Origin of the sequence: Rhodopseudomonas sp. BR0G17 (genome assembly GCF_010907025.1) — a bacterium.
GTDB classification, from domain to species: Bacteria; Pseudomonadota; Alphaproteobacteria; order Rhizobiales; family Xanthobacteraceae; genus Rhodopseudomonas; species Rhodopseudomonas palustris_H.
In genome coordinates this window covers 1-50,569 of record NZ_QUML01000036.1, presented here as the reverse complement: position 1 = coordinate 50,569, position 50,569 = coordinate 1, and the positions used below count along the sequence as shown (strand labels likewise).

General features: G+C 65.9%; 49 protein-coding genes. 28 read left to right on the top strand and 21 right to left on the bottom strand.

The annotated features are described in order from the left end of the window. The first annotated feature begins 265 nt into the window (after positions 1-265). Positions 266-2,830, top strand: a complete 2,565-nt coding sequence (gene mgtA, locus DY467_RS21630; protein ID WP_164638862.1) for a magnesium-translocating P-type ATPase — start codon at positions 266-268, stop codon at positions 2,828-2,830. 56 nt (positions 2,831-2,886) lie between these two features. Here the strand turns inward: mgtA and DY467_RS21625 are convergent, their stop codons facing one another. Continuing rightward, entirely contained in the window at positions 2,887-3,723 is an 837-nt protein-coding gene (locus DY467_RS21625; protein ID WP_107345837.1) for a universal stress protein, read from the bottom strand. Between the two features lie 189 nt (positions 3,724-3,912). Between DY467_RS21625 and DY467_RS21620 the strand changes: the two genes are divergently transcribed. From DY467_RS21620 to DY467_RS21590, 7 genes are all read left to right on the top strand, one after another. Then, complete coding sequence (locus tag DY467_RS21620; protein WP_107345838.1) at positions 3,913-4,746, top strand: universal stress protein; 834 nt, start codon at positions 3,913-3,915, stop codon at positions 4,744-4,746. Positions 4,747-4,832: 86 nt separating this feature from the next. Further along, a complete protein-coding gene (locus DY467_RS21615; protein ID WP_164638860.1) occupies positions 4,833-5,564 on the top strand; it encodes a CBS domain-containing protein in 732 nt (243 codons plus the stop codon). Positions 5,565-5,709: 145 nt separating this feature from the next. Next, positions 5,710-7,236: a sensor protein FixL gene (gene fixL / locus DY467_RS21610; RefSeq protein WP_164638858.1), complete on the top strand. Its 1,527-nt coding sequence runs from the start codon at positions 5,710-5,712 to the stop codon at positions 7,234-7,236. Then, positions 7,229-7,840, top strand: a complete 612-nt coding sequence (gene fixJ, locus DY467_RS21605) for a response regulator FixJ (protein ID WP_107345841.1) — start codon at positions 7,229-7,231, stop codon at positions 7,838-7,840. Before fixL ends, fixJ begins: the two co-directional genes overlap by 8 nt. A gap of 85 nt (positions 7,841-7,925) precedes the next feature. Continuing rightward, positions 7,926-8,318, top strand: coding sequence for a response regulator (locus DY467_RS21600; protein WP_107345842.1), 393 nt, complete (start codon positions 7,926-7,928; stop codon positions 8,316-8,318). 197 nt (positions 8,319-8,515) lie between these two features. Then, entirely contained in the window at positions 8,516-9,208 is a 693-nt protein-coding gene (locus DY467_RS21595) for a helix-turn-helix domain-containing protein (protein ID WP_107345843.1), read from the top strand. Between the two features lie 329 nt (positions 9,209-9,537). Next, the gene (locus tag DY467_RS21590; protein WP_012497481.1) at positions 9,538-10,845 is read left to right on the top strand and encodes an O-acetylhomoserine aminocarboxypropyltransferase/cysteine synthase family protein; all 1,308 of its coding nucleotides are present in this window, start codon (positions 9,538-9,540) and stop codon (positions 10,843-10,845) included. 174 nt (positions 10,846-11,019) lie between these two features. Here the strand turns inward: DY467_RS21590 and DY467_RS21585 are convergent, their stop codons facing one another. From DY467_RS21585 to DY467_RS21525, 13 genes are read right to left on the bottom strand one after another with little or no spacing between them, the layout of a single operon-like run. Further along, the gene (locus tag DY467_RS21585) at positions 11,020-12,384 is read right to left on the bottom strand and encodes an NADH-quinone oxidoreductase subunit N (protein ID WP_164638856.1); all 1,365 of its coding nucleotides are present in this window, start codon (positions 12,382-12,384) and stop codon (positions 11,020-11,022) included. A 10-nt stretch (positions 12,385-12,394) separates the two neighbouring features. Further along, the gene (locus DY467_RS21580) at positions 12,395-13,837 is read right to left on the bottom strand and encodes a complex I subunit 4 family protein (protein WP_164638854.1); all 1,443 of its coding nucleotides are present in this window, start codon (positions 13,835-13,837) and stop codon (positions 12,395-12,397) included. Further along, positions 13,828-15,897 carry an NADH-quinone oxidoreductase subunit 5 family protein gene (locus DY467_RS21575; protein WP_164638852.1) on the bottom strand — a complete coding sequence of 690 codons (2,070 nt, stop codon included), beginning with the start codon at positions 15,895-15,897 and terminating at the stop codon, positions 13,828-13,830. The genes DY467_RS21580 and DY467_RS21575 overlap by 10 nt, the downstream gene beginning before the upstream one ends. Positions 15,898-15,899: 2 nt before the next feature. Continuing rightward, positions 15,900-16,208, bottom strand: coding sequence for an NADH-quinone oxidoreductase subunit NuoK (gene nuoK / locus DY467_RS21570; RefSeq protein ID WP_107356823.1), 309 nt, complete (start codon positions 16,206-16,208; stop codon positions 15,900-15,902). Further along, a complete protein-coding gene (locus DY467_RS21565; RefSeq protein ID WP_164638850.1) occupies positions 16,205-16,711 on the bottom strand; it encodes an NADH-quinone oxidoreductase subunit J family protein in 507 nt (168 codons plus the stop codon). Before DY467_RS21565 ends, nuoK begins: the two co-directional genes overlap by 4 nt. Then, positions 16,708-17,229 carry an NADH-quinone oxidoreductase subunit NuoI gene (gene nuoI, locus DY467_RS21560; RefSeq protein WP_114359405.1) on the bottom strand — a complete coding sequence of 174 codons (522 nt, stop codon included), beginning with the start codon at positions 17,227-17,229 and terminating at the stop codon, positions 16,708-16,710. Before nuoI ends, DY467_RS21565 begins: the two co-directional genes overlap by 4 nt. Then, complete coding sequence (gene nuoH, locus DY467_RS21555) at positions 17,226-18,185, bottom strand: NADH-quinone oxidoreductase subunit NuoH (protein ID WP_164638848.1); 960 nt, start codon at positions 18,183-18,185, stop codon at positions 17,226-17,228. The genes nuoI and nuoH overlap by 4 nt, the downstream gene beginning before the upstream one ends. After that, complete coding sequence (gene nuoG, locus DY467_RS21550; protein ID WP_164638845.1) at positions 18,182-20,815, bottom strand: NADH-quinone oxidoreductase subunit NuoG; 2,634 nt, start codon at positions 20,813-20,815, stop codon at positions 18,182-18,184. The genes nuoH and nuoG overlap by 4 nt, the downstream gene beginning before the upstream one ends. Continuing rightward, positions 20,812-22,098: a complex I 51 kDa subunit family protein gene (locus DY467_RS21545; protein ID WP_164638843.1), complete on the bottom strand. Its 1,287-nt coding sequence runs from the start codon at positions 22,096-22,098 to the stop codon at positions 20,812-20,814. The genes nuoG and DY467_RS21545 overlap by 4 nt, the downstream gene beginning before the upstream one ends. Beyond that, positions 22,095-22,583: an NADH-quinone oxidoreductase subunit NuoE gene (gene nuoE, locus DY467_RS21540; RefSeq protein WP_164638841.1), complete on the bottom strand. Its 489-nt coding sequence runs from the start codon at positions 22,581-22,583 to the stop codon at positions 22,095-22,097. The genes DY467_RS21545 and nuoE overlap by 4 nt, the downstream gene beginning before the upstream one ends. After that, a complete protein-coding gene (gene nuoC / locus DY467_RS21535) occupies positions 22,580-24,325 on the bottom strand; it encodes an NADH-quinone oxidoreductase subunit C/D (protein WP_164638840.1) in 1,746 nt (581 codons plus the stop codon). The genes nuoE and nuoC overlap by 4 nt, the downstream gene beginning before the upstream one ends. Continuing rightward, the gene (locus tag DY467_RS21530; RefSeq protein ID WP_164608007.1) at positions 24,322-24,948 is read right to left on the bottom strand and encodes a NuoB/complex I 20 kDa subunit family protein; all 627 of its coding nucleotides are present in this window, start codon (positions 24,946-24,948) and stop codon (positions 24,322-24,324) included. The genes nuoC and DY467_RS21530 overlap by 4 nt, the downstream gene beginning before the upstream one ends. Further along, positions 24,945-25,334: an NADH-quinone oxidoreductase subunit A gene (locus tag DY467_RS21525; protein ID WP_011159799.1), complete on the bottom strand. Its 390-nt coding sequence runs from the start codon at positions 25,332-25,334 to the stop codon at positions 24,945-24,947. The genes DY467_RS21530 and DY467_RS21525 overlap by 4 nt, the downstream gene beginning before the upstream one ends. 471 nt (positions 25,335-25,805) lie before the next feature. Here DY467_RS21525 and DY467_RS21520 point away from each other — a divergent pair, with 471 nt between their 5' ends. From DY467_RS21520 to DY467_RS21505, 4 genes are all read left to right on the top strand, one after another. Then, positions 25,806-27,605 (top strand): glucan ABC transporter ATP-binding protein/ permease, encoded by a 1,800-nt coding sequence (locus DY467_RS21520; protein WP_164638838.1) that lies wholly within the window; start codon positions 25,806-25,808, stop codon positions 27,603-27,605. A 169-nt stretch (positions 27,606-27,774) separates the two neighbouring features. Continuing rightward, on the top strand, positions 27,775-29,223 hold the full coding sequence (locus DY467_RS21515; protein WP_164638836.1) for a D-alanyl-D-alanine carboxypeptidase family protein: 1,449 nt from the start codon (positions 27,775-27,777) through the stop codon (positions 29,221-29,223). A gap of 274 nt (positions 29,224-29,497) precedes the next feature. After that, positions 29,498-31,189: a long-chain fatty acid--CoA ligase gene (locus tag DY467_RS21510; protein ID WP_107345857.1), complete on the top strand. Its 1,692-nt coding sequence runs from the start codon at positions 29,498-29,500 to the stop codon at positions 31,187-31,189. Between the two features lie 249 nt (positions 31,190-31,438). Beyond that, positions 31,439-31,924, top strand: coding sequence for a peroxiredoxin (locus DY467_RS21505; protein WP_107345858.1), 486 nt, complete (start codon positions 31,439-31,441; stop codon positions 31,922-31,924). A 150-nt stretch (positions 31,925-32,074) separates the two neighbouring features. Here the strand turns inward: DY467_RS21505 and rnhA are convergent, their stop codons facing one another. The 3 genes from rnhA to ispH form a co-directional block, all read right to left on the bottom strand. Continuing rightward, positions 32,075-32,542, bottom strand: coding sequence for a ribonuclease HI (gene rnhA, locus DY467_RS21500; RefSeq protein WP_110786319.1), 468 nt, complete (start codon positions 32,540-32,542; stop codon positions 32,075-32,077). Next, on the bottom strand, positions 32,539-33,522 hold the full coding sequence (locus DY467_RS21495) for a homoserine kinase (protein ID WP_164638834.1): 984 nt from the start codon (positions 33,520-33,522) through the stop codon (positions 32,539-32,541). Before DY467_RS21495 ends, rnhA begins: the two co-directional genes overlap by 4 nt. 101 nt (positions 33,523-33,623) lie before the next feature. Next, entirely contained in the window at positions 33,624-34,586 is a 963-nt protein-coding gene (gene ispH / locus DY467_RS21490; RefSeq protein WP_107345861.1) for a 4-hydroxy-3-methylbut-2-enyl diphosphate reductase, read from the bottom strand. 259 nt (positions 34,587-34,845) lie between these two features. Here ispH and DY467_RS21485 point away from each other — a divergent pair, with 259 nt between their 5' ends. Then, positions 34,846-35,562 (top strand): DUF1013 domain-containing protein, encoded by a 717-nt coding sequence (locus DY467_RS21485; protein WP_107345862.1) that lies wholly within the window; start codon positions 34,846-34,848, stop codon positions 35,560-35,562. Between the two features lie 341 nt (positions 35,563-35,903). Here DY467_RS21485 and DY467_RS21480 read toward each other — a convergent pair whose 3' ends face one another. After that, a complete protein-coding gene (locus DY467_RS21480) occupies positions 35,904-36,281 on the bottom strand; it encodes a hypothetical protein (protein ID WP_164638832.1) in 378 nt (125 codons plus the stop codon). A 540-nt stretch (positions 36,282-36,821) separates the two neighbouring features. Between DY467_RS21480 and DY467_RS21475 the strand changes: the two genes are divergently transcribed. Further along, positions 36,822-38,006 (top strand): PIN-like domain-containing protein, encoded by a 1,185-nt coding sequence (locus tag DY467_RS21475; RefSeq protein ID WP_164638830.1) that lies wholly within the window; start codon positions 36,822-36,824, stop codon positions 38,004-38,006. A 77-nt stretch (positions 38,007-38,083) separates the two neighbouring features. Further along, entirely contained in the window at positions 38,084-38,323 is a 240-nt protein-coding gene (locus tag DY467_RS21470; protein WP_164638828.1) for a hypothetical protein, read from the top strand. 218 nt (positions 38,324-38,541) lie between these two features. On the opposite strand, the gene DY467_RS21465 is transcribed toward DY467_RS21470, so the two are convergent. Continuing rightward, positions 38,542-38,931, bottom strand: a complete 390-nt coding sequence (locus DY467_RS21465) for a hypothetical protein (RefSeq protein ID WP_164638822.1) — start codon at positions 38,929-38,931, stop codon at positions 38,542-38,544. 597 nt (positions 38,932-39,528) lie between these two features. Between DY467_RS21465 and DY467_RS21460 the strand changes: the two genes are divergently transcribed. From DY467_RS21460 to DY467_RS21445, 4 genes are all read left to right on the top strand, one after another. Continuing rightward, positions 39,529-40,152, top strand: a complete 624-nt coding sequence (locus tag DY467_RS21460; RefSeq protein ID WP_246701602.1) for a DNA alkylation repair protein — start codon at positions 39,529-39,531, stop codon at positions 40,150-40,152. A gap of 397 nt (positions 40,153-40,549) precedes the next feature. Then, the gene (locus DY467_RS21455; protein WP_164638818.1) at positions 40,550-41,503 is read left to right on the top strand and encodes a c-type cytochrome; all 954 of its coding nucleotides are present in this window, start codon (positions 40,550-40,552) and stop codon (positions 41,501-41,503) included. 77 nt (positions 41,504-41,580) lie between these two features. Next, complete coding sequence (locus DY467_RS21450; RefSeq protein WP_234822271.1) at positions 41,581-41,841, top strand: hypothetical protein; 261 nt, start codon at positions 41,581-41,583, stop codon at positions 41,839-41,841. Positions 41,842-42,234: 393 nt separating this feature from the next. Further along, a complete protein-coding gene (locus tag DY467_RS21445) occupies positions 42,235-42,705 on the top strand; it encodes a BLUF domain-containing protein (RefSeq protein WP_164638814.1) in 471 nt (156 codons plus the stop codon). 244 nt (positions 42,706-42,949) lie between these two features. On the opposite strand, the gene DY467_RS21440 is transcribed toward DY467_RS21445, so the two are convergent. Next, positions 42,950-43,852, bottom strand: a complete 903-nt coding sequence (locus DY467_RS21440; RefSeq protein WP_234820020.1) for a LysR family transcriptional regulator — start codon at positions 43,850-43,852, stop codon at positions 42,950-42,952. Between the two features lie 96 nt (positions 43,853-43,948). Between DY467_RS21440 and DY467_RS21435 the strand changes: the two genes are divergently transcribed. The 3 genes from DY467_RS21435 to DY467_RS21425 all read left to right on the top strand — a co-directional run bounded on the left by DY467_RS21435 (position 43,949) and on the right by DY467_RS21425 (position 46,101). Further along, the gene (locus DY467_RS21435) at positions 43,949-44,590 is read left to right on the top strand and encodes a YceI family protein (RefSeq protein WP_164638812.1); all 642 of its coding nucleotides are present in this window, start codon (positions 43,949-43,951) and stop codon (positions 44,588-44,590) included. 75 nt (positions 44,591-44,665) lie between these two features. Continuing rightward, a complete protein-coding gene (locus DY467_RS21430; RefSeq protein WP_164638810.1) occupies positions 44,666-45,256 on the top strand; it encodes a malonic semialdehyde reductase in 591 nt (196 codons plus the stop codon). Between the two features lie 41 nt (positions 45,257-45,297). After that, a complete protein-coding gene (locus DY467_RS21425; RefSeq protein WP_164638808.1) occupies positions 45,298-46,101 on the top strand; it encodes a DODA-type extradiol aromatic ring-opening family dioxygenase in 804 nt (267 codons plus the stop codon). Positions 46,102-46,458: 357 nt separating this feature from the next. On the opposite strand, the gene DY467_RS21420 is transcribed toward DY467_RS21425, so the two are convergent. After that, entirely contained in the window at positions 46,459-47,094 is a 636-nt protein-coding gene (locus DY467_RS21420; RefSeq protein ID WP_164638806.1) for a class I SAM-dependent methyltransferase, read from the bottom strand. Positions 47,095-47,232: 138 nt separating this feature from the next. Here DY467_RS21420 and DY467_RS21415 point away from each other — a divergent pair, with 138 nt between their 5' ends. The 6 genes from DY467_RS21415 to DY467_RS21390 all read left to right on the top strand — a co-directional run bounded on the left by DY467_RS21415 (position 47,233) and on the right by DY467_RS21390 (position 50,552). Beyond that, the gene (locus DY467_RS21415) at positions 47,233-48,006 is read left to right on the top strand and encodes a type III effector HopAG1 (RefSeq protein ID WP_164638804.1); all 774 of its coding nucleotides are present in this window, start codon (positions 47,233-47,235) and stop codon (positions 48,004-48,006) included. Then, positions 48,006-48,563: a cyclin-dependent kinase inhibitor 3 family protein gene (locus tag DY467_RS21410; RefSeq protein WP_164638802.1), complete on the top strand. Its 558-nt coding sequence runs from the start codon at positions 48,006-48,008 to the stop codon at positions 48,561-48,563. The genes DY467_RS21415 and DY467_RS21410 overlap by 1 nt, the downstream gene beginning before the upstream one ends. 129 nt (positions 48,564-48,692) lie before the next feature. After that, the gene (locus DY467_RS21405) at positions 48,693-49,166 is read left to right on the top strand and encodes a phosphate-starvation-inducible protein PsiE (RefSeq protein WP_246701601.1); all 474 of its coding nucleotides are present in this window, start codon (positions 48,693-48,695) and stop codon (positions 49,164-49,166) included. 324 nt (positions 49,167-49,490) lie between these two features. Continuing rightward, entirely contained in the window at positions 49,491-49,646 is a 156-nt protein-coding gene (gene pufB / locus DY467_RS21400; protein WP_022721374.1) for a light-harvesting antenna LH1, beta subunit, read from the top strand. Positions 49,647-49,658: 12 nt separating this feature from the next. Beyond that, a complete protein-coding gene (pufA, locus tag DY467_RS21395) occupies positions 49,659-49,859 on the top strand; it encodes a light-harvesting protein (RefSeq protein ID WP_107345876.1) in 201 nt (66 codons plus the stop codon). 474 nt (positions 49,860-50,333) lie between these two features. Continuing rightward, complete coding sequence (locus tag DY467_RS21390; protein ID WP_107345877.1) at positions 50,334-50,552, top strand: hypothetical protein; 219 nt, start codon at positions 50,334-50,336, stop codon at positions 50,550-50,552. Positions 50,553-50,569 lie beyond the last annotated feature (17 nt).

Genomic DNA, 50,569 nt, shown 5'->3' with positions numbered 1-50,569 from the left:
CAGCAAAGGGGGGGACCGGTGTCTGCAGCATCATGGCCTCGTACTGATACTTCGACGCACTCGAATATGCGGTCCTTTGACCGGATTCGCAGCGGGTATTGCCAGCGACATATAGGACGACGAAGATGTCATCGCTTAGTCACGCGTCCGTGGAATCCATCGAGGCTTGCCCGATGGTTAAGCGGGCGTAGCGTCGAACTTTTGCGACAGGATCGCATCTGGCGATATTCCGTCCCTTGATGCCGATCAACACATCGGTTTTCACGTGCAAGATCGCCCGCTGTTCTGGCTCCAACCGATCGAGACGCTGCTCGCCCAGTTCGAGAGTCGGCGCGAAGGGTTGAGCTCCGAGGAGGCAGCGCACCGGCTCGCACGCTACGGCCGCAACGCCTTCCACCCGCCGGCCGGTCAATCACTGCTCGCCAAGATCGGCAAGCGGATGCTCAATCCGCTGGTGGCGATCCTGCTGGTCGCCGCCGCGATCTCGAGCATCAGCGGCGATCTCGGCAGCTTCGTCATCATCCTGACGGTGATCACCTTTTCGATCACCTTGGACATCGTCCAGGAGCATCACGCCGAAGCGGCGGCCGAGAACCTCCGCCGCTCGGTTGCTGTCAGGGCCGACGTCTTTCGCGACGGTAAGGTCACCCCACTGCCGGTCGAGGACATCGTGCCCGGCGACGTGGTCGAACTACGCGCCGGCGATTTGGTCCCGGCCGATGGCGTCGTGATCGAGGCCCATAACGCGCAGGTCAACGAATCCCTGATGACCGGCGAGGCGTTTCCATCGGCAAAGAACAGCGGGCCGTGCCACAGCCCGACCCCGGCGGACGCGGCCAACGCGTTGTTCGCAGGGACCAGCGTGGTCGGAGGAAACGCCGTGATGCTGGTCGTGGCGACCGGGCAAGACACCCGGTTCGGCGGCATCGTTACCGCGCTGGCAGCGAACGAGCCCGAGACGGCGCTGGAAAAAGGGGTGCACAGCCTCGGCCTGCTGATCCTCCGGCTCACCGTGTTTCTCACGCTGTTCGTGCTGCTGGCCCATCTGGTCGCCGGCCGCCCGCCGATCGAATCGTTCCTGTTTGCGGTGGCGCTCGCCGTCGGTCTGACGCCGGAGCTGCTGCCGATGGTGATGACGGTGACGCTGGCGCGGGGAGCGCTGCGGATGGCCGCCAAGAAGGTGATCGTCAAGCGGCTATCGGCGATCCACGACCTCGGCGCGATGGACGTCTTGTGCACCGACAAGACCGGCACGCTGACGCAGGCCACCGTGACACTTGTCGATCACCTTGGCCCTGACGGCGCCACCAGTGATCGGCTTCTGACCTTCGCCACGATCAACAGCCGGTTCGAGACAGGCGTCCGGAGCCCGCTCGACCAAGCCGTTCTGTCCCATCCGAACCTGCCCGAAACTGCCTCCTTGCAGCGGCTCGGCGAAGTACAGTTCGATTTCGAACGCCGCTGCGTCTCGGTGCTCGCCGCCGACGGCGATGGGCCTTGGCTGATCAGCAAAGGCGCCCCGGAGGCGATCCTGTCGCGAGCCACCGGCCTTGATGGCGGCGATGGCGCGGTCCAGCCGCTCGACGACACTGCGCGAGCCGCGCTGGAGCAGCTGCAACAGGCTCAGGTGACGCTGGGCTACCGGCTGCTGGCGGTTGCGGCCAAGCGGATGCCGGCCGGCACCACCGCGATCAGCCTCGCCGACGAACGCGACCTCGTCCTGATGGGCTTCTGCGTGTTCTCGGATCCGCCCAAGCCGGATGCCGCCGCCGCGATCGCGACGCTGCAATCGCTCGGCGTCAGGCTGAAAGTGATCTCGGGCGATCACGGCGCAGTGGTACAGCATGTCGCCAATGCGGTCGGTCTGCCGAATGCGCAAATGCTGACGGGTGCCGAGATAGCCGAGCTCAGCGAGACCGCGCTCGCCGCGCGGATCGAGCACGTCGATCTGTTCGCACGGGTCGATCCCGACCAGAAGACCAGAATCATCCAGGCACTGCAGCGCCGCGGTCACGTCGTCGGCTTCATGGGCGACGGCATCAACGACGCGCCGGCGATCCGGGCCGCGCATGTCGGCCTGTCGGTCGAAGGCGCCACCGATGTCGCCCGCGCGGCCGCCGACATGATCATGCTGGATTCCGATCTCGCCGTGCTGGCGGACGGCGTCCGCGAAGGACGGCGGACCTTCGCGAACATCCTCAAATACGTGCGGATGGGCACCAGCTCGAATTTCGGAAACATGCTGTCGATGGCGCTGGCCTCGATCGTCTTGCCGTTCCTGCCGCTGCTGCCGATGCAGATCTTGCTCAACAACCTGCTCTACGACCTGTCCGAGATCGGCATTCCGTTCGACAGCGTCGATCCAGGCGATGTCGAACGACCGCACAGCTGGGACATGAAGGGCATCTTGCGCTTCACCATGATCATGGGTGCGGTGTCGTCGGTGTTCGATATCGCCACCTTCGCCGTGCTGCTAAACGTCTTCGACGCCCCGGAATCGACGTTCCAGACGGCGTGGTTTGTGGAATCGATCGCAACCCAGATCCTGGTGATCTTCCTGATCCGTTCGAGCGGCCCGTTCTGGACCAGCCGTCCGAATTGGATCCTGGCCGCGACATCGCTCGGCGCGCTCGCGTTCGCCATCGCGTTGGTGGTGAGCCCATTGCGATCGGTGTTCGGCTTCGCCCCGATCGGGGCACAGCTCGGCTTGATGCTGGCCGTGATCGTGGTCTGCTATCTGATCTGCGCCGAGCTCGCCAAACGGCTGGCGCTGGCAAATCTGAGCAGTCACCGCGGCCAGCGGCGGCACGCCGCGCATCCCCGGCATTAGACACGCCGGCGCCGGTTTATGGCGCGGGAGCACAGGCCAGTTGTGTTCGAAGGCCGCTAGCGCGCCAGGAAGGCGCAGCGCGAGGTCTGCTCCAAGAGATGCTGGGTGACGCCACCAAGAATCCATTCACGGAAGCGCGAACGTCCGTAGGCGCCGGCGACCACGATACCAGCGCCGACCTGGCGGGCAATGTCGGTGATCTGCCGGGATACATCGCCGGTGTGTTCAGGCACCTCACCGATGGCATGGATGTGGTGACGCGACAGCCAATCGACGACGTCATGCACGCCGGCAAGCGCGGCGGCGCGGCCATGGTCTTCTTCGCTCTCGACGATCTCGACCACGGTGACGTGGCTGGCCTGGCGCAGCAACGGCAGCGCATCGACAATCGCGCGCCGCGCCTCGGGATTGTCCTTCCACGCCACCAGCACGCTCGACAGATCGATCCGGCAGACGTTCGGCGGCACCACCAGCAGCGGGCGGCCGATCTCCATCACGAGGTCGGCCGGAGCAGCCGACGCGAACGGATCGGACAGCAGGCTCGACACGCCGGCGCCGCACACCACGATGTCCGCGGCGCGCGCCTGCTGCACGATGTAGCGCGACGGCTGTTCGATGGCGCTGCGCCATTGCAGTTCGCGGGTGTGGCCGCTCATCGCCTGGCGGAATTCGGCTTCCAGATCCGACAGACGCTGCTTGATGGTCGCGAGCCCCTCCACCATCAGGCGCTCGGCCTGGCTGCCGGACATGTAGTACACCGGCGGGCTCAGTTCGGAGGCCGCAATCCCGATCAACCGCGACTCGAAGCGCTCTGCCAATTCCGCCGCGATGCTGAGACGACACGCGTTGGGCTGGTCGAACGCGAGCGCGACCATCACCGTCGAGTACGTCATCGGGCACCTCCCGGGAACCACCGCGGCAACCACAATCCTGCAGCCACCGCTCACCGCTTCCGGCCACTGCAACGGAGCCATGATCCCGCAACAGAGCTTTCAGATACGATGAGCTAGATCAAAGTAACCCGCAAGCACCGCCATATATTCCGCTCCCGATCCGACACGCTTGGAAGCGGGAGTCCTGCAATGCTGAGTGACATCGTCGCCCACATCCCGGCCGATCGACCGGCCGACGGCGTGGTCGCCTGCGCCGTCTCGGTCGCTAAGGCATTCGATGCGCATCTGGACGGCATCGTCTGCACCTATCAGCCGATCAATCCGGCCATCATGGTCGGCGCATCAGCCGCATACTATGCCGCCGCCACCCAGCAGAACACCGATGCCGATGAGGCCGCCGCGCGGCTCGATCAGTTCGAGATCGCGGCCCGCGCTGCCGGCGTCACGCACGGCGCCCGCTCGGTGTGCGATACGCCGGTGCTGGCCAATCAGGCCCTGTCGGAAATCTCGCGGCTCTACGACCTCACCGTCCTGGTGCAGCCGGACCGCGCCAAGCCGGGTCACCAGGACCCGCTGCCCGAAGCGGTGTTGTTCAATTCCGGCAAGCCGATGCTGATGGTGCCCTATATCCATTCAGGTCCGCTCGCCTTCGACCGCATCCTGATCTGCTGGGACGGCGGACGTCCCGCGGCGCGCGCAGTGCATGACGCGATGCCGTTCCTCACCCGGGCGAAGATGATCGACGTCGTCTCCGTCAACGAAGATGAGGACGTCGTCGGACAGGCGTCGTCGACCGCACTGCTGGCCCACCTGATGCGCCACGATCTGGCGGCGACCGGACACCAACTCACCTCGCCGCCCGGCAGCATCCACAACACCATTCTGTCGTTCGCAGCCGACAGCGGCGCCAACCTGCTGGTGATGGGCGGCTACGGCCATTCGCGGCTGCGCGAGTTCATCCTCGGCGGTGTGACGAGAGGCATCTTCAAATCGCTGACCTTGCCCGCGTTGATCTCGCATTGACGCGTCGCAGGGGCCAGCGACACAACAAGCCACGGTGCGACCGGCGTGGCGCTCGGATTGCCGCCGCGGCTTAGGGGAGACTGGATATGCGTGCTCACCAAATCATGACCCGGCAACTTGTCACGATCGGTCCGGATGCGTCGATCGTCGATGCCGCCAATGCAATGATCGACAATCACGTCAGCGGCCTGCCGGTGGTCGACGACGACGGCAAGCTGATCGGTATCATCTCCGAAGGCGACTTCATCCGCCGCGCCGAAATCGGAACCCAGCGTAAGCGCGGGCGCTGGCTGCGGATGCTGCTCGGTCCCGGCACCTGCGCCGGCGACTTCGTCCACGAGCACGGCCGCAAGGTCGGCGAGGTGATGACGCACCATCCCCACACCGTCAGCGAAGACACCTCGATCGAAACCATCGTGAAGCTGATGGAGAAGCACCACGTCAAACGCTTCCCGGTGATGCGCGGCGATATCCTGGTGGGGATCGTCACCCGCAAGAACCTGCTGCGCGCAGTCGCCGACCTGGCGCGCCAAGCCCCCGAGCCGAACGCGGCCGACGACAAGATCCGCGACAAGATCATCGCCGAAATCGAACGCAACGACTGGCGCCCGTTCGGCCTCAGCGTGCTGGTGCGGGACGGCGTGGTGCACCTCAACGGCGTGATCACTGAAGAGCGGTCGCGGCAGGCCGCGGTGGTGGTCGCCGAGAACGTCTGCGGGGTGCGGGAAGTTCACGATCATCTGTGCTGGGTCGATACCATGTCCGGGTTCTACCTGAACTCGCCGGAAGACGATCGGGCGGCCAAAAAAGCGAGTTGAAATCGGCGCGCCGCCGCCGTTTAAGTGACCCTGGCAGCGGCGGGCGCCTCGCCTTCCGCTGGTTGTGAAGTTGCGTCCGCGCGCCGTGTTGCGGATCGGAATGCCGTTGTGTTAAGAGCGGCAAAGAGAGCATTTCAGGCGTCGCGTGACCGAACCAGCCCCACCGTCGACCGAACTCCTTGCGCGCGATCGCCGTTTGCAGCAGGGCATCGACGGGTACGGCGTCGGCACCTGGGAGCTCAATCTCGCCACCCAGGAATTGGCGTGTTCGGCGACCGCGCGGAAGCTGTTGGGCGTGCCGGCCGACGCTCCCCTCACCTACGACACCTTCATTTCCCTGGTCGATCCGGACGATCGGGAGCAAATCGCCCTCGCACTGCAGCAATCGATCGAGCACGGCGACAAGATCGACGTGATGTACCGGGTGGCGGAGAAAGACCGCCCCGGCCATTGGCTGCGCGCCCGCGGCGGCGTCGTCCATGAGGACGGTGCCTCCTATCTTTGCGGCATCGTGCTCGACATCGATCAGCAGAAGGTGCTCGAGCAGGAACTGCGGCTGCAGCAGGGCCAGCTTCGCTCGATCCTCGACACCGTGCCGGACGCGATGATCCTGATCGACGGCCGCGGCATCATGCGGTTCTTCTCCCGCGCGGCGGAGCGGATGTTCGGCATGTCCGAGCGCGAAGCGATCGGCCAGAACATCAGCGTGCTGATGCCGCGCCCCGACGCCACCCGTCACGATAACTACATCGACCGCTATAACAACACCGGCGAACGCCACATCATCGGTATCGGCCGCATCGTCACCGGCCGCCGCAAGGACGGCAGCACCTTCCCGATCCATCTGTCGATCGGCGAGATGGAATCCGGCGGCGAGCGCTACTTCACCGGCTTCATCCGCGACCTCACCGAGTATCAGCAGACCCAGGCGCGGCTGCACGAATTGCAGGCCGAACTGGTCCACGTCTCGCGGCTGACCGCGATGGGCGAAATGGCCTCGGCGCTGGCGCACGAACTGAACCAGCCGCTGTCGGCGATCAGCAACTACATGAAGGGCTCGCGCCGGCTGCTCGCCGGCAGCACCGATCCGAACACGGTCAAGATCGAAAGCGCGATGGAACGCGCCGCCGAGCAGGCGCTGCGCGCCGGCCAGATCATCCGTCGGCTGCGAGATTTCGTCGCGCGCGGCGAATCCGAAAAACGGGTCGAGAGTCTCGCCAAGCTGATCGAGGAGGCAGGGGCGCTTGGGCTCACCGGCGCCCGGGAACAAGGCGTCGTGCTGCGCTTCAACCTCGATCCGGCCCATGATCTGGTGCTGGTCGACCGGGTGCAAATTCAGCAGGTCCTGGTCAATCTGTTCCGCAATGCGCTGGAAGCGATGGCCAATTCCGATAAGAAGGAGTTGTCCGCCGGCAATGCCCGCGTGGCGGACGACATGGTCGAGGTCACCGTCTCAGACACCGGCAGCGGTCTGCCGGAGCAGGTCAAAGCCAAGCTGTTTCAGACGTTCTTCACCACCAAGGAAACCGGAATGGGGGTCGGACTTTCGATCAGCCGTTCGATCATCGAGGCTCATGGCGGCCGGATGTGGGCGGAAACGAACAGCGCCGGCGGCGCGACGTTCCGCTTCACGCTGCCGCTGGCGCCCGTCGGGGATTTGACTGATGCCTAAGGGAACCGTGCATGTGATCGACGACGACCTGGCGATGCGGGAATCGATCGACTTCCTGCTGAGCTCGGCCGGCTACGAGGTCAGACTGTACGAATCCGCGCAGGCATTTCTCGACCTGCCGGACGTGGAATTCGGCTGCATCCTGTCCGACGTCCGGATGCCGGGGATCGATGGTCTAGACCTGTTGAAGCGCCAGAAAGCGGCTGGCAGCAAGCTGCCGGTGCTGATCATGACCGGCCACGGCGACGTGCCGCTGGCGGTCGAGGCAATGAAGCTTGGCGCCTCCGACTTCATCGAGAAACCGTTCGACGACGACCGCCTGATCGGACTGATCGAAACGGCGCTGAAGCAGGCCCAGGAAGGCGCCAAGAGCGAAGCTGTGGCGCAGGATATTGCGGCACGGATCCAGTCGCTCAGCCCGCGTGAACGCCAGGTGATGGACGGCCTGATTGCCGGCATGTCCAACAAGGTGATCGCGCGCGAATTCGATATCAGCCCGCGTACTATCGAAGTCTATCGCGCCAACGTGATGACCAAGATGCAGGCATCGAGCCTTTCGGAACTCGTGCGGATGGCGATGCGCGGTGGCGTTATCAAGGATTGAGACAGATCAATCCGGCTTCGTTGGTAGCCCGTATGCTACCAGTATGACAGTTTTCGCAGCGCTCATTGGTGCGTGAGGTTTGGTAATGCCGAACGCACCCGCAAAAACCATCGTTTACGTTGTGGACGACGATCAGGGCGTGCTCGGATCGCTGCGTTTCCTGCTGGAAACTGATGGCTTCGCGGTGCGCACGTTCCGGAGCGGACCGGCGCTACTCGACGCCATCGACCAAGGCCCGGTCGACTGCATCGTGATCGACTACAAGATGCCCGGCATGAACGGCATCGACCTCGCCCGCGGACTGCGCGAGCGCAAGGTGCGCGCCCCGATCGTGATGATCACCGGCTATCCGGACGAGACGATTTCCAGCCGCGCCAGCGTCGTCGGCGTGCAGCACGTGGTGGTGAAACCCCACCTCGAAGAGAGCCTGGTTTGGCATATCCGGGCCGCTCTCGAAGAGAGCGGCGCAGCAGCCTGAGCGGGCCGCGCTGGCCCGTCGCCCATCATCTTAAGATCCTGTTAATACTTCGGTTTTCCCCACGGAAGCGGACGAGGGCGCACGCTCCCAGCCTCCGTAAACCTACTTAGGGGAACCCACTTAAGATATGGAGCGAAATACCTCGTCCTCGGAATCTTCCGTACAACCCTGGCCATCCGATCAAAGGAGATGGCCAGATGCTGAACCAGTCGCTCAGGACGCCCGCCACCGCCCACGCGCCCATCGATCCCTCTTTGTGTTCTCCGGCAGAGCAGTTCTTCGCGACCACCGGTCACGCCGGTCTGATCGCCTCCGAATTCACCTATAAGAAGGAAGAGGAAATCTACGGCGAAGACGAGCCGTCTGAATACGTCTATCAGGTGGTATCCGGTGCCGTGCGCAGCTACAAGCTGCTGTCCGACGGCCGCCGCCAGATCGGCGCCTTCTATCTTCCCGGCGACGTGTTCGGGCTGGAGTCGGGACCGACCCACCGCCTCACCGCCGAAGCGATCGTCGACACCACCGTTCGCCTGATCAAGCGCCGCAGCCTCGAACAGGCCGCCGCCACCGACATCAACATCGCCCGCGGCCTGTGGTCGATGACCGCCGGTGAGCTGCGCCACGCCGAAGACCACATGCTGCTGCTCGGCCGCAAGAATGCGATGGAGCGGGTCGCCAACTTCCTGCTGGAAATGGACCGCCGCCTCGCCGTCGCCGGCATGATGGCACTGCCGATGTGCCGCCGCGACATCGGCGACTATCTCGGCCTCACCCTTGAAACCGTCTCCCGCGCGCTGTCGCAGCTGCAGAGCAAGGGTATCCTGGGCTTCTCCGGCGCCCGCCAGATCGAGCTGCGCAACCGCGCCCAGCTTCGCAATCTCGACGCCTAAGCCCACCTCGGCGGTATCCCCGCCGGAGCATCTCTTTCATCGGATCGGACAGACAGGCCACCAGCAATGGTGGCCTTTTCTGTTTGGGGCCTGAGCCATCCCAAGCAGGCCGCTGGATTACGGCAGTCTGGAAAATTTTTCTCTTTCCTCTCGCAATCGGCGAAGAACGAACACATCGCCGCAGCTATATTGCCGAGATGGAGATTTTTATTTCTGACCATTGATTGACTTGGGGAGCCTGCGCCGTCCTGATGAACGTCCGCGGACCAGCGTCGCTGTCGTGAGCGCGCGGTTTACAGCCCGATTTTCATTGCCCGAAGGATGTCGCCATGACCCAGAAGCTCCACCCCGAAACCCTCGCCCTGCATGCCGGCTGGCGCGCCGATCCTTCGACCGGCTCGGTCGCGGTGCCGCTGTTCCAGACCACCTCGTACCAGTTTCACAACACCGAGCATGCGGCGAACCTGTTCGCGCTGAAGGAGCTCGGCAACATCTACACCCGGATCGGCAACCCGACGACCGATGTGCTGGAGCAGCGCGTCGCGGCTCTTGAAGGCGGCGTCGCAGCGCTCGCGGTGGCCTCCGGCCAGGCCGCGTCGGCCTTCGCGCTGCAGAACCTCGCCCGCGTCGGCGACAACGTGGTGTCGTCGACCGACCTGTATGGCGGCACCTGGAACCTGTTCGCCAACACCCTGAAGGACCAGGGCATCGAAGTCCGCTTCGTCGATCCGTCCGACCCGCAGGCGTTCGAGCGCGCCACCGACGAACGCACCCGCGCCTACTATGCCGAGACGTTGCCGAACCCGAAGCTGGCGGTGTTTCCGATCGAGGAAGTCGCCGCGATCGGCCGCAAGCACGGCATCCCGCTGATCGTCGACAACACCGCAGCGCCGCTGCTGGTGAAGCCGCTCGAGCACGGCGCAGCGATCGTGGTGTACTCGGCGACCAAATATCTCGGCGGCCACGGCACCTCGATCGGCGGCCTGATCGTCGACGGCGGCAACTTCCCGTGGGAGCAGTTCCCGCAGCGTCAGCCGGCGCTGAACACGCCGGACCCGAGCTATCACGGCGCGGTCTGGGTCGAGGCGGTGAAGCCGATCGGCCCCGTCGCCTACATCATCAAGGCCCGCACCACCCTGCTGCGTGACCTCGGCTCAGCGCTGTCGCCGTTCAACGCCTTCCAGATCATTCAGGGGCTGGAAACGCTGCCGCTGCGGATCGAACGTCACGTCCAGAACGCCCAGAAGGTCGCCGACTATCTGGAGAAGCGCCCCGAAGTCGTGAAGGTGATCCATCCGTCGAAGCAGAGCGGCGTCGCCCGCGAGCGCGCCGAAAAGTATCTCCAGGGCAAGTTCGGCGGTCTGGTCGGCTTCGAACTCGCCGGCGGTCGCGAGGCCGGGCGCAAGTTCATCGACGCGCTGGAGCTATTGTATCACGTCGCCAATATCGGCGACGCCCGCAGCCTGGCGATCCATCCGGCCTCGACCACCCACTCGCAGCTCTCGACCGAGGAGCAGCTCGCGACCGGCGTGTCAGACGGCTATGTGCGGCTGTCGATCGGTCTGGAACACATCGACGACATCCTCGCCGACATCGACCGCGGCCTCGCCGCCGGACGCCTGGCAAACGCGGCGTAAGAACGGGGAAGCGATACGCTTCCCCGTCACAGCACGCTCCCTCTCCCGCTTGCGGGAGAGGGTTGGGGTGAGGGCGACGCGAGCACTGAGTCTCGGCCTCGCGGGGATAGGCCCCTCACCCGGATGGCTACGCCACGCGACCTCTCCCCACGCGCGGGGGAAAGGCGAGTGCCGCTACGGCGCCATCGTCGCAGCGACGACGTTCATCAGCCCCGCAGGCGCGACGCCGAAGATGATGATCAGTGCGATGCAGACGATCAACAGGCCTCGATCGAGCTGCGGTAGCGGCTCGGACTCGTCGTGGGTGTGCCCGACGAACGGTGCGGTGAAGAACTTCGCGTAGTAAAAGAAGCCGAGCGACGAGCCGGCGACCACGATCCCGACCAGCACCCACAGGCCGCCGTCGATCAGCACCCGCAGCAGGAACAGCTTGGCGATGAAGCCGCCAGCTGCCGGCAGGCCGGCAAGTGACAACAGCGAGAGCGACAGTGCGACCGCTTCCAGCGGGCGACGCTTCATCAGCCCGTGCAGATCGGGCAGCGTCGGCGCGCGGCCGAGCGCGGCGGAGACGCATAGCGCGCCGAGCATCGCCGGGGCATAGATCGCCAGATAGAACAGCACCGCCTCGCCGGCATGTGGTGTGCCGGAGGCGATGATCAGCGCGATGTAGCCGGAATGCGCGATCGTCGAATAGCCGAGCATCCGCGGCAGTTGCGGCTGCCGCAGCGCCAGCAGATTGCCGATCAGCACCGAGGCGCCGCCGAGCGCGGCGAGACCTTGGCTCCACACCGGCTCCGGCAAATGCGCGGTCAGTGCCAGCCGCAGGATCACGATCGCCACGGCCGATTTCGACACCACGCCGGCCAGCGTCGCGGCGCTCGCGGGGGCCGCCTCGAACGCATCTGGCGTCCACATATGGAACGGCACCAGCGAGAACTTGAAGGCGAGGCCGGCGAGCAGCAGCGCGGTGCCGAACGCGGTCAGCGCGCCGCGGCCGCCCCAGCCGGCGAAATCGAGCGCGCCGGTCTCGGCGAAGATCAGCGCGATGCCGAGCAGCAGCGCCGAGGACGCAAGGCCGCTCATCACCAGGAACTTGTAGGCCGCCTCGAGCCCCTGCCGAGTCAGCCGAAACGCGAACAACGCGATCAGCGACAGGCTGAGGATCTCGATGCCGAGAAACAGCGTCGCGGCGTGGCCCGCACCGGCCAACGTGGCGGCGCCGATCGCCACCAGCACCAGGAGCGACGGCGCCTCCTTGGCGGGGTGACCGGTGCGCAGAAACACCAGCGCGCCGAGCGACACCAGGCACGCGAACACGATGCCGAACCGCGCCGGGCCGTCGTCGGTGAACAACGCCCCCATCGGCGCCGCCGGCGCACCGATCCGCAACAGCACCAGCGCAGCGGCCACCGCCAGCCCCGCCGCCGCGGACGCCTGCACGATCTGCAGCCGCGCCAGCGGCACCAGCATCATCGCCGCGACGGCGGCGATGGCCAGCACCACGAGTGGCGAGAGCGCGGCGAATTGGGCTGCGGTCATGGCGCGGCGATCACGGCGTGTGGATCAGCGCGGCCTTGATGGCCGGCTCGAGCAGCGCCAGCAGGCTCTGCGGATAGAGGCCGACGATCAGCGTGCCGATGCCCATCACCAGGATCGGCCAATACTCACGCCAGGTCATGTCCGCGAGCGGCGGCTTGGGCTGCGGCAGGCCGAACACCAGCCCCTTGAGCAGCCGCGTCGCGTAGATCACCGAGACGACCAGGGTGGACAGCGCCAGCAGCGCGAACACCCAATTGACCTGGAAGATGCCGACGATCACCAGCGCCTCGCCGACAAAGTTGGCGGTGCCTGGCAGCGCCAGCAGAGCCGAACAGAACAGCGCGAACGCCGCGGCGAATTTCGGCGCGGTCTGCTGCAGGCCGCCGAGCTGGCGCAGGTCGCGCGTATGGGTGCGCTCGTACAGCGCGCCGATCAGCAGGAACAGCGCTGAGGCCGAGAACGAGTGCGCGATCATCTCGACCGCGGCGCCGGCGAGCGCGTAGTGCACGCCCGCCGCGATGCCCATCAGCACGATCGACATGTGGGCGATCGACGTATAGGCGACCAGCCGCTTGGCGTCGTTCTGGCCGCAGGCGACGAGGCCTCCATACAGAGCGCCGGCGGCGCCGAGCGCGATGCCGTAAGGCGCGACGGCCGCGAGGCCATCCGGAAACAGCATCGGCGCAAACCGGAACAGCCCGTAGGCGCCGGTCTTCAGCAACAGGCCGGCGAGGAGGATCGAGCCCGCGGTCGGCGCCAGCGTGTGCGCTTCCGGCAGCCAGGCGTGGAACGGCGGCACCGACAGCTTGACCATGAAGGCCAGCGAGAAGCCGAGCAGCATCCACACCTGAACCGGCGTCGAGAGCTTCATCTCGGCGAGCTCGAATGCGCTGAACGTCATGTGGTCGGCCATCGCCGCCAGCGCGAACGACGCCGCCAGCAGACCGAAGCCGGCGACTGCGTTGAAGATCAGGAATTTCAGCGCCGCGCCTTCCTTGTCGCCATGGCCCCACACCGCGATCAGCGTGAATGCCGGCACCAGCATCGCTTCCCAGAAGAACGCGAAGATCAGCAGGTCGAACGATAGGAACACGCCGACAGTCGCCGCCACCGTCCAGCACAGGCTGGCGTGAAACAGCCCGGACTGGGTGCGAATCTCCGACCACGACGCCATCACCGAGATGATGCCGAGCCCGGCGGCGAGCGCGATCATCGTGGCCGACAGGCCGTCGATCGCGAAATCCAGCGAGATGCCGAACGACGGCACCCAGGGGTACGACACCTTGTCGTACCAGCGCCCCTCGGCGCCGGTCGCAACGACGCCGACCAACAGCACCAGCATCAGCGCGAAGGTCGCGATCGTGACCCAACGCTCGCGCTCGCCCTTGCCGGCGACGAAGAATGCGACGAGGCCGCCGATCGCAGGCAGCAGGATGAGCGCAATCAACGCCATGACGTCCCCCAGGCAAACAATAGAAGTCCCGCGCAACCGAGCGCGATCCACAGCGAGTGATCACGGACGCGGCCGGTCTGCGTCAGCCGCACCAGCGCCCAGGCGTGTCCGGCACCGCCGGCCAAACCCATCCAGGCGCGATCGATCCGGTCCGGATTGAACCGCGCCACAAAGAACCCGACGAACAGCCGGGCCACGACAATCAGCAGCCGGCCGATCGGATCGCCGGCCACCATCCGCACCACGGGTGTCTGGCCGTCGGTGGCGCGCGTGATTAGGTCGGTGCGGATACCGCGGACCTGTCCGGCACCGCGGCCGAGCGGATCGTCGGTGACGAGTCCGGGCACGTCAACGCCCTCACGACGCAGCGCGACGGCGTCGGCCACCGCCTCGGTGCCTTCGGCATTGCCAAGCACGGTTGCGACGCGGCGAAAGCGCCGGACGAAGTAATAGTAGTACAGCACCTCGAACCGGAAGATGCGGACATGGCGCATCCGCTTCGCCAGCGCGTCAAGCTCCTGCGGGTGTTTCACCAATTGCCGAGCCAGCAGCACGCCGAGGATCGGCGCGGCGGCGCCGAGCAGCGTCGGCAGCAAGGGCGTGTGCACCGGGGCGCCGCCGGTGAACTGGATCAGCGCGCCGACCGACAGGCCACCGACCACGGCAACCAGCGTCAGCACCGTCAGCGGCACCACCACGGCGAGACCGCCCCACGCCGGAGCTGCGAGATCGGCGGTCTGGCTGGCGGCGACGAACACCACGCGGAATGCGTAGGCGCCGGTCAGCACCGCGGCGGTCGCGGCGAGCAGCCACAGCGGCACGCCCCACGGTCCGCTGCTCCACACCGCGGCGAGCACGGCTTCCTTCGAGTACCAGCCGGCGGTGATCACCGGCAGGCCGGCGAGCGAGGCGGCGCCGACCGCGAAGCTCCAGAACGCCAGCGGCTGGCGATAGCGCGAGCCGCGTAGCGCCTCGATTGCGGTCGAGCCGCCGGCGGCGTGGCTCATCACGCCGGCGCTGAGGAACAGCAGCGACTTGAACACAGCGTGGATAGCAAAGTGCGACAGCGCCACCGCGGGCGCACCGAGCCCGAGCGCCAGCACCATGAAGCCGATCTGGCTCATAGTCGAGAACGCCAGCAGCTTCTTGACGTCGGTCTGGATCAGCGCAACCAGCGCGCCGAGCGCCGCGGTGAGGATGCCGAGCATCGCCACCATGGCGGAGATTTCCGGCGCGGCGGCGAACAGCGGCGCCAGCCGCGCCAGCAGGATCACGCCGGCCGCCACCATGGTGGCCGAGTGCAGCAGCGCCGACACCGGCGTCGGGCCGGCCATCGCGCTCGGCAGCCAGGTGTGGAATGGAAACTGCGCCGACTTGCCGAGCGCGCCGAGCGCGATCAGCCCGGCGATCGGCGCCAGCCGCCACGGATCGATTGCCGGCACCGCGGCCAGCATGCCGTCGAGCCGCGTCGTGCCGGCATTCAGGAACAGCATCATCAGGCCGGCGAGCAGGAAGCTGTCGGCGACGCGGGTGGTGATCAGCGCCTTGCGTCCCGACGCCACCGCCTTCGGCAGCTTGTCGTAGAACGCGATCAGCATGAAGCTGCACAGGCCGATGGTTTCCCAGCCCAGGAACAGCAGGATGACGTCGGCGGCGAACACCACCGCCAGCATGCCGGCCAGGAACAAGTTCATCACCGCGAAGAATCGGCGCAGATCCGGCAGCGGCTCGGACGCCATGTAGGCGCCCGAGTAGATCAGCACCAACGCGCCGACCAGCACCACCGTGCCGCCGGTGACCATGCTGAGCGGATCCATCGACATCGCGATCTGCGCGACGAACACGCCGGTGTCGATCGATAGGATCGGCACCACCGCGCCGGCGACGCAGACGCCTTCGATGCAGGACAGCCCGACCGGGAAGAACAGGATCGCCGGCAGCACCGCGGCGCCGACGCCGAGCGCGATCACCGCGGCGCGCGACAGCGGCACCGGGATCAACGACAAAATCAGGAAGCCGAGCAGCGCCGGCACCGGGACGAACGGAAGCAGATGCGCCATACTCACCCCTTCAGCCCGCTGATGGCATCGCTGTCGTCAGTGCCGGTGAGCCGGCGCAGACGCAGGAACAACGCCAGCCCGACCGCGACTTCGGCGGCGGCCAGCGTCAGCACCAGGATGAACATCCCCTGCCCTTCGGGATCGGCGTGATAAGCGCCGGCCGCGATGAAGCCCAGCGCCGGGCCGCTGAGCGCGACCTCCAGCGCCACGAGCTGAAACAGCATGCCCCGGCGCGCCAGCACGCCGAACACGCCGATCGCGAACAAGCCGGCGGCCAGGATCATGATGCCGATCAGGTCGGAGCCGGTCATGATCCGCTCCTCGGGCTGCGGTCGCTGCGACCGATGTGGCGGACGCCGATCAGGCCGGCGAGCAACAACAGTGACGCGAGTTCGACCGCCAGCGCCCACGGCCCGAACAGCAGCTTGCCGACCTCCTGGGCCGACACCGGCGCCGGCTGGCCGGTAGCCTTGAGGCCGAACTCGCCGAACACGAAGGGTGCGACGATCAGCACCGACATCAGAACCGGCAACGGCCAGGCGCGGCGCAGCAGCGCGCGCTCGCGGGTGATCGCCTCCGGCGAGATCGGCAGCGTCATCACCACAAATACGAACAGCACCACGATGGCGCCGGCATAGATCATGATCAGCAGCACGGCCGCGAATGCGGCGCCGAGCGCGAAGAAGCACACCGCCAGCGCCAGCAGCGTCACTACTAAATACAGCAGCGAGTGTACCGCGTTTAGTCGCGCCACCGACAGCGCGGCCGAGATCAGCGCGAAGGCGCCGGCATAGATCGCAAGCAGCGAACTCATGGCAGCAGCCCTTTCAGGTTCACCGGCGGCGCCTCGTGTTCGGCTTCGCCCTTGTCCTTGCCGGGGATCGCCTTGCCGGCGAACGACCAGTAGCGATAGCCGCGCACCTTGCCTTCGCCTGAGATCAGAAGGTCGTGCTTCTCGTACACCAGCGCGTCGCGGCGCCATTCCGACAATTCATAGTCCGGCGTCAGCTGGATCGCCGCGGTCGGACAGGCATCCTCGCAGAAGCCGCAGAAGATGCAGCGGGCGAAGTTGACGCGGAAGTGTTCCGGATACCAGCGGCCGTCGTCGGCCACCGCCTTGGAAAGATCGATGCAGCCGACCGGGCAGACCGTCGCGCACAGATTGCAGGCGACGCAGCGCTCCTGGCCGTCCGGATCGCGGGTCAGCACGATGCGGCCGCGGGCGCGCGGATACAGCTTCGGCTTCTGTTCCGGATAGAGCTGGGTCTCCGGTTTGACGAACAGCTTGCGGCCGACCCGCAACAGCGCTTCCAGCCATCCGAATCCGATCATGACGCGCTCCTCGCCACCACGACGATGCCGGTCAGCATCAGATTGAGCAGCGACAGCGGCAGCGCCACCTTCCAGGCGAAGCTCAGCAGCTGATCGTAGCGCGGCCGCGGCAGCGTGGCGCGGATCCAGACGAACGCGACCGCGATCACAGCGGTCTTGAGCCCGAACCAGACCGGGCCCGGCAGCCACGGCCCGAGCCAGCCGCCGAAGAACAGCGTCACCGCCAGCGCCGACACCAGCAGCACCGCGAGGTATTCGCCGAGGAAGAACAGGCCGAACGACATGCCGGTATATTCGGTGATGAAGCCGGCGATCAGATCGTTCTCGGATTCCGGCAGGTCGAACGGCAGCCGGTGCGCAGCCGCAACGCCGGCGATGGTGAACAGCACCGCCCCGAGTGGCTGCACCACCACGAACCAGACGCCGCGCTGCGCCTCGACGATCTCGGCCATCGAGAACGAACCGGCGATCATCACCACGCCCATCAGCGACAGGCCGAGGAACACCTCATAGGCCAGCATCTGCGCCGCGGCACGCATGCCGCCGAGCAGCGAGAACCGGTTGTTCGAGGCCCAGGCGCCGAGCACGGCGGCATAAGCGGTCAGCCCCAGCATGCCGAGCAGGAACAACAGTCCGACATCGACCGAGGACAGCGCCCAGCCGTCACCGATCGCCACCACGCCGAAGCCGGCGAGCACCGGCGTCGCTGCGACGGCCGGCGCCAGGATGTAGAGGAGCTTGTCGGCGCCCGGCGGCGGCCGATCCTCTTTGGTGAGGATCTTCACCGTGTCGGCGACCCATTGCAGCGCCCCGAACGGGCCGACGCGGTTCGGCCCGTAGCGCTCCTGCACGAAGCCGAGCAGCCGCCGCTCGACCCAGGTGAAGGTGCCGGCGAGCACCAGCAGCACCATGATCAGCGCGACTGAAATCGTGGCAGTGATGATCATCCCGATCATGGCGCCGCCTCGACCTTGACCCGGCGCAGCGGCCCGCGCGGCTGGCACGAGCCGGCGCTGATCACCACGGTGCCGCGCGGCACCGAAGCATCCAGCGTCACCACCGGCGCGCAGGGATTGCCGTCGACCTGCACCGCGCTGCCGTCCCGGAAACCGTGCAGCGCCGCGTCGTCAGGATGCAGCAGCAGGCGCGGCGCCGGCCGGCGCGCAGCAAGTAGCGCACTGGCGCGGCTCAGCTCGCCGCCGGTGAAGGCGTCGTGCAGCGGGATCAGCCACAGCCCCTCGCCGGCCTCACCCCGTTGCGACACGGCATCCGGCAGAGACGCTTCGCCCGGCTTGATCAGCAAGGTGCCGGGATCGCCGCCGCGCAGCGGACCGCCGACTTCTTCCAAGAAGCGCGTGACGTTGTTGGCCGAATGCAGGCCGGAGGTCTTGTAGCTGGTGATCAGCGGCGTCGGCACCGCGGTGCCACGCGCGCCCTTGATGCCGAAAGTCAGCGGCCCATCCTGATCGACGGGGATCACCGCATCAGCAAACTGCCCGGCGCGATCGTCGGCGGTCCGGCCGGTGTAAGGCCGCGGTGCGCGAGTGACTTTGCCGTCGGCCATTCCGAAGTCTTCGCCCGGCGCCGCGTCGGCCACCGCCACGAGATCGGGACGCTCGACGATCAGATCGCCGATGAGCGCGTCGAGCCCGTGCCAGTCGCCGGCGCCAAACGCATCGAGCCGGCGCCAGCTTGCCGGTGCGGAATCTTGCGGCGCCACCGCGGCGAAGAAGCGCTGGGCCCGGCCTTCATAATTGACGAAGGTGCCGGTCGCCTCGGTGAACGGCGCCACCGGCAGCGCAACCGCCGCGCGCGCGGTGGTCTCGTTGGCCATCGAGTCCAGCGCAACCACACCCTTCGCGGCGGCCAACAGCCGCTCGACGCTAGCGCGCGGGGCACGGTCGAACAGATCGTTCTCGAGCACGATCGCGGTCTTGGCACCGCCGCGCTCGAGCAAAGCGGCAGCGCTGTCGAGGCCGTCGCCGCCGAGCAGCGCCAGCCCGATGCTGTTGGCTTCCGGCGCCAGCAGCACGATCCGCGCCTTGGCGCCGAGCGCAGTGACGATGCGCGCCGCCGTCTCGATGATCTCGGCCGACATCAGCGCGCAGCCGGCGACGATCAGCGGCCGCTCGGCGTTCGCCAGAATCTCGGCGACCCGCGCCGCTTCAGAATGCTCCTCGACCAAGCCGGCGGGGCCTGCGCCGAGCGCAGACGCAACGCTGCCGCCGAATGCGGCGACGCCTTGCGGATCGAGCCGCAGCGACAACGCAGCAAGATCGTCGAGCGCATCAGGCAGCGGCGTCGCCAGCACGATCGGCGAGCGGCGCCCCTCGCCGGCAGTGCGCACTGCCGGATCGAGGAAGGCGTGCACGCCCTTCTGCGCCGCGAGCTCGCGCTCAGCGCCCCTTGCGGTCTGCCGCATCGCCAAGGCGAGCCGCGGCGCGGTGCCGGTGAGGTTTTCGCCGAGCACCAGCACGGCATCGGCGTGCTCGACCTCCTGCAGCGACGCGATCTTGGCGGGGCCGGCGCGCAGGATCTCGACGATGCGACGCACCAGATTAGATTCGACGTCGGACACGCCAGCGAAGAACCGCTCCGGTCCGACCAGGCGCTGCAGCGCGTAGTTGGCTTCCAGCGAGGCACGCGGCGAACCGATCCCGATCGCGCCTTCGGCGACGATCGCATGCGCGGCCGAGGCGGCGTCATGCTCGCTGGCAGGCATCCCCTCGATCAACGGCTGGCGCAGCCGATGCTCGGAGACGACGTGCAGCGGCCCGTAGCGGCCGCGGTCGCAGATGAAGTAGCCGTTGAGGGCGCCGTGATAACGATTCTGCACCCGCTTCACCCGACCGTCGCGCTGGTCGACCAGAATGCTGCAGCCGAGCGAGCAATGCGGACAGATCGACGGCGTCGCCCGCATGTCCCATTTGCGCGAATAATCGCGCGACCAGCCCTTGTCGTTGAACACGCCGGTCGGACACACTTCGGCGAGATTGCCGGCGAACGGGCTTTCCAGCGGACCATCCTCGGCGCGGCCGAAATACACGTTGTCGTGGGCGCCGAACGCGTCGAGATCGCGGCCGCCCGCATAGTCGCGATAGAACCGGGTGCAGCGATAGCAGGCGATGCAGCGGTTCATCTCGTGCGTCACCAGCGGCCCGAGATCCTGATTGCGATGGGTCCGCTTGGTGAATTTGTAGCGGCGATCGATGTGGCCGGTGGCGACCGTCATGTCCTGCAGATGGCAGGAGCCGGCCTCCTCGCACACCGGGCAATCGTGCGGATGGTTGACCATCAGCCACTCGATCACCTGGGCGCGGAACGCCACCGCTTCCGGATCGGACACGGACACCCGCTCGACGTCGGCGACCGGCGTCATGCAGCTCATGACGATGCGGCCTTCCTTGTCGTCCGGACCGTCATAGACCTTCACGGCGCATTGCCGGCAGGCGCCGACCGAGCCGAGCGCCCCGTGCCAGCAGAAATACGGCACGTCGATGCCGTGGGTCAGACACGCCGACAGCAGGTCCTCGCCGTCCTTGGCTTCGATGACGCGGCCGTCGATCTCGATCTTCTTCTTGGTCATGCGCGGCCCACCGGACAGAAGCCCTGGAGGTGGGCCGTGAAGATGTCGCCGAAGCGTTCGAGACCGCTACGCAGCGGTGTCAGCGCGCCGGTGTTGAGGTCACAATAGGAGCGGCCCGACGGACCGGACAGCGCGACATGCTGGTGCAGCAGGTCGATGTCGGCGCGTGTGCCCTTGCCGGCTTCGAGCGTGTCGAGCAGCTTCGATACCCACGGCAAACCGTCGCGGCACGGCGTGCACAGCCCGCAGCTCTCGCGCGCGTAGAAACGCATATGACGCCCGATCGCCGCTACCGGACAGGCGCGATCGTCGAGCACGATCAGCGCGCCGGTGCCGAGCGAACTGCCGGCCTTCTTGGCGTTGGTGAAATCGAGCGGCACGTCGAGCTCGGCCTTCTCGAAGAACGCGGTGGCGCCGCCGCCGGGCTGGAATGCCAGCAACGCGCGGCCATTGCGAATGCCGCCGGCGCGGTGCAGCAGTTCGCGCGCGGTCGAGCCCATCGGCGCTTCGATCAGTTGCGGGCGCTCGACGCAGCCGGAGATGCCGTACAGCTTAGTGCCGCCTTCGTCGGTGAACGACAGCGATCGGTACCACTCAGCGCCGTTCTCGATGATCGACGGCACTGACGATAACGTCTCGACATTGTTGACGGTGGTCGGCCGTCCCCACAGGCCGCTGACCGCTGGATAAGGCGGGCGATGCCGCGGCAGCGGACGCTCGCCCTCGATCGCGGCAATCAGTGCGGTCTCTTCGCCGACGATGTAGCGCCCCGCCGAAGCGTGGACCCGCATCGTCAGATCGAAACCGGAGCCGAGAATGTCGCGTCCGAGCAGGCCGCTCGCTTCCGCTTCGGCAATCGCGCGGCAGAGCGCAGCGGCAGCGGCGCGATACTCGTCGCGGACCAGAATGATCACTTCGGTGGCGCCGATCGCGTAAGCCGCGATGGTCGCGCCCTCGATCAGTTGATGCGGCAGCGCCTCCATCAACAGCCGGTCCTTGAACGAGCCGGGCTCGGTCTCGTCACCGTTGACGCAGAGATAGCGTGCGCCTGGACCGGCCTTGTCGCTGCCGGCGCGCATGAAGCGCCATTTGTTGGCGGTCGGGAAGCCCGCGCCGCCGCGGCCGCGCAGGCCCGCGGCCTCGACCATCGCGATGATCGCTTCCGGGCTATGGCGCTTGAGCGCGAGCGACAGCGCCGCGTAGCCGCCGAGCCCGCGCCAGGCGGCAAGGCTGTGGGGCTGACGGTCGGCGCGCGCGCGGCCGGTGAGCGGCTTGTCGCTCATGGCTTGCCTCCCACCGCTGCGCCGCCGATCAGCGCGTCGAGATCGTCCGGCGTCAGCGGGCCGACCAGCTTGCGCTCCGGGCCGACCAGCGCCACCGGCGCACGATCGCAGCCGCCGACGCAGCAGATGTTGATCAGGGTGAACTTGCCGTCCGGCGTGGTTTCGCCGAAGCCGATGCCGAGCCTGCTCATCACTGCATCGCGCACCGCATCGCCGCCGCACAGATAGCAGCTCAGCCCGTCGCAGAGCAGGATCACGGTGTCGCCGACCGGCGAGCGGAAGATCTGGCTGTAGAAGGTCGCGAGCGCGTCGATCTCGGCCGGCGTGACGCCGAGCACGTCGGCGGCTTCCTTCAGATGCGCGTCGGACACCCAGCCTTCGGCTTCCTGCACCAGCTTCAGCGCTTCCACCATCGCAGCCTTCGCGCCGCCATGGGTGGCGGCAGCGTGCTGGATCGCGGTCTTGAGGGCGGGGCTGAGGCTCATCGGTCGACGTCCGACATCACGTAGTCAATGCTGCCGAGATAGGCGACGAGATCGGCCACCATCATGCCGGGGGCGACCGCGGAAATCATCTGCAGATGCGCGAACGACGGCGTGCGAATCCGGGTGCGATAGCTCGACGGCTCGCCGTCCGAAATCAGCGCGAACTGCGTCAGGCCGCGCACGGTCTCGACCTGGCCGGTGTATTCGCCCGGCGGCAGCACCGGCCCCCAGCTCGTGTTGACGAAGTGATGGATCATGGTCTCGATGTCGTGCAGCATCCGCTCGCGCGGCGGCGGCGTCGTCAGCGGATGATCGGCCTTGATCGGACCGGACGGCATGTTGTCGACGCACTGCCGGATGATCTTCAGCGACTGCCGAATCTCCTCGACCCGTACCACGGTGCGGTCGTAGCAATCGCCAGCGTGGCCGACCGGAATTTCGAAGTCGAAGTTCTCGAAGCCCGCATAGGGCCGCGCCTTGCGCACGTCCCAGGCATAGCCGGTCGCCCGCAGGCCCGGACCGGTGACGCCCCAATCCAGCGCCATCGCGGTGTCGTAGGCCGCAATGCCCTTGGTCCGCGCGCGAAAGATCTCGTTGCGCAGCACCATGCCTTCGTAATCGTCGAGCCGCGACGGCATCCAGTCGAGGAATTCGCGCACCAGCCGATCCCAGCCGTCCGGCAGATCCATCGACAGGCCGCCGATGCGGAAGAAGCCGGGATGCATCCGGGCGCCGGTGATCGACTCGATCACCCGGTAGCCGCGCTCGCGGTCGGTGAACATATAGAACACCGGCGACATCGCACCGGTGTCCTGCGCCATGGTGCCGTAGAACAACAGGTGGTTCATGATGCGGAACATTTCCGACAGCATGATCCGCACCGTGAGCGCACGGTCGGGCACCTTGATGCCGCAGGCCTTCTCGACCGCCTGCAGGTAGGGCATCTCGCCCATCACCCCGCCTAAGTAATCGACGCGGTCGGTGTAGGGCAGGAAGTTGTGCCAAGTCTGGCGCTCGGCCATCTTCTCGGCACCGCGATGATGGAAGCCGATATCGGGCCGCGCCGCGACGATCTCTTCACCGTCGAGCGCCAGCACGATTCGGAACACGCCGTGGGTCGCCATTGAATGCGGCCCGTAGTTCAGGATCATCAGCTCGACGCCGTCGCGATGCGTCGGCAGGCCGAACTTCTCCGGATCGGCGGCGAGCGCGTGCTCCTTGGCGTCGAACAGCGACGCCGTCATGTTGAACAGCGGCCGCTCCGTGGCGCGACCCGGCTGGGTCTTGCGCATCGGGTGGCCTTCCCAGCCCGGCGGCAACAGGATGCGCAGCGAATGCGGCTGAGCTTCGAACTCGACGCCGAACATGTCGTAGGCTTCGCGCTCGTACCACGGCGCGTTGGGATACACCGAGCCGATCGACTTGGCGCGCGGATATTCGGCATCGAGCGCGATCTTGATCCGGATGTCAGCATTGCGCTCGTGCGACATCAGATGGCTGGCGATGGTGATGCCGGACGGCGGCAGGCCTTCGCGATGCTTGCGCGCGGTCTCGTCGATCGCCCACAGGTCGACCAGCATCCTGAACGGCCGGTCGATCTCCTGCTTCAGGAAGCGATGCACGTCGATCGTCGCGTCCGGCCGAATCCAGACGGTCGGAAAACGATCGGCAGTAACTTGCTGGCCCAGCACCGCATCCTTGAAGCGCGTGCTGAGCTCGGTGACGAGTTCGGATGCGCTCACAATGACTCCGGCGGATCGAGCAGGGTCTGCGCCATGCGCGTCTCGCGGCGCTGGTCGCGCCGGCGCGGCGCATCGAAGCCGAGGCCGGCGGTGTTGCCGACGGTGACGCCGAGCGGGCGGCGTTCGCTGCCGACCTGCTGCTGCAGCATGATCAGCGCGTCGAGCACCGCCTCGGGGCGCGGGGGGCAGCCGGGGATGTAGACGTCGACCGGAATGAAGCGGTCGACGCCCTGCACCACCGAATAGATATCGTACATGCCGCCCGAGCAGGCGCAGGCGCCCATCGCGATCACCCAGCGCGGCGCGCGCATCTGTTCGTACAGGCGCAGCAGCGGCGCAGCCATCTTGTGAAACACGGTGCCGGACACGACGAGGAGATCGGCCTGCCGCGGCGAAGCGCGGATCACCTCGGCGCCGAACCGTGCCTGATCGTAGACCGGCGTCAGCACCGTGACCTGTTCGACGTAGCAGCACGACAGCCCGAAATTGAACGGCCACAGGCTGTGCTTGCGCGACCACGCGGTGAGGTCTTCGAGCGTGGTGAAAAGGCTCGACAGCGCCATATGCTCTTCGACCGAGCGCTGTTCGTCCGGCATGCCCGGATGTTGCGGCGTCATCGTCATCGGCGCTTGCCCTTCACCCAGTCGAGCGCTCCGTCGAGCCACAGATACACCAGCGCCAGCAGCAGCACGCCGATGAAGACGGCCGCTTCGATCAGGCCGAGCCAGCCGGCGTCGCGCGCGGCGACCGCCCAGGCGAACAGGATCGCCGCTTCCATGTCGAAGATCACGAACAGCGCGGCGATCAGGAAGTACGGCGCGTTCAACGGCCCCTGCTGCGGCTGCGCCGGCAGCACGCCGCCTTCGTAGGGCACGTCGGGCCGCGCACCGGAGCGCTTCTCGCGCAGCCAGGCCGCGACCACGATGATCGCCGCAACGATCCCGGCCGACAGCGCGACGTGGATAGCGAGTGCGGCGCCCGAATTGATCGGAAGGGTCAGATCACCCACCGGCAAGGCTCCAACAAACAGCGGAAGAGCGGAAGAGCGGAAGAGCGGAAGAGCGGATCACGAACGATCCGACGTGGGGTGTAGAAGTCGGGTTGTTAACGCATCGTCACCATGCCATCCGACCCGTCAAGGCTGGTTGACGCGGATCAACTCCGCGGCCACGACAACGTGAGAATCCCGCTGTGATTTCCTGTACTTGGAACCCGGTATAGGGTGTCGGAAAGCCCCGCATGGCAGGGCTTTGCGGCCTCCAGCCAGGGCTACCCCGACGGCCGAATCGGCCTCGTTCACGATCTGCGGCACGTTGCCACGTTAAGCCGCGAATGGCCGTGAGCTTGCATCCCCCGGTGACCGTCCGAGGTCGGCTGCGTACGCATCGGTCCGTCCGAACACGCCTGGGACAGATGCGCGAACACATTTCGCCGGACGCTGAAATGATCTAACGATAATTGTTTCGTCCTGGGCCGGCTGATGTCGCTAATCCATCTCTACACCCGCGTGCTGCAACTGCTCGGCAAGGAGGCGCGGCTCGGCTGGATTCTTGCCGTCGCCAATCTGCTGCTCGCCACCGCGCAATTCGCCGAGCCGATCTTGTTCGGCCGGATCGTCGACGTGATGAGCGGCAATCTCGCCACCGGCGCACTTGTGCCGGAGACGCGCTCGCCCTGGCCGTTACTCGGCGCCTGGGTCGGCTTCGGCCTGTTCACCATCATGTGCTCGGCCCTGGTTGCGCTGCAGGCCGACCGGCTGGCGCACCGGCAACGCCAGGCCGTGCTCACCGGCTACTTCGAACACATCCTACAACTGCCGATCAGCTTTCACACCGGTACCCATTCGGGCCGGCTGATGAAGGTGATGCTGCAAGGCACCGACGCGCTGTGGCGAATGTGGCTCGGCTTCTTCCGCGAGCACTTCGCCGCGATTCTGTCGCTGGTCGTGCTGCTGCCGTTGTCGCTGTACATCAACTGGCGGCTGGCAATTCTGCTGTTCGTGCTGTGCGTCGTGTTCACGGTGCTGACCACACTGGTGGTGCACAAGACCTACGGCATGCAGGGCGAGGTCGAAGCCCAATACAGCGATCTCTCCGCCCGCGCTTCGGACGCGCTTGGGAACGTCGCGCTGGTGCAGAGCTTCGTACGCATCGACGCCGAGGTGCAGGGGCTGCGCAACGTCTCGGGGCGGCTGCTCGCGGCGCAGATGCCGGTGCTGTCGTGGTGGGCGCTGGTGACGGTGATCACCCGCGCCTCCACCACCATTACGGTGCTGTCGATTTTCGCGCTGGGCATCTACCTCAACCAGCAGGGGCTCACCAGCGTCGGCGAGATCGTGATGTTCGTCTCGTTCGCCACGCTGCTGATCCAGCGACTCGAGCAGGTGGTGAACTTCATCAACAACGTTCTGATGGAAGCGCCGCGCTTGCGCGAATTCATCGCGGTGCTCGATACCGTCCCCGCCGTGCGCGACCGCGCGGATGCGATCGACTGCGGCCGGCTGTCCGGCCTGGTCGAATTCCAGAACGTGTCGTTTTCTTATGACGGCAAGCGGCCGGCGGTCGAGGACCTGAGCTTCACCGCCCTGCGCGGCGACACCATCGCGCTTGTCGGCGCCACCGGCGCCGGCAAGTCGACCGCGATCGCGCTGCTGCATCGCGCCTTCGATCCGCAGTCCGGCGTAATCAAGGTCGACGGCATGGACGTCCGCGGTATTACACTGGCGTCGCTACGGCGGAACATCGGCGTGGTGTTTCAGGAAGCGCTGCTGTTCGATCGCTCGATCGCCGATAACCTGCGGGTCGGCAAACCGGACGCGACGCCGGAAGAACTGCGCCCCGCCGCCGAGCGCGCCCAAGCGCTGGAGTTCATCGAGCGCAGCGACCACAAGTTCGAGACCAATGCCGGCGAGCGCGGCCGGATGCTGTCCGGCGGCGAGCGGCAACGGTTGTCGATTGCGCGCGCATTGCTGAAGGATCCGCCGATCCTGATCCTCGACGAAGCCACCTCGGCGCTCGACGCAGTCACCGAGGCCAAGCTCAACCTCGCGCTCGACGAGGTGATGAAAGGCCGCACCACCTTCGTGATTGCGCACCGCCTGTCCACCATTCGCGACGCCACCCGTATTCTGGTGTTCGACAACGGCAAAGTGATCGAAAGCGGAACGTTCGATGAACTGGTGGCGCGCGGCGGCGCATTTGCGCAATTGGCGCGGGCGCAGTTCATGGTGCAGGAGAGCGCGCGCTCCGCAATGAGCCCGGCAGCCGACGCACAACTCTAATCGGTCGAATTTCAGCCCTTTTCGTCCCCGATTACCCGGGGCCAAGCCCTGTTCTGCGGGCGCGAGCCGGTATAGGGTCGGGTTTGCTGGGGCCACCGCCTGAAAACCCGAACGTCACCGTGCCGCGATCTCGTCGGCGCGACGGAACTCACAGGACCGGAATCGGAACGTGCCTTTCATCACTGCACAGCCTCGCCGTTCATCCTCGTTTTTGACCATCGTCGTTGCGGCGTTGTTGTCGCTGACCGTGCTGCCACGCGTCGCGAATGCCGAAGCGCTGCTGCTGATCGAGGCCGATACCGGCAAGGTGCTGCAGGCCGACAACGCCACCTACCCGTGGCATCCGGCCTCCGTCACCAAGCTGATGACGCTGTATGTGACACTGCAGGCGGTGAAGCAGGGCCGCATCACGCCGGACACGCTGCAGACAGTGTCGCCGATCGCCTCGGCGCAATCGCCCTCGAAGATGGGCTTCCGCGCCGGCACCCAGCTCACCGTCGACAACGCGCTGAAGATGATGATGGTGAAGTCGGCTAACGACATGGCCGTGGTGCTGGCCGAAGGCGTCGGCGGTTCGATCGACGGCTTCTCGGCGATGATGAACGATACCGCGGCGCGGCTCGGAATGACGCAGACCCACTACGTCAATCCCAACGGCCTGCCCGCCGACGAGCAGGTGACCTCGGCGCGCGACCTCGCGATTCTCGCCCGCGCCATCATCCGCGACCTGCCCGAATACGAATACTACGTCCACATTCCGGCGATCCGCTTCGGCAAGCGGGTGACGCGGAACTTCAACAAGCTGATCGGCCGCTATCCCGGCGCTGACGGCTTCAAGACCGGCTTTATCTGCGCCTCGGGCTACAATCTGGTCGCCAGCGCCACGCGCAACGGCCGCCGGCTGATCGCCGTCGTGCTCGGTGCCAGCTCCGGCCAGGACCGCGCCGTGAAGGCCGCGCAACTGTTGGAGCGCGGCTTCTCCACCAACACCCTCGCCTGGCTGACGCCGTCGCTCGGCACCGTCGACAATCTGGCGCCGATCGCCGCCGCGCCGCCGGATCTGCGCGACGAGATGTGCGGACCGAAGCGCAAGCGCCCGGCCAGCGACGAAGACGAAACCGTCGCCAACGCGCTGTCTGGCAATCCGGTGATGTCGATGTTCCAGACGCCGGCGCTGCGGCCGGTCGACATGATCGCCGCCGAACCCGAACCGACCCAGCCGGTGCTGGTCTATACCGGTCCGACCCGCAGCGGTCCGGCGCTGATCGCCGCCGAGGCCAGCGATGCCGAGCGGCAGGCCGTCAAGCCGGCCAAGAAGAAGAAAGCCCGGGTCGCCAAGAAGAACGATGCCGCTTCGGAAGGTCAGGAAGCCAGCGTCGATCAGGCTGCGCCGAAGGGCAGCAAGCCGCGTACCGCGGTCGTCGTCGATACCAACAAGCCCGCTAAACCTGCTGCCGGTGCCAAGCCAGCCGGCACCAAGCATGCGGGCCCGAAGCATGCGACGGCAAAGCCTGAAGCCGCAGCGGACAAGCCTGCCGCTCCGGCCAAGCCGAAGCCGAAGGCTGCCGCCAAACCTGCGCCGAGCAGCGCAGCCAGCGACGCCAAGCCGAAATCCTGACGACCGTTACGGCAGCCTGAATCAACCTCTCGTTGCCGCCCCTTGATGGTTCACAGACCGCCGTCGCACTGCGGCGTGCGGCCGCTTGCGTTCGGTGTTGGCTTCGCTCAATACTCCGCCGAACGGGAGGTCGAACGCGGTTTTCGAGTACTTATTTCGCAACGCAGCAAACGACCTGCGGCGTCTTTCGGCCAATTCGCCGCCCCCAACCGATATGCAACAATCATAACGCACGAAGCGGAATGCTTCGGGCAGGCGACACGAGGAACACACCATGGAGCGGATCTGGCTCAAGCAATACCCGCCGGGCGTCCCGGCCGACATCGACGTGACGCAGTATCCCTCGCTGGTCGATCTGTTCGAGGAAAGCTTCCGTAAGTACAGCGATCGCAAAGCCTTCATCTGCATGGACAAGGCGATCACCTATCGCGAGCTCGACGAGATGTCGGTCGCGCTGGGCGCCTACCTGCAGGGCAAGGGTCTGCAGAAGGGCGCGCGCGTCGCGCTGATGATGCCGAACGTGCTGCAGTATCCGGTGGCGATCGCTGCAGTGCTGCGCGCCGGCTTCGCGGTGGTCAACGTCAACCCGCTCTACACCCCGCGCGAGCTCGAGCATCAGCTCAAAGATTCCGGCGCCGAAGCCATCATCGTGCTGGAGAACTTCGCCCACACGGTCGAGCAGGTGGTCGCCCGCACGCCCGTCAAGCACATCATCGTCGGCACGATGGGCGACATGCTCGGCTTCAAGGGCGTGATCGTCAATCTGGTGGTCCGCAAGGTGAAGAAGATGGTGCCGGCCTATTCGCTGCCGGGCGCGGTCTCGTTCAACGATGCGGTCTCGGCCGGCCGCGGCCAGAAGTTCACCAAGCCGGCGATCGGTCCGGAGAGCGTCGCCTTCCTGCAATATACCGGCGGCACCACCGGCGTCTCCAAGGGCGCGACGCTGCTCCACCGCAACGTGGTGGCGAACGTGCTGCAGAACGACGCCTGGCTGCAGCCAGCGCTGGCCAAGCCGCCGCATGTCGACCAGCTGTTCATCGTCTGCGCGCTGCCGCTGTACCACATCTTCGCGCTGACCGCGTGCTACCTGCTCGGCATGCGCGCGGGTGGCGTCAACCTGCTGATCCCGAACCCGCGCGACATCCCAGGCTTCATCAAGGAACTGATGAAGTATCAGGTCAACAGCTTCCCGGCCGTCAACACGCTGTACAACGGCCTGCTCCACGCGCCGGGCTTCGACAAGGTCGACTTCTCCAAGCTGAAGATCTCCAATGGCGGCGGCATGGCGGTGCAACGTCCGGTCGCCGAAGCCTGGCTGAAGATGACCGGCTGCCCGATCGCCGAAGGCTACGGCCTGTCCGAGACCGCGCCGGTGCTGACCTGCAACCCCGCGACCGTCACCGAGTTCAACGGCACCATCGGGCTTCCGATGCCGTCGACCGAGCTCTCGATCCGCGACGAAGAGGGCAAGGAAGTGCCGTTCGGCACCCCCGGCGAGATTTGCGCCAGGGGTCCGCAGGTGATGTCCGGCTACTGGAATCGTCCCGACGAGACCGCGCTGGTGATGACTGCCGACGGATTCTTCCGCACCGGCGATATCGGCGTGATGTCGCCCGACGGCTTCACCAAGATCGTCGACCGCAAGAAGGATATGATCCTGGTCTCCGGCTTCAACGTCTATCCGAACGAAGTCGAGGAAGTGGTCGCCAGCCATCCCGGCGTGCTGGAATGCGCGGTGATCGGCGTGCCGGACTCGCGCACCGGCGAAGCCGTCAAGGCGTTCGTGGTGAAGAAGGACCCGGATGTCACCGCCGAGGACATCATCAAGTTTTGCCACAACGAACTGACCAACTACAAAGTGCCGCGGCAGATCGAATTCCGCACCACGCTGCCGAAGACCAACGTCGGCAAGATCCTGCGCCGCGAACTGCGCGACGAGAAGAAGAGCAATCAGGCCGCGGCGTAAACGCCTGCCCTTCTCTTGCCCTCCACGTCATTCCGGGGCGCGGCCAAACGGCCGCGAACCCAGAATCTCGCAGTTATCGTGCCGGTGTCAGATTCCGGGTTCGCTCGCTGGCGCGAGCGCCCCGGAATGACGGCGTTACGCTTGGAGCACGCGCCGCCGCCTACAGCACAAACACCTAACCGATCCCGCAATATTGTCACTGTCATACCCGCGGGCTAGAAATCATCCGCACAACAGGGAGAGATACCGATGACCATCAAGGTTGGCGACCGCCTGCCCGACGCGCAGTTTCGGGTGATGACCGAAGACGGCGTGCAGGTGAAGACCACCGACGATATCTTCAAGGGCAAGAAGGTGGCGTTGTTCGCCGTTCCGGGCGCTTACACCGGCACCTGCCACAAGATGCATCTGCCGAGCATCTTCCTCAACGCCTATGCGATCAAGGACAAGGGCGTCGACACCATCGCGATCGTCTCGGTCAACGACGCCTTCGTGATGAACGCCTGGAAGCGCGACACCGACCAGCGTAATGAAGCGATCTTCCTTGGCGACGGCAATGCCGACTTCACCAAGGCGATCGGTATGGAAATGGACGGCTCGGGCTTCGGCCTCGGCACCCGTTCGCTGCGCTATTCGATGCTGGTCGAAGACGGCGTGGTGAAGACTCTCAACCTCGAGCCGAACCCCGGCAAGGTCGAAGTCTCCGGCGGCGACACGCTGCTCGGGCAGCTGTGAGCTGATGGCGGGCGCACTTCGCCACTAAGACCAACGTCATCGCCCGGCGTGTCCGGGCGATCTCGTATTCCAGGGCGTTCGTGCTGAAGTAACAAACTCTCTGGAATACTGAATCACCCGCATGCGCGGGTGACGACGACGGTGAAGCGATTACTTCACCCGCGACTTCATGCGATTTTCCGCCAGCCCGTCCCGCGCCAATTGATCGGCGCGTTCGTTTTCGGCGTGCCCGGCGTGGCCTTTGACCCAGTGCCAGCGGATGCTGTGAGTCTTCAGCGCGGCGTCGAGGCGCTGCCACAGATCGACGTTCTTCACCGGCTTCTTGTCGGCGGTCTTCCAGCCGTTGCGCTTCCAGTTGTGAATCCAGCTGCCGATGCCGTTCTTGACGTATTGGCTGTCGGTATAGAGATCCACCGAGCACGGCCGCGTCAGCGCTTCGAGCGCCGAGATTGCCGCCAATAATTCCATCCGGTTGTTGGTGGTGTGGGGCTCCCCACCCTTCAGCTCTTTTTCGACGTCGCCGAATTTGAGGATCGCGCCCCAGCCGCCGGGGCCGGGGTTGCCGGAGCAGGCGCCGTCGGTGTGGATGATCACCGGCTTCTGGTCAGCCTCGCTCACGCCACCGCCCCTGCGATCTCGACACCATAGTCGCGGATTCCGGCGACATTCTGCTGGAAGCGCAGCTTGCGGACGTACTCCATCGGATCTTTCGGCTTGACCAGCGCGCCTTCCGGCACGTTGAGCCAGTCGACCAGGCGGGTCAGCAGGAAGCGCAGCGCGGCGCCGCGGGCGAGCAGCGGCAGCGCGGCCTGCTCGGCGGCATCGAGCGGCCGCTCGCGCGTATAGGCGCTGAGCAGCGCCCGCGCCTTGGTGACGTTGAAGGCGTGGTCCGCCTCGAAGCACCAGGCGTTCAGGCAGATCGCCACGTCGTAGGCGAGCAGATCGTTGCAGGCGAAGGTGAAGTCGATGATGCCGGAGACGTCGTCGCCGATGAAGAACACGTTGTCGGGAAATAGGTCGGCGTGGATCAGCCCCTGCGGCAGATCGGACGGCCACACCCCGCTTTCCAGATAGCTCAGCTCGGCGGCCAGAAAATCGCGCAGGCCCGGCTGCACTTCGTCGGCGCGCGCCTCGGCGGCGGCGAACAGCGGCCGCCAGCCGGCGACCGACAGCGCGTTCGCCCGCTTCATCGCAAAGTCGCGGCCTGCCAGATGCATCTTGGCGAGCGCCTGGCCGACGCCGGCGCAATGCACCACGCTCGGCTTGCGCGGCCACACTCCGTCCAGGAAGCTGATGATCGCCGCCGGACGGCCGGCGAGCGTCGCCAACGTCTGGCGTTCGCGATCGGCGACCGGTTGCGGGCAGCTGATGCCGTTGCCGGCCAGATGCGTCATCAGCGACAGGAAGAACGGCAGATCGTCGCGGGCGACGCGCTTTTCGTACAGCGTCAGGATGAAATAGCCGCGCGAGGTGTGCAGCAGGAAGTTGGAGTTCTCGACGCCTTCGGCGATGCCTTTGTAGGACAACAAGTCGCCGATGTCGTAGCGGCTCAGGAAATCCGCAAGCTCGTCGGCGGCGACGTCGGTATAGACCGCCATGGCGTGATCCGATCAGAAGGAAAAAAGCTGGCGGCTTCCTAGACCAAGACGGGGCGCGATGAAAGGGCGCCCCCCGGGGGGAGGTCCCCGGGTCCGGCCGGTTATTCCGCGGCGTCGGGGCGCAGCACCCGCGGCACCGGGAAGAACTCGTTTTCTTCCGCCGCCGACACCGTCTCGACCGACAGGTCGAACCGCTCGGCGAAGGCGCCCATGATCTCCTCGACGATCACCTCGGGGGCCGAGGCCCCGGCGGTGAGGCCGAGCACCTTGATGCCCTCGAACTGGCTCCAGTCGAGATCCGAGGCGCGCTGCACCAGCACCGCGACCTTGCAGCCCTCGCGCTCGGCGACTTCGCGCAGCCGCTGCGAGTTCGACGAATTCGGCGCGCCGACCACGATCATGGCGTCGACCACCGGCGCCACCTTCTTCACCGCCGCCTGGCGGTTGGTGGTGGCGTAGCAGATGTCTTCCTTGTGCGGCCCGGAGATGTTCGGGAAGCGCTCGCGCAGCACCGTGACGATGCCGGCGGTGTCGTCGATCGACAGCGTGGTCTGGGTGACGAAGGCGAGGTTGTTGGGGTCCTTCGGCTGATACGCCTCGGCGTCGGCCGCGGTCTCGATCAGCGTCACCGCGCCGGCCGGGAGCTGGCCGAGGGTGCCGACCACTTCGGGGTGGTGCGAATGGCCGATCAGCAGGATCTCGCGGCCGCGCTTGAAATGGATCGCCGCCTCGCGGTGCACCTTGGTGACCAGCGGGCAGGTGGCGTCGATCGAGAAGAAATTCCGCGACAACGCGTCTTCCGGCACCGACTTCGGCACGCCGTGGGCGGAGAACACCACCGGGGCCTTGGTGTCCGGAATCTCTTCCAGTTCCTCGACGAAGATCGCGCCCTTGGCGCGCAGGCTGTCGACCACGTATTTATTATGGACGATTTCGTGCCGGACATAGACCGGGGCGCCGTACAGAGCGAGCGCCCGCTCGACGGTATCGATCGCCCGCACCACGCCGGCGCAGAACCCGCGCGGCGAGCACAACACGATTTTCAGCGGCGATTTGGCGAGCATTGGCAACGATCCGGGGGCCTGGGCGCCGAGCAGAACCGGCGGAAAACGGGCGCACGCCAACGGCGTTGCGCAGCGGTCGAACGGGGTAGGAATTGGGCCGGGTTTGCGGCACTGTCAAGGCCGTTCAACCTGCACTTTAGCAAGGCTCCTTGCGCGGCGAGCCCCGGACAGCATATATAAGCGGCAATTCCCGTCATCCTCGACGACCCGCCTTGCCTCAGGACGAATCCGGAGGGGCAAGGGACAAAGGAGATTTGCCATGAGCAACGCACCGCTGATGCCGAAGGCCACCGCCGTCTGGCTGCTCGACAACACGGCGTTGACGTTCGATCAGGTCGCCGACTTCACCAAGATGCATGTCTTGGAGGTCAAGGCGATCGCCGACGGCGACGCCGCCCAGGGCATCAAGGGCATGGACCCGATTTCGACCGGCCAGCTCACCCGCGACGAGATCGAGAAGGGCGAGAAGGACCCGGACTATCGGCTGAAGCTCGCCGAGAGCAAGGTGGTGCTGCCGCAGGCCGCCAAGAAGAAGGGCCCGCGCTACACCCCGGTGTCGCGCCGTCACGAGCGCCCGAGCGCGATCCTGTGGCTGGTCCGCAATCATCCGGAGCTGAAGGACGCGCAGATCATGCGCCTGGTCGGCACCACCAAGACCACGATCGCTTCCGTGCGCGACCGCACCCATTGGAACGCTGCGACCCTGACCCCGATGGACCCGGTGACGCTCGGCCTGTGCTCGCAGCTCGACCTCGACTTCGAGGTGCAGCGCGCCGCCAAGGAGAAGCCGACCGACCAGCAGTATGGCGGCGCCACCCTGCTGCCGGCCTCCGAGACTACCCGCAAGGAAGCCGAGTTCGAAGCGGCGACCTCCGGCAAGAGCCAGGAAGATCTCGACGTCGACGCGGTGTTCGCCAAGCTCAAGACCATCGGCGGCAAGAAGCACGACGACGAGGACGAAGAAGGCGGCTTCTGAGCCACCGCCCCTCACGGTCATCGCCCGCGCAGGCAGGCGACCCAGTATTCCAGAGCGCGCGCTGCTGACCGCAAGCTCTCTGGAATACTTGATCCTCCGCTTGCGCGGAGGATGACGGACCCAGCGCGTTGCGGCTCCGCAGCCGGCATCCGCGCAAAGCGCCCTCCCCACCATCATCGTCATCGCCCGCGCAGGCGGGCGACCCAGTATGCCAGAGCGCGCGTTGCTGACCGCAGGCTCTCTGGAATACTCGATCCTCCGCTTGCGCGGAGGATGACGGACCCGGCGCGTTGCGGCTCCGCAGCCGGCACCCGCGCAAAGCGCCCTCCCCACCATCATCGTCATCGCCCGCTCCCCGGCTTGCGCCCATCGCGCATCCGCTCGCCGTGGCACCGCCGCGCCAGCGCCTGATCGCGGCGGCGGCGCTGCAGGTTGGTGTACAGCGTGTCGATCATCTTCCACTGTGACTCGGTCGGCGGGTCCATCGGCACGACGGCGCAGAGCATCGGCGTGCGGCAGCCGCGCGCCCGGCGGCAGTCCTTCACTGGGCAACGCTTGTGCGCCTGCGCTTCATCTGCCAGCGCGCGCTGCAGCGCGCGGCGTGCCGCCAGCATGTCGATATCGAGCCAAAGCTGCGCCCGCTCGGCGCTGGCCTGCTGCTCGAGCGCATCCAGCCGCGCGCGATCCCAGCTGAGTTGTTCGGTCGGCCAAGTCGGCATCGCTCCCTCCTGATGCTGATACCAGCGGGCGCGCGCGCATGCGGCGGCGTTGCCCGCAAAAGCCTTGCGTGAGTGGTGGGGTCAGGGGGCCTCCGGTCGGCCATCGGGCCGAGGGAGGTGGAGCGCCGAAAGACGCGCCTTTGGTAGTACCCGCGGCCTCAGGCTTCGGATCGCCGAAGCGCGAGCGCCGCGGAAACGTCTTTCGACGCTCCACCGTGGCGACTTTTGGCTGAAGGACCGTTCTTCCGGGACACGGCGAGCTTGCGGGCTTTCCCCGGCCTCTACCGTACCCGTCCAGCCTCTGTCGCGGCGGCCGCTCGTAGTAGCGGCGGACGGCGACCCTCAGCCTCCCGGAGGTACAGGGCGACGTCCACCCCACACCCGCAGGCGCCACACCCCGCCCCGCGACGACCAGCGTCCCGGCAACGCGCCCCTCGATGGGGCGGGATAGATAGGATCATAAACCTATACACCAGGAAGTCAAGTTCACATCACGCCGGATTATGATAAATAAGAGATACTCGAAATGAGTTTGCGAAAATGAGAACACGATTCCCTGGACATTACGCTCCAACGCACGAAGAACTCTCAAAAATTTGGAACGACTGCCTATTTGTTCCAGACACAAACATACTATTGCACTTATTTCGCTACGGAACAAAAACACGATCTCAAGTAATTAAAACGCTAGAAGGCCTCAAACCGCGGGTTTGGATACCTTATCAAGTGGGAGTTGAATTTCAAAAGAATTGGCGAGAGGTGGATCAAGCGAATAGAGAGGCCTATGATAAGGTAACTAACGAGATAGCCGCGCAAGCAAACAAGCTGAAAGCAATCTTCAATCAATTCACTAGACATCAGACAATCGACGCCAAGGAAGAACAAAAACGAATCGACACCTTTATTTTTGATATCAATGAGCGACTCGCTGAAGCTAAGGCCAATCACCCCAGCCACACGGAAGCACACACCGTATTTTGTGAAATCTCCGACCTCATCGGAGAATCCGTAGGACGCCGCCCAAGCCAGGATGAAATTAGCAAAATTCAGCAGGAAGGAGAGAAACGCTACGCAGCCCTGATACCGCCGGGTTACCGGGACGCCAAAAAGGACGGAGCAAACAAATTTGGCGATTTACTAGTTTGGAAAGAGATCCTTGAAAAAGCCAAGACCGAAGGTCGGCCCATCGTAATGATAAGCGATGACATCAAGGAAGATTGGTGGCACGAGTTTCGGGGAGCCCGGATCGGTGCACGACCAGAACTAGTAGAAGAGATGAGAGACTACGCAGATCAAACATTTATCCTTTACTCTCTCAGCCACTTCCTGAGGCGCGCTGCCGAACACTTGAAGCAGAACATCGACAGTGACGCGATCGCCGAGATCAAATTTGACGAGAGCCAACTCCGTCAGGCATCCGAAGACAACCAGTCATCCGAACGTGGGATTATCACTCGCTATCCATGGAATCAGGAAGCAGCCCCCTCTGGAACAAAAACGACAAGCGAGGAGGCGCTTTTACGAGAACGATTAGACTTTCTCAGGGAGGAGATACAGAGGGAAAGCACGAGACCCGCTCCGAACATCCTTCGGCTCAGCACGTTAATCACGGACCGAGAGCACGCCTCGGAACGGCTAGAGGAAATAAGACTACAAGTTTCTTACAAAGAAAAAGCTCTGCGAGCGATTGCCGAAGCGCTTTCTGTGGCGGGAGACAAAGAATAGCTGCAAGCAGGCGCCGCAGGGGTAAGCGTAGCCAGCGCGAGCGAAGCGACCGCGGGTCTTTCGCAAGGATGCCTTCTATGACGAACAAGCGGAGGCGGTCCGGCATCGCTCAGGACGCCGAAGGGACGCCCGGCACACCCGCGCAGGGCATGGCCCAGACCGGACGCGATCTGGTCGATGCGATGCAGGCATCGCCTTCTCGAGATGTCGAACTTACGCCGCGTCGGACGAGATTCCCGGTACGTGACGTTGATCCGTTCGCGACATTCTCCGAATGGCTTTCGGAGTCCGACGAAGCGGCCTATCGCGATCTGTGAGCCGCGCTTCGTCCCGCTCGTGCGGATTCCACACTGACTCACGACCCGCGTCGCCCTCACCCCAGCCCTCTCCCGCAAGCGGGAGAGGGAGCGCGCTGCGATCTGCGGCATGGCCCGTCCTTCAAGCTCATAGGGGGAGGATTAGCGCAGCGTAATCCGCCGCTTTCATTGGCGTCGCGCATCGGCGGGTTACGCCTTCGGCTAACCCGCCCTACACGCTACACGCTAGGCTTGCTTCTTTCCACGAACTCATCGATATCGACTGCATCATAGCCCAGCAACTCACCGATAACTCTATCAAGATCTGGCCTCCACCCGCCAAGCGAGCGGTACACCTTGTGGACTAAAACAGCAGCTGAAATTCTCCACTCCTCGCCAGGTAGTGCATAAAGAACTCGCCGTGTTCTGATCTGGTTCGAGCCGACTTCCAGTGCCTCAATACATACGTGTTTGATGAGCTTGCCCTCGTTCACCATCTCGTCAAACTCGTCCTCGGGGAACGCCTTAGCGTCCAACGGGATCGGCTCCATAAACATGCTGAGAGGCTTTTCACCGCTCTTCATCAACTCCAGCTCCCGCATCTCGTGCGGACCGATCGATGGCGCCATGTCTTTGCCCTCAGTCTTGATACTGCTTTGGATTGATGACTTTCGGAATTGGCGCGACGCCCTCTAGGATCAAAAGATTTAATGTGGGAAGCGTAGCCTGGACGAGGGCCTCGGCAAGCTCAACCCATCCGACGAATCCTGATTAAACAATCCTCTCTCCACGTCATTCCGGGGCGCGCGGAGCGCGAGCCCGGAATCCATACTCACGGAGGGTGCCGTAAGGGTGCGGCGTTGCATCGCTGCGGCAGGAATACAAACGACGGTGGTTATAGATTCCGGGCCTGCGCGCCGATGGCGCGCATCCCGGAATGACGGGGGAGAGGACGTCGTTTCGCGATGCTTTGGAAATGCGGACCACCCGCCTCCGAGTCCGTGCACCGGATTGACAGTCCGTCGAGCGGATGAGCTCGGCGTAATCCGCCGTCTTCATTGGCGCCGCACATCGGCGGGTTACGCCTTCGGCGAACCCGTCGGACGTGCTCCGCTGCTGCAAGAGATTGCACGACATCGCACCAACCAATTCCAAGCTAGGCGCATAGAAGCGCGGCTACCATCGCGATAGTGTCCTTCGAAGCTCGAACCGAGACCATGATGCGGATGACAACGGCGATCGACGAACGGGCCAGGCGCACCGCGAACGGGTTCAAGGATCTCGAACTGGCGGCCGACGAAGTGATCGCGTCCGGCGATGCGGCGCGGGCGAAAGAGATCGCGCTGGAGCTGTTGCGATCCGAGGTCCATCAGGCTCGCTGTGTGGCAACGTTCATTCTCGGGCGTCTGGCCGCCGGCGATGGCGATGCGCTCGCCGTGCTGAAACAGCGCGTCAGCCTGGACGAGGATTGGCGCGTACAGGAGATTCTGGCCAAGGCGTTCGACCGGTTCTGTGCGGACACCGGCTATGAAACCGCGCTGCCGACCATCCGGGAGTGGTTGTCGGCGGCATCCGCCAACACAAGGCGCGCCGTGACCGAGGGGCTGCGGATATGGACGGCGCGGCCTTACTTCCGCGCCCATCCCGAAGCCGCCGTCGCGCTGCTGTCGCCGCTGCGGAGCGACGCCAGCGAGTACTTGCGCAAGTCGGTCGGCAACGCCCTGCGGGACATCAGCAAGAAGCATCCCGATCTGATCCGTGGCGAAGTCGCGACCTGGGATCTGGACCAGCACGGCGTCAGGCACGTCCACAAGCTGGCCACGCGCCTGCTGACATCCTCCGCAGCCTGAAGCGCCTGAGACGCGGACGACGGGATCAACCGTGGGGCGGATGAGCGCAGCGTCATCCGCCGTCTTCCTTCGTGTCGCACGTCGGCGGGTGGCGCCTTCGGCTGACCCGCCCTACGCGTGACTGCAAACGCCGTCAGCTCATGGAGCGCACCGGACCGCCAAGCCATGAACCGGTTTGGCATCGCCTTTACGATCGCTCGGTCGAGTCCCCGTTGCCTTCCCCCATTGCCGATTGACGGCCATACCAAACTACCTATCCTGCGCGACCGGCCGGCGAACGCGCGCTGCTCATCGCGCTGCTGAGCCGCAAATAACAACTGGGGCGAGCGCCGCAGGCGCGTGCTCGGACGCGGGAGAGGCACGGATGGGGCGGCTGCGGAGGCGCGTGGGCCGGGCGATGCGTCTGTTGCTGGTGCCGGCCGCGCTGTGTGCCGCCTCCGCAGGCCTGGCGCAGGACGAGGCGCCGCCGGTGTGGGCCTATCCGATCGCGCCGCCGGGCACAGTAGCGCCGGCCGACGACGGCACGGTGCGGCACGTGGCGGGCAGCGAGGCCGGCTACACGCTGACGCAGATCCGGGATCTGTTCTTCGCGCTCGACTGGCGGCCCGACGCGCACGCGGCGATGCCGCCGATCGTCGCGTTGGGGCGGAAGCCGAACCTGCGCGCCTGCGGCAGCTGCCACCGGCCGGAGGGCATCGGCGGGCCGGAGAACGCCAGCCTCGCCGGCCTGCCGGCCGACTACATCAAGCGGCAGATCGACGACTATCGCAGCGGAGCGCGCAGCACCGGCGCACCGGCGCGGGCACATGTGTTCCGGATGATTGCGGCGCTGAAGGAGCTGACGCCGGAGGAGATCGACCAAGCCGCCGCCTACTACGCGGCGATCCGGCTGCCGGCGCGGATCAAGGTGGTCGAGAGCGAGCGCGCGCCCGCGACCACGATCCCGAACTGGTACTACACACCCGGCGGCGGCGGCGCGACCGTGCCGCTCGGCGACCGCATCGTCGAGGTGCCGGACGACGAGGAGAACTACGTCAACCGCGACGCGCGCGTCACCTTCACCGCCTATGTGCCGCCCGGCAGCATCGCGCGCGGACAAAAGCTGGTCGCGGGCGCCGAGGCGGAGCGGGTGCCGGCCTGCGCCGGCTGCCACGGCGACACCCTGCACGGCACCGACACCATCCCGCCGATCGCCGGCCGCTCGCCGAGCTACATCGTGCGGCAGCTTTACGAATTCAAACACGGCCTGCGCCGCGGCGCGCTGGCCGACCCGATGCAGGCCAACACGGCGGCGATGACGCTCGCTGACATGACGGCGATCGCCAGCTATCTGGCGACACTGCCGCCCTAAGCGCACGCGCAAGCTCCCTGCCCCCGCGTCGCTGCCCCGCATTGACAGGGCCACGCGGTGCGGCGGACACTTCGGCCATGGCGTATTTCTGGCTTCTGATCGCGATCGTGGTCACCGGCGGCGTGGCGGCGATCGTCAACGACACCGCCTATAGCGGCGAGCTGTTCGACTCCTCCACGGTGGTCGGCGTCGCGATGCTGTCGGCGCTGACGCTGTTCGTCGGCCGCGGCATGCTGCGCGGGACCACCACCAGCCAATGGCTGAACCACGCTTTGATCTGGGCAGCGATCGTGCTCGCCGTGGCGGTGGCGTATCGGCTGTGGCCGATGCTGAGCTGAGCGGCTTTCACTGCCGCTGATGAAGTTCGCTGCGCTCGACCGATCCGGCGTTCTCGGCTCACGGATTAGGCTGGACCATTCGTTGGTCCAGGGATCGAGATTCCGGGTTCGCTCGCTTTCGCGAGCCCCCCGGAATGACTCGGACGGACATTGGCGCGACACGGAGCATCCCGACAATTTTAGCGAGTCATCACCGCGCCCGTTCGCGGCGGCGCTTTCGATTCACGACTGCGAGAATTCAGGACTCGCGCGCGTCACGAGCGCTGCGGAATGACAGGGGATGAGAAGACGCAGGGATGTTTTGACGCCGCGCAAGGAAGCCTGAGGCGCAGCGCTCCTCAATGGCGGCAGAGGATTGGCTGATTGCATTACTCCGTCTAAACCAGCGCGGTGATGACTGAATCGCATTTGTATCGGTTGCTTTACGTCAGCGAGAATCGGATCGAGGGCGATGTCGCGCATGTCGCCAAGGAGATCGAGAGCATCCTCGCCACCTCCCGCCGCAACAACGACGCGCTCGGCCTGACCGGCGCGCTGATCTTCAATTGCGGCTTCTTCGCCCAGGTTCTGGAAGGCCCGCGCGAGACCGTGGAGCGGATCTTCGACGTGATCCGGCACGACCCGCGCCACGGCAAGATCCAGGTGATGTCGGCCGCGAAGGTCGAGACGCGCGAATTCCCGAACTGGACGATGGCCTATATCGGCCGCTCGCCGAGCTGGGAGAAGGCGCTCGGCTGGATCAAGGACGACACCCACTTCGCCCCCGACGCCCGCTGCGACCGGCTGTTCAAGATCGTCATGGAAATGGCCTACGACGCCGAGCTGTCGCCGGACCGGACGTTCGCAGTCCCGGGCAAGAGCTGAGGGCGGGCGGACGCTGCCCGCATTCTCAGAGCCTGACCGGACATGCGGACAGCAAAGGCTTTCCTAAGCCGTCCAATCGACGATGAGTTTCGTCATGGCCGGGCTCGTCCCGGCCATCCAAGCCTTTGCATGTTGTTTTCGCCGCAAGGCGTGGATGCCCGGCACAAGGCCGGGCATGACGGGTTGAAACGAAGGTGCTCGAGTTCATTGCCCGCATGTCCAGTCGGGCTCTGAGGAGCACGGCTCACCCGCGCGGGCTCTGGGCGCGGAGGTAGTTCAGCATCCATTGCGCGGCGGGGCCGAGCGGGCGGGCGGCAAGATGCGCGGCGGTCATCACCAGCTGCGCGGTGCGGTCCTCGAATTCCATCGGCTGGATCAGCTTGAGCCGGCCGGCCTCGACATCGTCCGCCACCAGATGGGTCGGCATGCTGCCCCAGCCGAGCCCGGCCAGCAGCATCGCGTGCTTGGTGCCGAGATCGGCGAGCCGCCAGGTCTGCGTCGACAGCACGCCGTAATCGCGGCCCTCGGTCAGCGCCGAACGATCGGTCAGCACCAGTTGGACATGGCGGCGCAGCACGTCGGTCGGGATCGGGCCGGCGATCGCGGCGAGCGGATGACCCTGCGCCACCACCGGCAGCAGCTGCACGGTGGACAGCGTGGAGCGCTTCAGATCGGGGTGATCGCTGAACGGCTCCGGCACCAGCCCGATCACGCAGGTGCCATTCAGCACCAGCTCGGCCGAGGCGCCGAGCGATTGCACGAAGATCCGCGGCGGCACGGTGGGGAAGGCGTCGGTGAAAGCGCGCAGCGCATCGACCATCCGCGGCATCGGAAACATCGAGTCCAGCACCAGGGTCAATTCCGACTCCAGGCCCCCGGCGAGGCTGCGGGCCTGATCGCGGAACGCCGCCGCCTCCTCGGAAATCCGCCGCGCCCGCGCCAGCAGCGCGCGGCCGGCCTCGGTCAGCACCGGCCGGTAGCCCGAGCGATCGAACAGCGCGACGCCGATCTGCTGTTCCAGCTTCTGCACCCCATAGGTGACGGCGGACTGCGCCCGCCGCAGCCTGCGGGCGGCGCCGGAAAAGCTGCCTTCATCCGCCACGGTGAGCAGGAGCTGGATCTGGTCGAGGGTGAGGCCATCATTCATCATCGAAATTTTAGATGAAGAACCGCAAAACTTCATCTCTTTCTTCGGCCGGCAGCCGCTCTTAAGTCAGGGGGACAGCCAAACTGGAGGATGCACATGATCCAACGACGCCTGCTGTTTCCGATCCTGGCCGCCGCCCTGGTGGCCGCGCCCGCCGTGTTCGCCGAGACCGCGCCGAAGGCCGCCAAGGCCCAGGCGGTGAAGACCGAGCCGGTGAAGGTCGAGAGCGGCGCTTACGCAATCGACCCCGACCACACCCAGGTCGGCTTCGTGGTGTCGCATATGGGCTTTTCGGATTTCCGCGGCCGGTTCGGCGAGGTCTCCGGCACGCTGCAGCTCGACGGTGCCAACCCGGCCAAGAGCAGCTTCGACATCAAGCTGCCGACCGCCTCGGTGAACACCCCGGTCGACAAGCTGACCGAGGAGCTGAAGGCTGCCGACTGGCTCGACGTCAAGGCGAATCCGGAGATCCGCTTCACCTCGCAGAGCGTCAACGTGACCGGCCCGCGCCAGGCCAAGGTGACCGGCGAGCTGACGCTGCACGGCGTCACCAAGAAGGTGACGCTCGACGCTCGGCTGCACGGCGCCGGCGTCAATCCGCTGAACAAGAAGGTGACGGTCGGCTTCGATCTCACCGGCACGATCAAGCGCAGCGACTTCGGCGTGACGAAATATGTGCCGTTGATCAGCGACGAGGTCGGCCTCGAGATCAGCGCCGCATTCGAAAAGCAGAACTGATCGCTTTCGACGCTCCGCGCCCGCCGCATCCGGCGGCGGGCGCCTCTCCCCTCGTCTCAGACAAGAACCCGCCCCATGAGCACTTCGCTGCCCGATCCCCACCTCGACCAGCTGTTCGTCCAGGCCCGCACCCACAATGCGTGGACCTCCAAGGCCGTGACCGACGACACCATCCACGCCCTGTATGACCTCGTGAAATGGGCACCGACCGCCGCCAACAGCAATCCGGGCCGCTTCGTGTTCGTGCGCAGCGCCGAGGCCAAGGCGCGCCTGCTGAAGAGTGTCGCGCCGGGCAATGTCGACAAGGTCAAGGCGGCGCCGTGCTGCGTGATCGTGGCCTACGACACCGAATTCCACGATCTGTTGCCGCAGCTGTTTCCCGCGCGCGACATGCGCAGCGGCTTCGTCGGCAAGCCGGAGCTGATCACCGAGACGGCCAAGCGCAACTCGGCGCTGCAGGGCGCCTACATGATCCTCGCCGCCCGCGCGCTCGGGCTCGATGCCGGCCCGATGTCCGGCTTCGATCACGCCACGCTCGATGCCGAGTTCTTCCCCGACGGCCGCTGGAAGTCGAACTTCCTGTGCAACATCGGCTACGGCGACGCCGAGAAGCTGTTTCTGCGCAACCCGCGGCTCGCCTTCGAGGAAGCCTGCCGCGTGCTGTGACGCGGCCGCTCACATCACTTCCAATCAGGGAGATTACGACGATGCCCCGTCAACCCTCCATCTTCCTGTCGCACGGCGGCGGCCCCTGCTTCTGGATGGAGCCGCCGCGGCGGTTCGGGCCGCACGCTTATGACGGCCTGCGCGCCTATCTGTCCGGCGTGCTCGCCTCGCTGCCGGCGCGGCCGCGCGCGATCCTGGTCGTGTCCGGCCATTGGGAGGCGGCGCTGCCGACCGTCAGTACCTCGGCCGCCCCATCGATGCTGTTCGATTACTACGGCTTTCCCGAGCACACTTACCGGCTGAGCTATCCGGCGCCGGGCGATCCGGCGCTGGCCAAACAGGTGCAGGCGCTGCTCGGCAATGCCGGCATCGCCACCGCCGCCGATGCGACCCGCGGCTTCGACCACGGCGTGTTCGTGCCGATGCTGATCGTCGATCCGGACGCGCAGATTCCGGTGGTGATGCTGTCGCTGCAGCAGGACCTCGATCCGGTGCAGCATCTGGCGATCGGCGCCGCGCTGGCGCCACTCCGCGACGACAACGTGCTGATCATCGGCAGCGGCAACAGCTTCCACAACCTCTCGACCTTCTTCGACGGCCAACAGGCGGAATCGGAGGCGTTCGATCATTGGCTCACGGAAGCCGCCACCGCGCCCGACGCTGCGGTCCGCAACGACCGCCTGGCACATTGGGCCAGCGCCCCCGGTGCCCGCGCCTGCCATCCGCGCGAAGAGCATTTGATCCCGCTGATGGTCACCGCCGGCGCCGCCGGCCCCGACCAAGGCCGCCGCGTATTCAGCGACCTGATCGGCAACAAGCGTATCTCGGGCTACGCGTTCGGGTGACGCGGCAAGTCATTCCGGGACGCGCGCGCCAGCGTGACCCCGGAATCTCGATGCAGGCAAATAACAATGGTCCGTCATCGCCCGCGCAGGCGGGCGACCCAGTATTCCAGAGCGTTCGTGCCGATCACCAGCTCTCTGGGATACTGGATCCCCGCTTGCGCGGGGATGACGTCAGAAGCGAGTGGTCGCCCATGATGGACGGCTTCGCGCGTAAGCAGAACACTGCGAGATTCCGGGTCTGCGTGCTGTCGCACGCATCCCGGAATGACGGCGGGTGGAGAGGCGCACGCATGGCTCCACCCAGTCATTCCGGGGCGCGAGCGAAAGCTCGCTAACCCGGGATCTCGATCGGACGAACTACGCGCCCCGCGGCGCCCAGACATGCACGCCCCACACGCCTTTGTGCGCCGGCGGGGTGCCGAGATAGCGCAGCGTCGGCATCTCGTCGAAGATCCGGCGCTCGCGCGGATTTTTGTAGATCACGTAGTAGTCGGCGCGGCGCAGCTTCGAGAGATTGTCGCGGACCCGCGCCATGATCTGGTGCGAGAACGGGTTGAACAGATACAGCACGAACGGCTCGTCGGGGAACGCGTAAGCGCCGGCGTCGCCGTGCACGATCGAGATCGTGTTGAACCCGGCCGCCGCGGCGTTGGCCTTCGCGGTCTGCGCCAGCTCGTCGGCGAATTCGACGCCGACGCAGGATTTGAAGCCGAGCTCGGCGGCGACGATCAGCATCCGGCCCTTGCCGCAGCCGAGATCGATGAAGCGATAGGCGCGCGGATCGAGCCCGACGAACGCCAGCGCGTCGCTGAGCACCGACGGATCGCTCGCCTGATAGCGCTCGCCGAAGCTGCGGCTGTCATGAGGGATGGTGAGCCCGTGCAGCTCGACGGTGGAGCGGGTGTCGGTGCCGTATTTGGCGTCCCAATCGATCCGGCTCGCGCGCGCCGTGTCGCGACCGGTGAGCACGTCCCAGAATCTCGAGAATGACATCGCCTCGCTCCCGGCTCGTCAGCGTTTGGTCGATGTTGCGTAGGCCAGCGGCGGCGCTACGCTAATCGGCGGGCGGCGGGATGTCGCTTGATTTCGCGCAAATCGCGGAAAGCGCGCGCGATCAACCTTGGGGAGTTCATGCCGGAGCCAAGCGACAGCGCGCGGACCTTGCGCGACGCCAACGGCTGGACCGCGATCGGCGGCCAGGCCGGCTCCAATGCCGGCGGCCTTTACGCCGATGCCGATGGCCGCGCCTGGTACGTCAAAACCCCGCCGAGCGACGATCACGCCCGCAACGAAGTGCTGGCCAATCGGCTGTATCGTCTCGCCGGCACCAGCGTCGCCGAGGTCGAGCTGGTGACGCGCGGCGGCAGCCTCGCGGTCGCGAGCGCGATGCTGCGCGGCGCCTCGCTCGGTGAAGCGCTGGCCTATCCGGAGAACGGCGTCGCCGCCGAGGTCTGCCGCGATTTCGCGGTCGATGCCTGGCTCGCCAATCGCGATGTGCTCGGCGTCGACCTCGACAACGTGCTGGTGACGCGGGACGGCGGCGTGGTGAGAATCGACCAGGGCGGCGCGCTGGCCTATCGGGCCCGCGGCGCGCGCAAGACCGACTTCGGCGCCGAGGTGATCGAGTTCGACACCCTGCGCGACGCCCGCGCCAATGCGGTGGCGGCCAGCGTATTCAGCGCGATGACCCGGCACGCGCTCGCGGCCTCGGTCGCCAAGGTAGCGCGGCTGACCGAGCCGGCGATCTCCGCGGTGGTCCGCAATGTGCTCGGCGCCACCGACGACGCGCGCGCCCTCACGGCGTTGCTGCTCGCCCGGCGCGACGATCTGATCCGCCGCGTGGCCGCCAGCGGCGCCTCGCCGGCGATCAATCGCGTCCGCGCGTTCGACACCCTGGAGGAATGATGGCGCCGCTGCGCACCAGCCAGACCCATCCGCTGCAGATCGCCGAAGTGCGGGCCGGGCCGAACCATGGCCGCATCGGCATCACCTTCTGCCCCGGCAAGCACGATCATTCGGCACTGACCGGCGGCTGGGCGCGTGATCTCGCCGCCGACCTCGATGCGATCCAGGCGTGGGGCGCACAGCTGGTGCTCACGCTGGTCGAGCGGCGCGAACTGGAGCTGCTGAAGGTGCCGGAGCTCGGCGCCGAGGTGGAGCGCCGCGCGATGCAGTGGCTGCATCTGCCGATCCCGGACTATCACCCGCCGACCGCGGAGTTCGAGCGTCGCTGGGAAACCGAGGGCCGCCTGATCCGGCAGCGGCTGCGCGCCGGCGACGACGTCCTGGTGCATTGCAAAGGCGGGCTCGGCCGCGCCGGCATGATCGCGGCGCGGCTGCTGGTCGAGCTCGGCGTGCCGCCGACCACAGCGATCGCGCAGGTGCGCTCCGCGCGCGGCCGCGGCGCGATCGAGACCAGCGCGCAGCAGGCAGTGGTCGAACGGGCGCAGCCGATCGCTTGATCGCGGACGGCGCGCATCCGCCGCAGCGGCGTTTTTCCGCAGCGCGTGACCGTGTCAAAGACGCTTCACGCCCGATCCGCTAGATGCGCCGCTCCAAGGCGCACGCCGCGCCGCAACCGGATTCGATCGATGAACGACCTGCCGCCGCCCAACCCGCCGATGCCGCTGATCCGCAAAGGCTTCCAACTGATCGAGAACGCCTTCCTGCTGCTGATCGGCACCTTCGCCGTGGTGGCGATGACGCAGGAAGTCTACGAGACCGTGCTGAACGTCCGCGTCACGCTGAAAGAGCTGCTGCTGATGTTCATCTACGTCGAAGTGATCGCGATGGTCGCGGTGTACTACGAGAGCAAGAAGATCCCGATCACGCTGCCGATGTTCATCGCCATCACGGCGATCTCGCGGCTGTTGATCCTGCAGGGCAAGGACCAGCCCGCCGAAAACCTGTTGTACGAGAGCGGCGCGATCCTGATCCTGGCGCTTGCCTGCGCGGTGATTTCTTACCGCCCGCCGCGGCACAGCCACCACGAGCACGGCCATGGCCATGCTCAGCCGAGGCCGCCGCATCAAGGCTCGGACCAGCCCGCTCCGCCGCCGAAATGATCGGCGGATTTGTCAGTTCCGTACGAGAGGCACTGTCCGGCATGAACCGGACACAGGTCAGTGTCATGTCAAGTTGACAAGGGGTGCTGTCACGATAATGTGACTGCGCGAGAGAACGCCGTGATCGACAACGCCCCTCCGGGATCGGAGCGGCACCGAAAGCGGAGGTCTCAACCGGAAGCGAATGGTTCGGATGATTGCGCGACAGTCCTGAGGGGGGCTTCGCGGATTGGTCAGACGGACTAGGCGACCCGGTCGCTGCTAGCGGCACTTTACGCGTGCGAACAGCACGCAATTGATCGAAGTCTCTCAGGAGGTTTTACAATGGCAGACGATCTGAACAAGGTCTGGCCGACCGGTCTGACGATCGCGGAGTCGGAAGAGCTCCATAAGCATGTGATCGACGGCACGCGCATCTTCGGCGCGATCGCCATCGTCGCGCATTTCCTGGCGTATGTTTATTCGCCCTGGCTGCACTAAGGAGTATCGAACATGAATCAAGGTCGTATTTGGACCGTCGTGAACCCGGGCGTCGGCCTGCCGCTGCTGCTCGGCAGCGTCACCGTGATCGCGATCCTGGTGCACTTCGCTGTTCTCAGCAACACCACCTGGTTCCCGAAGTACTGGAACGGCGCCACCGTCGCCGCCCCGGCCGCTGCGCCGGCGCCGGCTGCTCCGGCCGCCAAGAAGTAAGCTTCTTACTTCTTCGAAGCTGACAAGACACCCGTCGTGGCCCCTCGTGCGGAGGTCCCGGCGGGTGTTTTGTTTTTGGCGGCCTGAAGGCCGCAGCATGCCGCTACGACACAGTGATGACCGCAGCATGTCACTGCGCGTCCTGATCGTCTCCGAGTCCCATCAGCCGTTTGCGCGCATGACGCGTAGCCAGTGACTCGCGACGGTTGAATTCACACGCCAGCGGCACCGCAGATCGCAGCCACGTCAACAACCTGCGACACCGCTTTCGCGCCGGTCTGGATTTGCTCGAAATTGGAACGTGTCGAGGCTGCGGCGGAATCACGTTTGTGATTGTGCCGCAAGGGTTTTTCGATTCATGACGGCTCAGTAAGGTCGCGGAAAATTCGTCTCCGTCACTGCAACTTCATCGCCGCTCCGCACTTGGGCCGCATTGGCCCGACAAGGTGCGCGCCGTAACTGAAGGAGACGACGATGACTGCCAACGAACCGCCGAAGTTCGATCCCGAATACGTCGCGACGCTGCGCGAAGTGCTCGATATCGCGGTCGAGCAGATCGCAGCGGAGCACCGCACTCCGGCCACCAAAGCGATGATGGCGCAAATCATCGTGCAGAACGCCGCCCGCGGCATCACCGACGCCCACGAACTGGTCGATGACGCCGTCCGCGCCGGCTCGATCGGCGCGCCATAATCCAATCGTCCCGCCTC

Excerpts from the sequence above, each read along its gene's own strand:
- fixJ (WP_107345841.1), top strand. The coding sequence starts at position 7,229 with ATGCCTAAGGGAACCGTGCATGTGATCGACGACGACCTGGCGATGCGG.
- DY467_RS21585 (WP_164638856.1), bottom strand. The coding sequence starts at position 12,384 with ATGACCGCAGCCCAATTCGCCGCGCTCTCGCCACTCGTGGTGCTGGCC.
- DY467_RS21450 (WP_234822271.1), top strand. The coding sequence starts at position 41,581 with ATGGCGTATTTCTGGCTTCTGATCGCGATCGTGGTCACCGGCGGCGTG.
- pufA (WP_107345876.1), top strand. The coding sequence starts at position 49,659 with ATGAATCAAGGTCGTATTTGGACCGTCGTGAACCCGGGCGTCGGCCTG.
- DY467_RS21430 (WP_164638810.1), top strand. The coding sequence starts at position 44,666 with ATGAGCACTTCGCTGCCCGATCCCCACCTCGACCAGCTGTTCGTCCAG.
- nuoK (WP_107356823.1), bottom strand. The coding sequence starts at position 16,208 with ATGACCGGCTCCGACCTGATCGGCATCATGATCCTGGCCGCCGGCTTG.
- DY467_RS21620 (WP_107345838.1), top strand. The coding sequence starts at position 3,913 with ATGCTGAGTGACATCGTCGCCCACATCCCGGCCGATCGACCGGCCGAC.
- DY467_RS21575 (WP_164638852.1), bottom strand. The coding sequence starts at position 15,897 with ATGGCGCATCTGCTTCCGTTCGTCCCGGTGCCGGCGCTGCTCGGCTTC.
- DY467_RS21455 (WP_164638818.1), top strand. The coding sequence starts at position 40,550 with ATGCGTCTGTTGCTGGTGCCGGCCGCGCTGTGTGCCGCCTCCGCAGGC.
- DY467_RS21435 (WP_164638812.1), top strand. The coding sequence starts at position 43,949 with ATGATCCAACGACGCCTGCTGTTTCCGATCCTGGCCGCCGCCCTGGTG.
- DY467_RS21440 (WP_234820020.1), bottom strand. The coding sequence starts at position 43,852 with ATGAATGATGGCCTCACCCTCGACCAGATCCAGCTCCTGCTCACCGTG.
- DY467_RS21520 (WP_164638838.1), top strand. The coding sequence starts at position 25,806 with ATGTCGCTAATCCATCTCTACACCCGCGTGCTGCAACTGCTCGGCAAG.
- DY467_RS21390 (WP_107345877.1), top strand. The coding sequence starts at position 50,334 with ATGACTGCCAACGAACCGCCGAAGTTCGATCCCGAATACGTCGCGACG.
- pufB (WP_022721374.1), top strand. The coding sequence starts at position 49,491 with ATGGCAGACGATCTGAACAAGGTCTGGCCGACCGGTCTGACGATCGCG.
- DY467_RS21495 (WP_164638834.1), bottom strand. The coding sequence starts at position 33,522 with ATGGCGGTCTATACCGACGTCGCCGCCGACGAGCTTGCGGATTTCCTG.
- DY467_RS21425 (WP_164638808.1), top strand. The coding sequence starts at position 45,298 with ATGCCCCGTCAACCCTCCATCTTCCTGTCGCACGGCGGCGGCCCCTGC.
- DY467_RS21475 (WP_164638830.1), top strand. The coding sequence starts at position 36,822 with ATGAGAACACGATTCCCTGGACATTACGCTCCAACGCACGAAGAACTC.
- DY467_RS21485 (WP_107345862.1), top strand. The coding sequence starts at position 34,846 with ATGAGCAACGCACCGCTGATGCCGAAGGCCACCGCCGTCTGGCTGCTC.
- DY467_RS21410 (WP_164638802.1), top strand. The coding sequence starts at position 48,006 with ATGGCGCCGCTGCGCACCAGCCAGACCCATCCGCTGCAGATCGCCGAA.
- DY467_RS21460 (WP_246701602.1), top strand. The coding sequence starts at position 39,529 with ATGACAACGGCGATCGACGAACGGGCCAGGCGCACCGCGAACGGGTTC.
- DY467_RS21415 (WP_164638804.1), top strand. The coding sequence starts at position 47,233 with ATGCCGGAGCCAAGCGACAGCGCGCGGACCTTGCGCGACGCCAACGGC.
- DY467_RS21405 (WP_246701601.1), top strand. The coding sequence starts at position 48,693 with ATGAACGACCTGCCGCCGCCCAACCCGCCGATGCCGCTGATCCGCAAA.
- DY467_RS21480 (WP_164638832.1), bottom strand. The coding sequence starts at position 36,281 with ATGCCGACTTGGCCGACCGAACAACTCAGCTGGGATCGCGCGCGGCTG.
- DY467_RS21615 (WP_164638860.1), top strand. The coding sequence starts at position 4,833 with ATGCGTGCTCACCAAATCATGACCCGGCAACTTGTCACGATCGGTCCG.
- DY467_RS21625 (WP_107345837.1), bottom strand. The coding sequence starts at position 3,723 with ATGACGTACTCGACGGTGATGGTCGCGCTCGCGTTCGACCAGCCCAAC.
- ispH (WP_107345861.1), bottom strand. The coding sequence starts at position 34,586 with ATGCTCGCCAAATCGCCGCTGAAAATCGTGTTGTGCTCGCCGCGCGGG.
- DY467_RS21510 (WP_107345857.1), top strand. The coding sequence starts at position 29,498 with ATGGAGCGGATCTGGCTCAAGCAATACCCGCCGGGCGTCCCGGCCGAC.
- DY467_RS21580 (WP_164638854.1), bottom strand. The coding sequence starts at position 13,837 with ATGGCGTTGATTGCGCTCATCCTGCTGCCTGCGATCGGCGGCCTCGTC.
- nuoE (WP_164638841.1), bottom strand. The coding sequence starts at position 22,583 with ATGAGCCTCAGCCCCGCCCTCAAGACCGCGATCCAGCACGCTGCCGCC.
- DY467_RS21505 (WP_107345858.1), top strand. The coding sequence starts at position 31,439 with ATGACCATCAAGGTTGGCGACCGCCTGCCCGACGCGCAGTTTCGGGTG.
- DY467_RS21595 (WP_107345843.1), top strand. The coding sequence starts at position 8,516 with ATGCTGAACCAGTCGCTCAGGACGCCCGCCACCGCCCACGCGCCCATC.
- DY467_RS21420 (WP_164638806.1), bottom strand. The coding sequence starts at position 47,094 with ATGTCATTCTCGAGATTCTGGGACGTGCTCACCGGTCGCGACACGGCG.
- DY467_RS21445 (WP_164638814.1), top strand. The coding sequence starts at position 42,235 with ATGACTGAATCGCATTTGTATCGGTTGCTTTACGTCAGCGAGAATCGG.
- DY467_RS21565 (WP_164638850.1), bottom strand. The coding sequence starts at position 16,711 with ATGAGTTCGCTGCTTGCGATCTATGCCGGCGCCTTCGCGCTGATCTCG.
- nuoG (WP_164638845.1), bottom strand. The coding sequence starts at position 20,815 with ATGACCAAGAAGAAGATCGAGATCGACGGCCGCGTCATCGAAGCCAAG.
- DY467_RS21600 (WP_107345842.1), top strand. The coding sequence starts at position 7,926 with ATGCCGAACGCACCCGCAAAAACCATCGTTTACGTTGTGGACGACGAT.
- DY467_RS21470 (WP_164638828.1), top strand. The coding sequence starts at position 38,084 with ATGACGAACAAGCGGAGGCGGTCCGGCATCGCTCAGGACGCCGAAGGG.
- nuoH (WP_164638848.1), bottom strand. The coding sequence starts at position 18,185 with ATGATCGGGATGATCATCACTGCCACGATTTCAGTCGCGCTGATCATG.
- DY467_RS21590 (WP_012497481.1), top strand. The coding sequence starts at position 9,538 with ATGACCCAGAAGCTCCACCCCGAAACCCTCGCCCTGCATGCCGGCTGG.
- nuoI (WP_114359405.1), bottom strand. The coding sequence starts at position 17,229 with ATGATCGGATTCGGATGGCTGGAAGCGCTGTTGCGGGTCGGCCGCAAG.
- DY467_RS21545 (WP_164638843.1), bottom strand. The coding sequence starts at position 22,098 with ATGAGCGACAAGCCGCTCACCGGCCGCGCGCGCGCCGACCGTCAGCCC.
- DY467_RS21465 (WP_164638822.1), bottom strand. The coding sequence starts at position 38,931 with ATGGCGCCATCGATCGGTCCGCACGAGATGCGGGAGCTGGAGTTGATG.
- DY467_RS21530 (WP_164608007.1), bottom strand. The coding sequence starts at position 24,948 with ATGACGATGACGCCGCAACATCCGGGCATGCCGGACGAACAGCGCTCG.